General features: G+C 62.5%; 51 protein-coding genes and 1 pseudogene (2 of these 52 cut by a window edge). 23 read left to right on the top strand and 29 right to left on the bottom strand.

All coding sequences use genetic code 11. The annotated features are described in order from the left end of the window. The 3 genes from PspCFBP13509_RS18795 to PspCFBP13509_RS18785 all read right to left on the bottom strand — a co-directional run. Positions 1-1,114, bottom strand: the 5' portion of a protein-coding gene (locus PspCFBP13509_RS18795) for an HlyD family secretion protein (protein ID WP_065948404.1). The gene continues 32 nt to the left of window position 1, outside the view; only the first 1,114 of its 1,146 coding nucleotides appear in the window; it begins with the start codon at positions 1,112-1,114; the stop codon falls past the left edge of the window. Further along, positions 1,111-2,754 carry an MFS transporter gene (locus tag PspCFBP13509_RS18790; RefSeq protein ID WP_065927000.1) on the bottom strand — a complete coding sequence of 548 codons (1,644 nt, stop codon included), beginning with the start codon at positions 2,752-2,754 and terminating at the stop codon, positions 1,111-1,113. Before PspCFBP13509_RS18790 ends, PspCFBP13509_RS18795 begins: the two co-directional genes overlap by 4 nt. A 116-nt stretch (positions 2,755-2,870) precedes the next feature. Continuing rightward, entirely contained in the window at positions 2,871-3,458 is a 588-nt protein-coding gene (locus tag PspCFBP13509_RS18785) for a TetR/AcrR family transcriptional regulator (protein WP_065926999.1), read from the bottom strand. 177 nt (positions 3,459-3,635) lie between these two features. Here PspCFBP13509_RS18785 and PspCFBP13509_RS18780 point away from each other — a divergent pair, with 177 nt between their 5' ends. Further along, entirely contained in the window at positions 3,636-4,424 is a 789-nt protein-coding gene (locus PspCFBP13509_RS18780) for an SDR family NAD(P)-dependent oxidoreductase (RefSeq protein ID WP_065926998.1), read from the top strand. Positions 4,425-4,453: 29 nt separating this feature from the next. Then, entirely contained in the window at positions 4,454-5,452 is a 999-nt protein-coding gene (locus tag PspCFBP13509_RS18775; protein ID WP_074847226.1) for an NADP-dependent oxidoreductase, read from the top strand. A 146-nt stretch (positions 5,453-5,598) separates the two neighbouring features. Here the strand turns inward: PspCFBP13509_RS18775 and PspCFBP13509_RS18770 are convergent, their stop codons facing one another. The 14 genes from PspCFBP13509_RS18770 to pedF form a co-directional block, all read right to left on the bottom strand. Beyond that, positions 5,599-7,077, bottom strand: a complete 1,479-nt coding sequence (locus tag PspCFBP13509_RS18770) for a DASS family sodium-coupled anion symporter (protein ID WP_027606213.1) — start codon at positions 7,075-7,077, stop codon at positions 5,599-5,601. 79 nt (positions 7,078-7,156) lie between these two features. Continuing rightward, on the bottom strand, positions 7,157-8,527 hold the full coding sequence (locus PspCFBP13509_RS18765; RefSeq protein ID WP_065926996.1) for an ATP-binding response regulator: 1,371 nt from the start codon (positions 8,525-8,527) through the stop codon (positions 7,157-7,159). Further along, positions 8,511-9,674 carry an alcohol dehydrogenase-like regulatory protein ErcA gene (gene ercA, locus PspCFBP13509_RS18760; protein ID WP_065926995.1) on the bottom strand — a complete coding sequence of 388 codons (1,164 nt, stop codon included), beginning with the start codon at positions 9,672-9,674 and terminating at the stop codon, positions 8,511-8,513. The genes PspCFBP13509_RS18765 and ercA overlap by 17 nt, the downstream gene beginning before the upstream one ends. A 249-nt stretch (positions 9,675-9,923) precedes the next feature. Continuing rightward, positions 9,924-10,286, bottom strand: a complete 363-nt coding sequence (locus tag PspCFBP13509_RS18755) for a hypothetical protein (RefSeq protein ID WP_178084553.1) — start codon at positions 10,284-10,286, stop codon at positions 9,924-9,926. Between the two features lie 61 nt (positions 10,287-10,347). Next, complete coding sequence (locus PspCFBP13509_RS32200; protein WP_137212485.1) at positions 10,348-10,596, bottom strand: hypothetical protein; 249 nt, start codon at positions 10,594-10,596, stop codon at positions 10,348-10,350. Between the two features lie 104 nt (positions 10,597-10,700). Beyond that, entirely contained in the window at positions 10,701-11,141 is a 441-nt protein-coding gene (locus PspCFBP13509_RS18745) for a hypothetical protein (RefSeq protein ID WP_137212484.1), read from the bottom strand. An 11-nt stretch (positions 11,142-11,152) separates the two neighbouring features. Next, positions 11,153-15,493 (bottom strand): RHS repeat-associated core domain-containing protein, encoded by a 4,341-nt coding sequence (locus PspCFBP13509_RS18740; RefSeq protein ID WP_137212483.1) that lies wholly within the window; start codon positions 15,491-15,493, stop codon positions 11,153-11,155. 141 nt (positions 15,494-15,634) lie between these two features. Beyond that, positions 15,635-15,706, bottom strand: coding sequence for a pyrroloquinoline quinone precursor peptide PqqA (gene pqqA / locus PspCFBP13509_RS18735; protein ID WP_010209364.1), 72 nt, complete (start codon positions 15,704-15,706; stop codon positions 15,635-15,637). A 256-nt stretch (positions 15,707-15,962) separates the two neighbouring features. Next, positions 15,963-17,483: an acetaldehyde dehydrogenase ExaC gene (gene exaC, locus PspCFBP13509_RS18730; protein WP_010209363.1), complete on the bottom strand. Its 1,521-nt coding sequence runs from the start codon at positions 17,481-17,483 to the stop codon at positions 15,963-15,965. 121 nt (positions 17,484-17,604) lie between these two features. Further along, positions 17,605-19,380, bottom strand: a complete 1,776-nt coding sequence (locus PspCFBP13509_RS18725) for a PQQ-dependent methanol/ethanol family dehydrogenase (protein WP_137212482.1) — start codon at positions 19,378-19,380, stop codon at positions 17,605-17,607. Positions 19,381-19,506: 126 nt separating this feature from the next. Then, positions 19,507-20,439, bottom strand: coding sequence for a quinoprotein relay system zinc metallohydrolase 1 (locus tag PspCFBP13509_RS18720; RefSeq protein ID WP_065948411.1), 933 nt, complete (start codon positions 20,437-20,439; stop codon positions 19,507-19,509). A 16-nt stretch (positions 20,440-20,455) separates the two neighbouring features. Then, on the bottom strand, positions 20,456-21,205 hold the full coding sequence (locus PspCFBP13509_RS18715) for a quinoprotein dehydrogenase-associated SoxYZ-like carrier (protein ID WP_065926991.1): 750 nt from the start codon (positions 21,203-21,205) through the stop codon (positions 20,456-20,458). Between the two features lie 9 nt (positions 21,206-21,214). Then, positions 21,215-22,090, bottom strand: a complete 876-nt coding sequence (locus PspCFBP13509_RS18710) for a substrate-binding periplasmic protein (protein ID WP_065926990.1) — start codon at positions 22,088-22,090, stop codon at positions 21,215-21,217. 3 nt (positions 22,091-22,093) lie between these two features. Next, the gene (pedF, locus tag PspCFBP13509_RS18705) at positions 22,094-22,555 is read right to left on the bottom strand and encodes a cytochrome c-550 PedF (RefSeq protein ID WP_027606205.1); all 462 of its coding nucleotides are present in this window, start codon (positions 22,553-22,555) and stop codon (positions 22,094-22,096) included. A gap of 255 nt (positions 22,556-22,810) precedes the next feature. Here pedF and exaA point away from each other — a divergent pair, with 255 nt between their 5' ends. Beyond that, on the top strand, positions 22,811-24,703 hold the full coding sequence (gene exaA, locus PspCFBP13509_RS18700; RefSeq protein WP_137212481.1) for a quinoprotein ethanol dehydrogenase: 1,893 nt from the start codon (positions 22,811-22,813) through the stop codon (positions 24,701-24,703). A gap of 245 nt (positions 24,704-24,948) precedes the next feature. Then, positions 24,949-25,596: a pentapeptide repeat-containing protein gene (locus PspCFBP13509_RS18695; RefSeq protein ID WP_092490235.1), complete on the top strand. Its 648-nt coding sequence runs from the start codon at positions 24,949-24,951 to the stop codon at positions 25,594-25,596. A 19-nt stretch (positions 25,597-25,615) separates the two neighbouring features. Here the strand turns inward: PspCFBP13509_RS18695 and PspCFBP13509_RS18690 are convergent, their stop codons facing one another. Together PspCFBP13509_RS18690 and PspCFBP13509_RS18685 are read right to left on the bottom strand one after the other, a co-directional pair. After that, the gene (locus tag PspCFBP13509_RS18690; protein WP_065948415.1) at positions 25,616-26,242 is read right to left on the bottom strand and encodes a response regulator transcription factor; all 627 of its coding nucleotides are present in this window, start codon (positions 26,240-26,242) and stop codon (positions 25,616-25,618) included. After that, entirely contained in the window at positions 26,239-27,501 is a 1,263-nt protein-coding gene (locus PspCFBP13509_RS18685; protein WP_137212497.1) for a HAMP domain-containing sensor histidine kinase, read from the bottom strand. The genes PspCFBP13509_RS18690 and PspCFBP13509_RS18685 overlap by 4 nt, the downstream gene beginning before the upstream one ends. 168 nt (positions 27,502-27,669) lie before the next feature. On the opposite strand from PspCFBP13509_RS18685, the gene PspCFBP13509_RS18680 reads away from it, so the two are divergent. The 6 genes from PspCFBP13509_RS18680 to PspCFBP13509_RS18655 all read left to right on the top strand — a co-directional run bounded on the left by PspCFBP13509_RS18680 (position 27,670) and on the right by PspCFBP13509_RS18655 (position 32,694). Further along, the gene (locus PspCFBP13509_RS18680; protein WP_137212480.1) at positions 27,670-28,842 is read left to right on the top strand and encodes an ABC transporter substrate-binding protein; all 1,173 of its coding nucleotides are present in this window, start codon (positions 27,670-27,672) and stop codon (positions 28,840-28,842) included. A gap of 30 nt (positions 28,843-28,872) precedes the next feature. Further along, complete coding sequence (locus PspCFBP13509_RS18675) at positions 28,873-29,832, top strand: YVTN family beta-propeller repeat protein (RefSeq protein WP_137212479.1); 960 nt, start codon at positions 28,873-28,875, stop codon at positions 29,830-29,832. After that, a complete protein-coding gene (locus tag PspCFBP13509_RS18670) occupies positions 29,829-30,569 on the top strand; it encodes an ABC transporter ATP-binding protein (protein WP_065948417.1) in 741 nt (246 codons plus the stop codon). Before PspCFBP13509_RS18675 ends, PspCFBP13509_RS18670 begins: the two co-directional genes overlap by 4 nt. After that, the gene (locus tag PspCFBP13509_RS18665; RefSeq protein WP_065926984.1) at positions 30,566-31,357 is read left to right on the top strand and encodes an ABC transporter permease; all 792 of its coding nucleotides are present in this window, start codon (positions 30,566-30,568) and stop codon (positions 31,355-31,357) included. The genes PspCFBP13509_RS18670 and PspCFBP13509_RS18665 overlap by 4 nt, the downstream gene beginning before the upstream one ends. A gap of 107 nt (positions 31,358-31,464) precedes the next feature. Beyond that, the gene (locus PspCFBP13509_RS18660) at positions 31,465-32,013 is read left to right on the top strand and encodes a PQQ-dependent catabolism-associated CXXCW motif protein (protein WP_065948418.1); all 549 of its coding nucleotides are present in this window, start codon (positions 31,465-31,467) and stop codon (positions 32,011-32,013) included. A gap of 15 nt (positions 32,014-32,028) precedes the next feature. After that, positions 32,029-32,694: a response regulator transcription factor gene (locus tag PspCFBP13509_RS18655; RefSeq protein WP_137212478.1), complete on the top strand. Its 666-nt coding sequence runs from the start codon at positions 32,029-32,031 to the stop codon at positions 32,692-32,694. A gap of 279 nt (positions 32,695-32,973) precedes the next feature. On the opposite strand, the gene PspCFBP13509_RS18650 is transcribed toward PspCFBP13509_RS18655, so the two are convergent. The 5 genes from PspCFBP13509_RS18650 to PspCFBP13509_RS18630 form a co-directional block, all read right to left on the bottom strand. Then, positions 32,974-34,914 carry a PAS domain-containing hybrid sensor histidine kinase/response regulator gene (locus PspCFBP13509_RS18650; RefSeq protein ID WP_242001081.1) on the bottom strand — a complete coding sequence of 647 codons (1,941 nt, stop codon included), beginning with the start codon at positions 34,912-34,914 and terminating at the stop codon, positions 32,974-32,976. Continuing rightward, the gene (nosP, locus tag PspCFBP13509_RS18645) at positions 34,856-36,001 is read right to left on the bottom strand and encodes a nitric oxide-sensing protein NosP (RefSeq protein ID WP_065948420.1); all 1,146 of its coding nucleotides are present in this window, start codon (positions 35,999-36,001) and stop codon (positions 34,856-34,858) included. Before nosP ends, PspCFBP13509_RS18650 begins: the two co-directional genes overlap by 59 nt. 139 nt (positions 36,002-36,140) lie before the next feature. Continuing rightward, positions 36,141-36,947, bottom strand: coding sequence for a sulfite exporter TauE/SafE family protein (locus PspCFBP13509_RS18640; RefSeq protein WP_065948421.1), 807 nt, complete (start codon positions 36,945-36,947; stop codon positions 36,141-36,143). Next, positions 36,948-38,192: an NAD(P)/FAD-dependent oxidoreductase gene (locus tag PspCFBP13509_RS18635; RefSeq protein WP_137212477.1), complete on the bottom strand. Its 1,245-nt coding sequence runs from the start codon at positions 38,190-38,192 to the stop codon at positions 36,948-36,950. 51 nt (positions 38,193-38,243) lie between these two features. Continuing rightward, complete coding sequence (locus PspCFBP13509_RS18630; RefSeq protein ID WP_017527038.1) at positions 38,244-38,579, bottom strand: ArsR/SmtB family transcription factor; 336 nt, start codon at positions 38,577-38,579, stop codon at positions 38,244-38,246. Positions 38,580-38,673: 94 nt separating this feature from the next. Here PspCFBP13509_RS18630 and PspCFBP13509_RS18625 point away from each other — a divergent pair, with 94 nt between their 5' ends. After that, entirely contained in the window at positions 38,674-39,537 is an 864-nt protein-coding gene (locus PspCFBP13509_RS18625) for an MBL fold metallo-hydrolase (protein WP_137212476.1), read from the top strand. 58 nt (positions 39,538-39,595) lie between these two features. Here PspCFBP13509_RS18625 and PspCFBP13509_RS18620 read toward each other — a convergent pair whose 3' ends face one another. Then, the gene (locus PspCFBP13509_RS18620; protein ID WP_074847237.1) at positions 39,596-41,215 is read right to left on the bottom strand and encodes a methyl-accepting chemotaxis protein; all 1,620 of its coding nucleotides are present in this window, start codon (positions 41,213-41,215) and stop codon (positions 39,596-39,598) included. Positions 41,216-41,399: 184 nt separating this feature from the next. After that, positions 41,400-41,882 carry an Lrp/AsnC family transcriptional regulator gene (locus PspCFBP13509_RS18615; RefSeq protein ID WP_027606189.1) on the bottom strand — a complete coding sequence of 161 codons (483 nt, stop codon included), beginning with the start codon at positions 41,880-41,882 and terminating at the stop codon, positions 41,400-41,402. 195 nt (positions 41,883-42,077) lie between these two features. On the opposite strand from PspCFBP13509_RS18615, the gene PspCFBP13509_RS18610 reads away from it, so the two are divergent. From PspCFBP13509_RS18610 to lpdA, 4 genes are read left to right on the top strand one after another with little or no spacing between them, the layout of a single operon-like run. Next, a complete protein-coding gene (locus tag PspCFBP13509_RS18610) occupies positions 42,078-43,313 on the top strand; it encodes a 3-methyl-2-oxobutanoate dehydrogenase (2-methylpropanoyl-transferring) subunit alpha (RefSeq protein ID WP_137212474.1) in 1,236 nt (411 codons plus the stop codon). A gap of 1 nt (position 43,314) precedes the next feature. Beyond that, the gene (locus PspCFBP13509_RS18605) at positions 43,315-44,373 is read left to right on the top strand and encodes an alpha-ketoacid dehydrogenase subunit beta (RefSeq protein ID WP_065884833.1); all 1,059 of its coding nucleotides are present in this window, start codon (positions 43,315-43,317) and stop codon (positions 44,371-44,373) included. Beyond that, a complete protein-coding gene (locus PspCFBP13509_RS18600) occupies positions 44,374-45,630 on the top strand; it encodes a dihydrolipoamide acetyltransferase family protein (RefSeq protein ID WP_137212473.1) in 1,257 nt (418 codons plus the stop codon). Positions 45,631-45,634: 4 nt separating this feature from the next. Continuing rightward, positions 45,635-47,014 carry a dihydrolipoyl dehydrogenase gene (gene lpdA, locus PspCFBP13509_RS18595; protein ID WP_137212472.1) on the top strand — a complete coding sequence of 460 codons (1,380 nt, stop codon included), beginning with the start codon at positions 45,635-45,637 and terminating at the stop codon, positions 47,012-47,014. A gap of 12 nt (positions 47,015-47,026) precedes the next feature. Here the strand turns inward: lpdA and PspCFBP13509_RS31765 are convergent. Beyond that, positions 47,027-47,113, bottom strand: a pseudogene (locus tag PspCFBP13509_RS31765) (outer membrane lipoprotein carrier protein LolA); the annotation flags it as partial. 103 nt (positions 47,114-47,216) lie between these two features. On the opposite strand from PspCFBP13509_RS31765, the gene PspCFBP13509_RS18585 reads away from it, so the two are divergent. Beyond that, on the top strand, positions 47,217-48,236 hold the full coding sequence (locus tag PspCFBP13509_RS18585) for a branched-chain amino acid aminotransferase (RefSeq protein WP_065940198.1): 1,020 nt from the start codon (positions 47,217-47,219) through the stop codon (positions 48,234-48,236). Positions 48,237-48,468: 232 nt separating this feature from the next. Here the strand turns inward: PspCFBP13509_RS18585 and PspCFBP13509_RS18580 are convergent, their stop codons facing one another. Then, positions 48,469-49,362 (bottom strand): GNAT family acetyltransferase, encoded by an 894-nt coding sequence (locus PspCFBP13509_RS18580; protein ID WP_137212471.1) that lies wholly within the window; start codon positions 49,360-49,362, stop codon positions 48,469-48,471. A gap of 288 nt (positions 49,363-49,650) precedes the next feature. On the opposite strand from PspCFBP13509_RS18580, the gene ctlX reads away from it, so the two are divergent. The 7 genes from ctlX (at position 49,651) to PspCFBP13509_RS18545 (ending at position 55,558) form a co-directional block, all read left to right on the top strand. Further along, positions 49,651-50,577, top strand: a complete 927-nt coding sequence (gene ctlX / locus PspCFBP13509_RS18575) for a citrulline utilization hydrolase CtlX (protein WP_065948429.1) — start codon at positions 49,651-49,653, stop codon at positions 50,575-50,577. Positions 50,578-50,588: 11 nt separating this feature from the next. Beyond that, positions 50,589-51,635 (top strand): ornithine cyclodeaminase, encoded by a 1,047-nt coding sequence (locus tag PspCFBP13509_RS18570; RefSeq protein ID WP_065948430.1) that lies wholly within the window; start codon positions 50,589-50,591, stop codon positions 51,633-51,635. Positions 51,636-51,892: 257 nt separating this feature from the next. Next, positions 51,893-52,672: an ABC transporter substrate-binding protein gene (locus PspCFBP13509_RS18565; protein ID WP_065923794.1), complete on the top strand. Its 780-nt coding sequence runs from the start codon at positions 51,893-51,895 to the stop codon at positions 52,670-52,672. Positions 52,673-52,809: 137 nt separating this feature from the next. Beyond that, on the top strand, positions 52,810-53,511 hold the full coding sequence (locus PspCFBP13509_RS18560; RefSeq protein WP_027606180.1) for an ABC transporter permease: 702 nt from the start codon (positions 52,810-52,812) through the stop codon (positions 53,509-53,511). Beyond that, positions 53,508-54,221, top strand: coding sequence for an ABC transporter permease (locus PspCFBP13509_RS18555; protein ID WP_065923793.1), 714 nt, complete (start codon positions 53,508-53,510; stop codon positions 54,219-54,221). Before PspCFBP13509_RS18560 ends, PspCFBP13509_RS18555 begins: the two co-directional genes overlap by 4 nt. A gap of 3 nt (positions 54,222-54,224) precedes the next feature. Further along, entirely contained in the window at positions 54,225-55,055 is an 831-nt protein-coding gene (locus tag PspCFBP13509_RS18550) for an ABC transporter ATP-binding protein (RefSeq protein WP_242001080.1), read from the top strand. Between the two features lie 5 nt (positions 55,056-55,060). After that, complete coding sequence (locus PspCFBP13509_RS18545) at positions 55,061-55,558, top strand: Lrp/AsnC family transcriptional regulator (RefSeq protein ID WP_053138651.1); 498 nt, start codon at positions 55,061-55,063, stop codon at positions 55,556-55,558. 52 nt (positions 55,559-55,610) lie between these two features. Here PspCFBP13509_RS18545 and PspCFBP13509_RS18540 read toward each other — a convergent pair whose 3' ends face one another. After that, positions 55,611-56,288: the 3' portion of a TIGR03915 family putative DNA repair protein gene (locus PspCFBP13509_RS18540; protein ID WP_065923791.1), read on the bottom strand. 156 nt of this gene lie beyond the right edge of the window; the window shows 678 of its 834 coding nt (coding positions 157-834); the start codon falls outside the window, past its right edge; the stop codon is at positions 55,611-55,613.

The following is a 56,288-nucleotide window of genomic DNA, read 5'->3' as shown; positions in this document are numbered from 1 at the left end:
TGTCGATACTCACGACAACCGACAACCCCGGCCGCAACCGTTCGCTCTCGGCCTGATCCGGGTCCACGGTGATCCGCACCGGCACGCGTTGGGCAATCTTCACAAAGTTGCCCGTCGCGTTGTCCGCCTGCAACAGGCTGAACTCCGAGCCCGTGGCTGGGGAGATATGCTGCACCGTGCCGTGAAACCTGCGGTGGTTGAGCGCATCCACGGTGAAAGTCACCGGCTGGCCGACCTGCACATTGTCCATCTGGGTTTCCTTCATGTTGGCGATCACCCACAGCTGCTTCGGCACCAGCGCCATCAACTGCGCGCCGGAGTTGACGTAGGCCCCCAGGCGCACGCCAATCTGCCCCAACTGCCCGTCACGGGGCGCCGTAATGCGGGTGTTGGACAGGTCGATCCGCGCCAGCTCCACCGCCGCCTCTGCACTGGCCACCGCCGCTTCCAGGGAGCCGCGATTGACGATCACCGTCTGCAAATCCTGCCGCGCGATTTCCAGGCTGGCCTGGGCCTGGGCCACGGCGGCGATGGTCTGGGCATTGGCGGCGCGGGTCACGTCCAGCTCGCGCCGGGACACCGAACCGTCGCTGATCAGCTCTTCGTTGCGGCGCAGGTCGGCGGTGCTTTTGCGCGCCTGGGCCTGGCTGTCCACCAGTGCGGCCTGGCGCAGCTTGATGGTGGCTTCGGCACTGTTGCGTTGCTGCACCACATTGGCCAGCGCGGCCTTCTGCACCGCCAGTTGCGCCAGGGCCTGGTCGAGGCGCTGCTTGTAGATACGGTCATCCAGGCGCACCAGCAGGTCGCCGGCCTTGACGTACTGGAAGTCCTGCACCGGCACCTCGAACACATAGCCGCTGAGCTGCGGGCCGATAATGGTCACCTGGCCGCGCACCAGAGCGTTCTCGGTGGTTTCCACCGCGCTGCTGAACGGCGGCAATTGCCAGGCATACAGCACGATCAGCACGCCGACGATGGCAATCGCGGCAAAGCCCAGGGACGAGAAGATGCGCACGCGCAATGAGCGCGGCTCGGTAACCGTGGCGCCGGGCGGCGTGGTGCCTTCCGGGGTGGCGGCGATGGCGTTGGTGGTCGTGGTGGTGGGTTCGGTCATGAAGTAGCGCCGCTGGGTTGAACGGGAGTGGCTGCCTTGGTGGTACTCATCAGCCACAGACTGCGGATAAAGATCCAGATCATGGTCAGGATCGCGATAATCGCGATCAGCATGAACACATCGTTGTAGGCCATGACATTGGCCTCGCGGGTCGCCGCCGTGGCCAGGCTGCGGATGCCCATGAGGTTACGCAGTTCCGGGTCGGCGACGATACCGCCATAGGCCGACCCGCCGCTCTGCACCCGTGCGGCCACACGCGGGTCGAGCAGCGTCAGGTGCTCGACGATCATGCTGGAATGATACTTCTCGCGCACGATCTGGAAGGTCCCGAGCAAAGCCGCGCCGATCAGGCCGCCGAGGTTCTGGCAAATCCCGAACATCACCGAAAAGCTCACCAGGTTACGCGGGTTGGCCAGCACGTTTTTGGTCCCCAGCACCATGGTCGGCCCCAGGAAGAAGGTGCCACCGAAGCCTAGCAGGAACTGACTGATGTACAGGTTCTGCGGACGCGTGAGGTTGCTGGAGAAACTGTCCATCACCGAGCCGGTGGCCATCAGCGCCAGGGAAATCACCAGCGGCATCAGCAGGTGCGCCGGGTTGATCGTCAGCGCACTGACCACCAGCCCGCTGATCGCGCCGGCCAGCATCACCACGTACAGCGTATGCATCTGCTGGTAGCTCATGTTCAGCATCTGCATGAACCCCACCGCACCGGTGGACTGCTCCGACAGCACCATGCGAATCAGGATCACCGCCAACGCCAGGCGGATCATGGTGCCGCTGCCCAGCCAGCGGGTCATCAGCATCGGGTTGGCGCGGTTATGCTCGATGGCCAGGCCGGCCATGATCAGCACCAGGGAACAGGCCGAGGCCACGCCGATCCACGGCGCTTCCAGCCACCAGTCGATACGCCCCAGGGACAACACCGCACACAGCAGCGCGACACCGCTGGCGAGAATGGCGAAGGTGACGAAGTCGAGTTTTTCAAAGGTCTTGAAGCGGTCGCCGGGAGGCAGTTTGAGCAGGAATACACAACCCAGGCAGATCAGCGCCAGGCCCAGTTCGAACAGGTAAAGCCCGCGCCATTCGGCGATCTGCAACAAGTCCTCGGAGAACAGCCGCGCCAGGGGCAACGCCAACTGCGCCGTGCCCAGCCCCAGCACCAGGGATTTCAACCGCCACTTGGCCGGGAACGCCTGGATCATGTAATACAAGCCCAACGAACTCAGCGCCGCGCCGACCATGCCGTGGGCGGCCCGTACGGCGATGGCCGAGTTGAGGTCGTTGACGAACAAGTGGCCGAAGGTCACCAGCGCATACAGCACCAGGAACACCTCGGTAAACGCGCGCAGGCCGAATTGCTGGCGGAACTTCACCAGCAGCAGGTTCATGCATACGTTGGTCATCACATAGGCGGCGGGCAGCCAGGCCATTTCCGCGGTGGTCGCACCGAGGGCGCCTTGCAGGTATTGCAGGTTGGCGATCACCAGCGCGTTGCCAAGGCCACCGGTGATTGCCACCAGCACGCCGACCATCGCAAACAGCCAGCGCTTGTGCGTCGGATGCAGCGGCGTCGACGGCGAGCCCGGCAGGCTCGGGCGCTCGTGGGGTTCCCAAGGGCGGGGGGTGTATTTGTCCATTCGATGACCTAGATGAGCCGACGGGTGACGTCGGTAAAACCACTACTCAGAGTAGTAAACCTGAGCGGGGTTCATCTTGCCATCTTGGGCGCGTCGGTCAGCGCCCATCTTGCCACTCATGCGCTGCTTTCTTTACTCGATGGCAGGGATGCCATTATCTCAGCGCGGCACGTTTCCAATATTTCATCCGCCAGGGCCGAGTCATCCGGACACGCCCGCGACAGCATGACCGCACCGATTGCATGGGCCAGCAGGTCGATCATTTTCGCGCGGACCTCTTGCCTGGGCACATCCACACCCGCCGTGTACTTGTCCTCGAGTGCTGCAAGCGTGTTTTCAACGCCACTGGCAAAGGTTGCCTTCAGATCATCTGACTGACGGGCCGCGTCACCACACAGGGCTGCCATGGTGCACCCCTCTCCCCTGCCGTCTCTGTGATCCCTGGACACGTACAGGTTCACAAAGCCCGGAATGTCCAGATCGGAGCTATTCGACAGGGACTTTGCCAGGCTATTTTCCGCTGCTTCGGCCATCAAGTCGGCCTTGGAGCCGAAGTGTTTGTAGAAGCCTCCCTGGGTAAAACCCGCAGTAGCCATGAGTTCTGCCACACCCACACCGTCATAGCCACGCTCACGAAACAGCTCTGACGCCGTCTCCACAATATGAGCTCGGTTGGCGAGTGATTGTGTCTTGGTGATCTTCATTTCGCGCCCCTGGGACTCCTGAACAATGGCCTGACTATACTCTGATGTCGATCACAATCAAAACTGTTGACAGTTTTGATTGTGATCGACATCATAAAACCACCAGCGCATGTCTCTGCGGCTGTACGGCGCGGATCGCCGTCTCTGATCATCCTGAACAATCAAGAGCATCTACTTATGAGCACCCCAGAAACCGTACTGATTACCGGCGCCTCAACAGGCATTGGCGCGACCTACGCCGAGCGTTTTGCCCAACGTGGGCACAATCTCGTGCTGGTAGCCCGCGATAAAGGCCGGCTGGACGCACTGGCCTCGCAGCTGCGTGAGAAACACGCGGTGTCCATTGACGTGATCCAGGCCGACCTGACTCAAACCGGTGACCTGGCCCGCGTCGAAGCACGCCTGCGTGACGACGCCAGTATCGGCATCCTGGTGAACAATGCGGGCGCCGCCCTCTCCGGCAGCTTCATCGAGCAATCCATCGACAGCGTTACCAACCTGGTCGCGCTCAACACCACCGCCCTGGTGCGACTCGCCAGCGCCATCGCTCCACGCCTGGTACACGCCGGTAACGGCGCGATTATCAACATTGGCTCGGTGGTGGGGCTGGCACCGGAATTCGGCATGAGCGTCTACGGTGCAACCAAGGCGTTCGTGCTGTTTCTATCCCAGGGGCTGAGCCTCGAACTCTCGCCCAAGGGCGTCTACGTGCAAGCCGTTCTTCCAGCCGCCACTCGCACGGAAATCTGGGATCGCGCGGGCATCGACATCAATACCCTGAGCGAAATCATGAGCGTGGACGAGTTGGTCGATGCTGCGCTGGTCGGTTTTGATCGTCGCGAGCCGGTGACCATTCCGCCATTGCAAGACGCCGCCCGCTGGGATGCCCTGCAAGCCGCCCGCCAGGGTTTGCTGTCAGAGATTCGCCAATCGGTCGTCGCCGAGCGCTATCAAGCCAAGGCGTGATTGTCACGTATAGCCATGGGAACTGAACGATGAAAGCCTTCCTGATCGACCGTTACGGCAAGCATCAAGGACGCCTTGCCGAGGTACCGGACCCGGAACCGGGCATCCACGACGTACTGGTCAAGGTACATGCCAGCAGCGTCAACCAGCTGGACTCGAAGATCAGCAAGGGTGAATTCAAACTGATCCTGCCGTACACATTCCCGCTGATCATGGGCAACGACCTGGCCGGCGTCGTCGTTCGCGTAGGGTCAGGCGTGCGCACCTTCAAGCCCGGTGACGAGGTCTACGCGCGCCCGCCCGACGCGCGCATCGGTGGCTTTGCCGAGCTGATCGCGATTAAGGAAAGTGCCCTCGCACTGAAACCCAAAAACACCAGCATGGAACAAGCCGCCGCCCTGCCCCTGGTGGCACTGACCGCCTGGCAGGTGCTGGTTGAAACAGCCCGCGTGAAGAAGGGGCAAAAAGTCTTTATCCAGGCGGGCTCCGGTGGTGTCGGCAGCATTGCCATCCAGCTTGCAAAACACCTGGGGGCTTTCGTTGCCACCACGACCAGCACCGCCAACGTGGATTGGGTCAAGGCGTTGGGAGCAGACGTCGTCATCGACTATACGCAGCAGAATTTCGAAAACGTCTTGCGTGACTACGACGTCGTCTTGAACAGCCTCGGCCCCGCCGAACTGGAAAAATCCCTGCGCATTCTCAAACCGGGTGGGCAGCTCATCTCCATCTCGGGGCCACCGACCGCCGAGTTCGCACGCGAGCAAAAGCTGTCCTGGGGACTCGGTTGGATCATGCGCCTGTTAAGCAGCGGCATACGCAGAAAAGCCCGCAGGCAGGGCGTCGACTATGGGTTCGTGTTCATGCGTGCGAGCGGTGCGCAATTGCAGAAAATCACCGCGCTCGTCGAGTCCGGCGCTATCACACCGGTGATCGACCGAACCTTCCCTCTCGAGGCAACGGCTGAGGCCTTGAGCTACGTCGAACGGGGCAGAGCCAAGGGCAAGGTGGTGATCAAGGTCCTATGACTAAGCCCACCCAACGCTCAAGCTGATGGCGATGCAGACTTGTCCCCCGTGAGGGTGCGAAGCGCCCCCAGCGCGGGACAAGCCCGCTCACCACATCAGCGGCCTGCCACAGTGGATCTCATGGGCATCCACAAGCGCATTTCAAATCAGATCCAACCGAGCCAGCTCCAGTAAGTCGCCGCAAACACCAACATCAACCCATACCCGATCAACGTCACCAGGATCCCCACCTTGGCAAACTGCCGCGCCGTAAACGTCCCCGTCCCCAGGCACACCATGTTCTGCGGCGCATTGATCGGCAGGATAAACCCGTAGCTCATCACAAACCCCAACAGCATGGTCATGCCCAAGCGGTTGAACTCCCCCGGCAAGGTCTGCAGCACCGCAATCAATATCGGCAACAACGCCGAAGTCAGCGCCGTGGCGCTGGCAAAGCCCAGGTGGATCACAATCAGAAACGCCCCCAGGATCGCAAACACCCCCAGCGGCCCGACCTGATCCAGGCCGGTGTGTGCCACCACCTGAGACCCCAGCCATTGCCCGGCCTGGGTGGTCAGCAATGCGGTACCGAGGCTGATGCCCACGCCAAACACGATCACCGTGCCCCACGGAATGCGCGATTGCACATCTTTCCAGGTCATCACCCCGATGCCCGGCAGCAGCAGGAACACCAACCCGGCGTAGGTGGTCGAGGTGGTGTCGAACGGGTGCAGGCGCCCTTCCGTGGCCCATGCCAACAGCAGCAGCACCGACACCGTCAGCAAACGTTTCTGCGGGCCGGTCATCGGGCCAATGTCCACCAGGGACTGGGCCACGGCCTCCTTGCCACCGGGGATGCTGTCGGTTTCCGGCGGCAGCAGCTTGATCACCAGGAACAGCAACACCGCCGACATGATCACCGCCCACGGCGCGCCGGCGATCAGCCAGTCGATCCACGACACGCGCTGGCCGAGCATCTTGTCCATAAAGCCCACGGTCAGCAGGTTTTGCGCGGCGGCGGTCTGGATGCCGACGTTCCAGATGCTGGTGCCCTGGGCCACCACGATCATCAGGCCGGCGGCGATGTTGGAGCGCTTGTCCACGCCAAACGCGGCGACCACGCCCATCATGATCGGCACCACACAGGCGCTGCGCGCAGTGGCGCTTGGCACCACGAGGCTGAGCAGGATCGTCACCGCAATCGCCCCGAGCAGAATGCCCCGCGTGCTGGTGCCGACGCGGGTCAGGGTCACCAGGGCGATGCGCCGGTCCAGGCCGGTGTGGGTCATGGCCGCCGCAATGAACAACGCGCCCGCCACCAGGGCCAATGCCGGGTTGGAAAAGCCGGTAAGCGCCATGCTGATGGCCGGGCTGGAGCCGATCAGGTGCGTGGGGTCTTGCAGCGACGGCGCGGTGCCGAGCAAAAACGCCATGAGCGAGGTGATCATGATCGCGCTGGCTTCATAGGACACCGCCTCGGTGATCCACACCACCACCGCAAACGCGAGGATCGCCAGCATGCGCTGCCCGGCCACCGGCAGGTCGGCGGGCAGCGGCAACAGCAGCACGCCGACCATCACCAGTACGCCGATCACCAGGCCCAGGGGCAACTTGAAAGAGGCTGCGGTTGTTGCGGGGGCGTTCATGGCGGGCTCCGTCGGGCTCTGAATCAGGGAGGCAGCATGGGGCAAAGCGCCGCAACAGGTGTTGACGGGTATCAACACCCTAGGTCAATAACTGGCTCAATACCGCCCGCAACTTGCCGGGCTTGAGCGGTTTGTTCAGCAACGGCGCGTCCAGGCGGCGCAGCGCGCGGCGGCACTGGTCAGTGCGGTCGGCGGTGATGATCACGGCGGGGATGTTCTGCGCGAAATGCTCGCGCAGGTGCTTGACCACCGCACAACCCACCACCCCATGGTCAAGGTGGTAGTCGGCGAGGATCAGCTCCGGCGCCCTGCCCTGCAAAGCCAGCAACGCCCCGGCCTGGTCGGTGGCGGTAATTACCTCGCAGCCCCACTGCCCCAGCAGCGCGCGCATGCTGTCGAGGATGCTCACCTCGTTGTCGATTACCAGCAAACGCCGCCCCGGCAGCGGGTTACCCGTGGTCGGCAGCACCGGCAGTTGGCTGATCGCCAGGGGCATCTCTTCGCTGATGGGCACCTCGATGCTGAACATCGAGCCGCGCCCCGGCCACGAACGGACCGCCACCGGGTAGCCGAGGATCTCGGCGATGCGCTCGACAATCGCCAGGCCCAGCCCTACGCCTTTGCGGTCCGAGGCACGGCCGACGTCGAGCTGGTTGAACTCGAGGAAGATCGCGTCGAGGCGGTCGGCCGCGATGCCGCGCCCGGTGTCCCACACTTCCAGGCGCAGGCGATCGCCACGGCGGCGCGCGCCGAGCAGGATGCAGCCCTCGTCGGTGTAGCGACAGGCGTTGCTGAGGAAGTTACGCAGGATCCGCGTCACCAGGCGCAGGTCGGTGCGAATCGCATAATGGCCGGTACGCGCGCGCAGGTTCAGCCCGGCCGCCAGCGCCACCGACTGGAACTCCGAGACCAGAGGCGCAAACAGCTCATCCAGGCGATACAGCGCCACATCGGGCTTGACCGCCGCCTGGTCGAGCCGCGAAATATCCAGCAGGTCGGTGAGCAAATCCTCGGCGCCTTCCAGGGCCTGGTGCGTACGTTCCACCAGCACTTGTTCGACGCTGGGCAGCTTGCGCTCGCGCAGGGTGGAGATCAGCAGTCGCGCGGCGTTGAGTGGCTGCAACAGGTCATGGCTGGCGGCGGCGAGGTATTTGTCCTTGCTGCGGTTGGCGGCCTCGGCGGCATCGCGGGCGTCACGCAGCTCCTGCTCGACCTGCTCGCGCTGGGCGATCTGCTGTTGCAGGTTGCGGTTGGCTTCCAGCAGTTCATCGGTGCGCGCCGCCACGCGCTGCTCCAGCTCATCGTTGAGACGGATATAGCGGTTGCGCTCGGCCTCCAACTCGTCGAGACGCGCGGTGAGTTCCGGGTAGTGGCTCTTGCGCGCCGAGTGATTACCCAGGCCCAACAGACCGGCGAGGGCCTGTTGCTGGTCGTCAGAGCGCTTCGCCATACACCACCTCGACATCACGCTGGCTGGACTCGCGCGGGTTGGTGAGGATGCACGGGTCGTGCATCGCATGCTGGGACAGGAACGGAATGTCCGCCACGCGCACGCCATGCAGGCCGAGGGTTTCATGGAAGCCGATGGCGTGTTTCAGGGCAATCAGGTGTTCCACCAGGCGCCCACAGATCTGTCGGTGGTTGAGGCCACGGCAATCGATGCCGAAGGTCTCGGCAATCACCTTGAAGCGCTCCGGCGCCGAGTTGTAGTTGAACGCCACCACGTGTTCCACCAGCACCGCGTTGCACAAGCCATGGGGCAGGTCGAGAAACCCGCCGAGGCTGTGGGACATGGCATGCACCGCGCCGAGGATCGCATTGGAGAACGCCAACCCCGCCTGCATGCTGCCGAGCATGATCTTCTCGCGCAGGGCAATGTCACCGGGGTTGGCGATCATCTGCACCAGGTTGCCGTTGATCAGGCGCATGGCTTCCAGCGCATGGGGGTCGGTCAGCGGGCCATGGCCGGTGGACACGAACGCCTCGATGGCATGCACCAGCGCATCGATGCCGGTACAGGCGGACAGGAACGGGTCCATGCTCGCCGTGGTTTCCGGGTCGATCAGCGACACATCCGGCACCACCGCCTTGCTGACGATGGAGAACTTCATGCGTTCCTGCTGGTTGGAAATGATCACGAACTGCGAGACATCCGCCGAGGTGCCGGCGGTGGTGGGGATCAGGATCAGTGGCGGGCTCGGCACGCGGATGGTGTCCACGCCTTCGAACTCGAGGATGCAGCGCCCATGGGCGACCACAATGCCGATGGCCTTGCCGCAGTCCATGGGGCTGCCGCCGCCGATGGCCACGATCACGTCGCAATGGTTTTCCCGGTACACCTCGGCACCGAGCATCACTTCCTCGACGCGCGGGTTGGGCGACACGGCGCTGTACAGGCAGTAGTCGATGCCGATGGCCTGCAGGCTGGCTTCCACATCGGCGACCCATCCGGCGGCGATCACACCGGGGTCGCTGACCACCAGGACCTTGCGCGCACCAAAGGTCTTGGCGTAGTTACCGACGTTGTGCCGACAGCCGGCACCGAAGATGATTTCAGGCGAGACGAATTTACGCAGGAGGCTCAGATTGGGGCTCATTGGAAAGCCTGTTGTTATTATTTTTGGGAGATGCGCTTCACACTAACCCATTCCGGGGCGAATGCAATCAGACCAAAGGGTCATTCCCAATATGGCCCCGGGGCCGGTTGGTCGCATCTAGGGATGCCGTACTGTAAAGCGCCAGCACGGCGCGAACCGCTGTGTTGTTTTCTGCAGAGGCGTGCAGACTTAGTTGGGGGGCCACTTTTTGGGAGCGGGTGCTGGGGTGATTCTGCTCAATCGTTGAATTTAGGCGGTCCATTCCTTTTCGGTACACCATTGCTGCACATCTGCAATCAGTTGTGCTGAAAACGGTTGAAGATTGGGAAGTTTTTTCTCGTATTTTCTAATGCTCTCTAAAAAGAAAGCGATGAAGGCGGCACCAATCAATCTGCGTTGAGCAGCCTTGTCTTTTTTCAGTGGGACGAAATCTTCCTCGTCCATGGCAATATCCAGACCGAGCATTTTATCTTTGGCGTAATAGCGACAACGTGTTTTTCGCTCCAGCTTCTTGGGCACGCATCGCATGCAGACCGCAAGATCCCAGTCAAGGGAGGGATACTTCTTTTCAAGAATCTCACTCAGACTATTCAGTCTCGTCAGTGATTTCAAAGACTTTCGTCCAGCTCGGGGAATCCGATGTTGAATCGACTCGCATAAAGGAATCCTCATATCAGTGTCTGCATTTATTGCCTGGTGGCAACTTTCCTCGGCGCTTGAAATATTTTCCGATTTTTAACCTTTCCCATATCTGCATGTTGCCCTTCGTTGGGGCTGCCATAATGCGTTGGTAGGCTAGATTGTTAACTTTAAGCCACCGTTGTGTGTATCGTCGGTTGGGATTGACTGTTTCGACGACTTTCCACACTTCGCCTTTTTTCAAATAGACTTGGCCTATTGGCTGTTTATGGCCCCATGCCATTCATTATAAAAGCCATTCGCGCTCCAAATGACGCACGTTAGCTGTAATAAACCCGCTGTTTTTTTGAAAAGCAGTCGCGTCAGAGTTGAAACCATTTGAATCGTCTATTCATTTCTTCTTTTTCTCAAATAATAATCCAGGTATTTTTTTGGTCTTTCTTTGAAAGCTCTTTCTTTTCCGATGGAATAAGCCTCATCAAAATATCGAAAAGCCTCGTCCTCCTCATAAAGCTCGAGACAAACCATACCCAAATCCATCAATGGCCCGGTATTCCGTTGGGAGCTTCTGCCAGCGAGTGCAGCTTGAGCCCAACACTTAGATTTTTTGAAATCACCGTTGTCAAAGTAGAAATTGTAAAGCGAGCCTGCAATCCATCCGGTCAATAGCTTCCAGCCCAATTTTGGCTCTGGGAGTAGCTCCCACGCTTGAATATAAGCAGCAAGCGCCTGAGTTTTTTTACCCTCTTCGTCCAGCTTATTTCCATCTTCTACAATGGAAGAAATTTTCGCATCCAGATCTGGACTTTCTTCAGATAGGTCTTTCATAGGTAACGTCCTCAGTATCTATATTCAGGCTTTTCGGCAGGCCCTATGAATACATCTGGGTCCTTGTATCGGTCTTTCAAGCGTGCACCTCGAGATCGGTTGTAGCTGTAATGCTCCAACTCATAGTTGTTAGGATCGCGCATCCAACCTCGTACCTCTTTGGCCTTGGCACCGTGATAGCCGCCTCTCTGATTCCAGTATCTGACAGCATCCGTTCGGTGCGCCATATCGGCATCCTTTATCGGGTACCACTCATTATCTAGCCTATTCTTGAACTGCATATTCTTGCCTTCACCCTTAATACGATCCTCAGTACGCATTCGTGCAATGACCGCTTTCCCCGTTTTACTATTTTTTCCTGGCGTTCTACCGACAGAGTTTAGACGGCATGAAAGTCCCAGAGGGTCAATCCAGCCGTATGGATTAGTTGCGTACAGGTATAGATTAATTCCACCCGCCAACCCAACCGGATCCGGCGTCGTAAACCGCCCCACATCCGGGTCATAAAACCTGAACGTATTGAAGTGCAGCCCCGTCTCCCGATCCAGATACTGCCCCTGAAACCGCAGGTTCTGTTCTGCAGTGCAGTAAGGCTCGCACACCTCCTCCAGCGTGTTGCCCCACACCCGATAAGTCGTGCGCCAGACGTTGTGCCCGTCGGCTTCCGTCAGCTGTTCCGGCAGCCCGTTCAGATCGTTGTGGTAGTAGCGCACGCGCTGGTATTCGCCCGTCCCATCGACTCGGGCCAACGGCGCATAGCCGTCGTCTTCATAGAGGTAAAGGCTCGTCTGACCATGCCGATGCTCCTGCAACAGGCGCAGGCCATCCCAGTCGAAGCGGGTTTCGCTCAGCGGGTAACCGTGGTTGTCGTGTTCGGTTTTACCGATGCGTCGGCCGAGCGGGTCGTAGGTCATTTTCACGAGCGTTTCTCGCCCGTTTTTCTGGCTGCGCACTTCGATCAGGCGGTGTTCGGCGTCGTAGGCAAAATGTTGCACGCCACGCACGGCGCTACGTTTTTCGATCATTCGACCGAAGCCGTCATAGCGGTAACGTTTGTCCTGGTAGGTCAGCAGTTTGTTGTGCCTGACCAGACCGCCCGGCCCTTGCGGACCCTCCAGCAAGTTGGCGGCGGCATCGTAGGCGAAGGTTTCTCGCTGACCTTGAGTGGTGTCCTGGGTTGCCATAATCCGACCGGTTGCGTCGTAGTGCAGCAGTTCGCGTTGTTCGTCTTCGTGGCGGCCGATCAGGTTGTCGGCCGGGTCGTATTCGAAGGTTTTTTGTTGGGTGGGCGGCAGTTGCCAGGGCTGGCCTGTTGGGCTGCGTTTACGCGAGCGCAATCGGCCGCAACGGTCGTATTCGCTGCGGGTGGTGATCAGCCCTTGGGTGCGCAGCACTTCGCGGTGCAGGCGGTCGCGTTCGAAGTCGCTGATGACCTGGCCGTCAAGGTTGATCTGATGCAGGTGGCCGCTGCCGTAGTACAGGCGATTGAGCCAGCGGCCGTCGGGGAGTTGCGTCTGGGTCAGGTTGCCGAGTTCGTCGTAATGGTGGCTCAGGTTGCCGGCTGAACTCTGTTCGCTAAGCAGTTGACCCAAGGCGTCATAGGCAACCCCCAACGTTTGCGTGTTGCCTTGCAGATCGGTGAACGTGACGCCGGTGAGTCGGTCCAGCGGGTCGTAGGCGTATTCGGTGCGACCATCGTCAGTCTCTTTCGCCAGCAGACGGCCGACGGCGTCGCGCTCCAGGCGATGGACGATAGAAGGCGCATCATTCGACGGCACATATTCGACGGCAGCCAGGTTATCCAGCGCATCGTAGGCATAACGTCGGCCACTACCATCGAGGTCTTGCTGCTGCGCAAGGCGGTCACCCTGGTCCCAGGCGAAGCGGTAGCGCTCGCCGTTTTCATTGGTCAGGGTTTGCAGGCGGCCGTAGGCGTCGTGGCGGAATTCGATCTGTCGGCCGTGGGCATCGACGCGCTGGCGAACCTGCCCGCGGCGGTCGTATTGGTAGCGGGTGATATGGCCGGCAGCATCGGTGTAGGCGATTAACTGGCCGCTGGTGTCGCGCAGATAACGTTCGATATGCCCGTAGGGTCTTTCGGTTTGCAGCAATCGTCCTCGGTTGTCGTGTTGATAGCGCAGCCGTTCGCCCGCCGCGTCGATCACGACGTACAAGTGGCCCCGACGGTCGTACTCGAAGCGTGTGGGATACCCCGAACAATCCACATGCTCGGTCAGCTGCCCGACCTCATTCCAACGCAGGCGGTTGTGTTTTCCGGTGGCGTCGGTGATTTCGACTACCTGGCCAAACGCATCATGGCGGTAGCGCGTGACCTGCCCCAGTGGATCGGTTTGGCTGATGCAGTTGCCACGCGGGTCGTATTGATACTGCCAGGCTTGGCCGGCGGCATCGGTCTCCACCAATGGCAGCGACCAATGCTCCAGCCACACTGTGGATTCGGCGCGCCCCAACGGATCTTGCGTCTCGCACAGGTTGCCGGAGGCGTCGTAACCGAACCTCCACTGACCGCCCTGGGGATCGGTGGCACCAAGCAACTGACGCTCGTCATTCCATTCAAATTGCCATGTTTGGTCGAGGCTGTCGGTATACGCGGTGATCTGGTACTGCGGATTCCAATGGCGGGTGCTGACCCGGTGCAAGCCATCGGTAATCCGCGTGGTTCCGGCTTGCAGGTCATAGTCGAATTGGTAGTCGTCGCCCTCGTCGGTCCAGTGTCGGACCACGCGCCATTCCGCGCCCTCCACACACGCCCATTGGTAAAAACAACGTAGCCCGGTGGGCCGTTGGTGCTCGACCATGCGCTGGCCGTTGTCGTAGGCGAAACGGCGCTGTACATGCCCGGCAGCGTCGCGAACTTCAGCCAGGTTGCCATCAGCGTCATAGCCATAGCTGGCAAGGATTTCGCGGCTGTGATCAGGGAACAGGCGTTCAATCTGCTCGACCCGACCGGACCATTGCTGGCTGTAACCCAGTTCGATTCGCACATCGTTGAAGGGATCGCGTAACTGGCTCAGGCGGTCTTGGGCGTCATAGTCGAGGAGGATACGGTTGTCATTGCGATCCCCCAACTGGCTCAGACGCAGGTGCGAGGGGTTACCCGGTGCGGGTTCAAACAGCCGATAGCGCCCATCGACGCTTTCAATCAGCAGTTGCCCGTCGGTATGGCGCCGTACGCTCAAACCTTCGCCCACGCTGAACACCGCGCCGCCCAGTGGAATCATGCCCATGTCGATCTGGCGAGCCTGCTCATCGGTGTAGATCAGTCGTTCACCACCTTCGGGATGCACGCCAATGTCGACGCGGGCTTCATAAACCACGCTCCAACTGGCGCCGAACAGACCGTCACGACGTTCATTTCGACTGCAGTAATAGCGCTGCCACTCGATCGGCAGCAGTCCTGGCAAAGCAAAGTCCAGGTCGTCTTCACCGTCGAGGATCTTCGCGCCCGTGGCGCTGTGCACCGGGTTGGGCGAACCCGCGACCGCAGCGGTCACCGCATGACTTACCTGGCTGCTGCCCCACGACACCAGCCCGCCCACCGCCATGCACGGCAACTTGCTGAAGAACTTCGCACCCCCGCCGCGCAACGTCAGCAACGTCGTCACCGCCAGCCCCACACCCGGCGTCTTGCCGCTGCGGATCTCACGCACCACCACCGGCGCACCACCGATGATCACATTCGGCGAAATCAGCCCCTCGACCGCCCCGACCTTGGCCTCGCAGGTGCTCCGATCCCCACTGCGCACCGCTGGCTGACCATTTATAAAGACCCGGCTGGAGCCTTCCGCCAGGTATTGCTCCGGCATCGGCGGATGTTTATTGCAGTCGACTTTATCGGCAGGACAAGGCACAGCGCCTGCCACCGGGGCGGCCACCGTAGGGCGCCATAGTTGAGAGAAAAAGCCTTCAGCGATATCCAGATAAGACGGCTCACCCCCTGGCGCCGCAATGCCCCCCGAGAGTTTGCCGGCCGCCCGCGCAGCAGGTTTTCCATTGATAAAAACGTTGGGCGAACCGCTGCTGATGAAGGCGTCGATGATGGGTGGGAACAGCGCATTGGCAAAGTACTCACATAATCGTGAGAGGCCTTTATCCGCGCCGGTCTGGCTCATGCCGACGCCGACCACCACACCGACGACGGCGCCCAGTACCACGCAGCCGAGGCCGCCCGTTGCCACGGTGAAGCCCGCTGCGGCAACAACAGCGGCTGTCGCCAAGGCCGTCACGGCCACGTTGGCGGCAATCTCCAGGACGCCGCCCAGCACATCCGCGAGCATTGAACTGTGCAAAAGCGCATCGCCCTCGCGGGCGGCCCACAGCGTGTCGGTCATGCGTAACGATCCGTGTCTGAAAAGATCAGGATCAAATCACGCGATTGTGTCCTTGCTCAGGTGAAACTTTCCGAGTGAATTGTAGGACGGATCCCAAAGACCAGTTAAGCGCCGGCCAGCGCGAGGCTGGCCGGAGATGGATCAGCGGCTGGCGAAGTACATGGTCACTTCGAAGCCGATACGCAGGTCGGTGAAGGCGGGTTTGGTCCACATGGGCAGAGTCCTCTTGTTGTGCCGGAAGATTCCGGTAAAGGCATTAATGCATGGGGGGATTGGGGGTGCGAATGCTACTTTCGAAGTAAATGCCGCACTGCATTAGTCGCGAATGTACAGGGAGCAAAATGTGGGAGGGGCGGTGCGACGATTCGACTTGCTCCCGATAGCGGCATGTCAGTGCCATAAATGCTGGCTGACACACCGCCATCGGGAGCAAGCCCCCTCCCACACTTGATTGCATTTCAAGTTGGAATCAGAAGAAACCCAATGGATTGATGTCGTAGCTCACCAGCAAATTCTTGGTCTGCTGGTAGTGATCGAGCATCATCTTGTGGTTCTCACGCCCCACGCCCGACTTCTTGTAGCCGCCAAACGCCGCATGCGCCGGGTACAGGTGATAACAGTTGGTCCACACGCGGCCGGCCTTGATCGCCCGGCCCATGCGGTAGGCGCGGTTGATGTCGCGGGTCCACAGCCCGGCGCCGAGGCCGAATTCGCTGTCGTTGGCAATCGCCAGGGCTTCGGCTTCGTCCTTGAAGGTGGTGATACCCACCACCGGGCCGAAGATTTCTTCCTGGAACACACGCATCTTGTTGTGGCCCTTGAGCAGGGTCGGCTGGATGTAGTAACCGCTGGACAGGTCGCCCTCCAGGCGCTCGGCCGCGCCGCCGGTGAGCAGCTCGGCGCCCTCTTCCTGGGCGATCTTGAGGTAGGAGAGGATCTTGTCGTATTGCTGTTCGGACGCCTGGGCGCCGACCATGGTCTCGGTGTCCAGCGGGTTGCCGCGCTTGATCTTGACGATCTTCTTCATCACCACTTTCATGAAGTCGTCGTAGATCGACTCCTGCACCAGCGCCCGCGACGGGCAGGTGCACACTTCGCCCTGGTTGAAGAACGCCAGCACCAGGCCTTCGGCGGCTTTTTCGATGAACTGCGGCTCAGCCTGCATGATGTCTTCGAAGAAGATGTTCGGCGACTTGCCGCCCAGTTCCACGGTGGAGGGAATGAGGTTCTCGGCGGCCGCATGCATGATGTGCGCACCGATGGGGGTCGAGCCGGTGAACGCGATCTTGGCAATGCGCTTGCTGGTGGCCAGCGCCTCCCCGGCTTCGCGGCCAAAGCCCTGGACGATATTCAGCACGCCCGGTGGCAGCAGGTCATTGATCAACTCGGCAAACACCATGATCGACAGCGGCGTCTGCTCGGCCGGCTTGAGCACGATGCAGTTACCGGCGGCCAGGGCCGGGGCGAGTTTCCAGGCGGCCATCAGCAGCGGGAAGTTCCACGGAATGATCTGCCCGACCACGCCCAATGGCTCATGGAAGTGATAGGCCGCGGTGTGTTCGTTGATCTCGGCGGCGCCGCCTTCCTGGGCGCGGATGCAGCCGGCGAAGTAGCGGAAGTGGTCGGCGGCCAGGGGCACGTCGGCGTTGAGGGTTTCACGCACGGCCTTGCCGTTGTCCCAGCTTTCGGTCACGGCCAGCACTTCGAGGTGCTGCTCGATACGGTCGGCGATTTTCAGCAGCACCAGGGAGCGATCCTGGGGCGAAGTCTTGCCCCAGGCGTCGGCGGCGGCATGGGCAGCGTCAAGGGCCTTGTCGATATCGGCGGCGTTGGAGCGCGGGAATTCGGCGATCACTTCACCGGTCACCGGCGAGGTGTTGGTGAAGTACTCACCACTGAGCGGGGCGACGAACTCGCCGCCGATGTAATTGCCGTAGCGCTGCTTGAAGCTGACGATGGCGCCAGGGGTGCCAGGTTGTGCGTAGATCATGTTAAAGCCTCTGTCTGGGTCCGGGCCTGTCGGTCAACAGGCGATGACCCGATAGTAAAGAGCCCCCGCTGGCGGGCGAATGCGCCGTTGGCAGGGGGGCACTTGTCATTTGGTCGTAGATTCAGTGCTTGGCGACCAGGTCTTTGGGCAGCTTGAAGGTCCAGAGCATGCCGCCCTGGTTGAAGTCCTTGATGCGCTTGGCCACTTCACCGCCCCACAACGGCACGGCGCCGCCCCAGCCGGAGAGCACCGAGACGTACTGTTCGCCGTCCATTTCCCAGGTCACAGGCGAGCCGAGCACGCCGGAGCCGGTCTGGAATTCCCAGACCTTCTCGCCGGTCTTGGCGTTGAACGCCTGCAGGAAGCCTTCCGGCGTGCCGGTGAACACCAGGTTGCCCTTGGTGGTCAGCACCCCGCCCCACAGCGGCGCGAAGTTCTTGTGGCGCCAGACTTCCTTGCCGGTCTTCGGGTCGATGGCGCGCAGTACGCCGATGTAGTCTTCGTTCAGCGGCTTGATGGTGAAGCCGGCGCCAAGGAACGCCGCGCCCTTCTTGTAGGCGATGCCTTCGTTCCAGATGTCCATGCCCCACTCGTTGGACGGCACATAGAACAGCCCGGTGTCGCGGTTATAGGCCATCGGCATCCAGTTCTTCGCACCGAGGAACGCCGGCGCGACAAACACCGAGGTGCCCTTGGTTTCGCTGCCCGGCGCGCCTGGGCGGCTGGCTTCGTTGTAGATCGGTCGACCGTCCTTATCCAGGCCGCTGGCCCAGGTGATCTTGTCGACAAACGGGAAGCCACGGATGAACTTGCCGTTGGTGCGGTCGAGTACATAGAAGAAGCCGTTGCGGTCAGCGGTGGCTGCCGCTTTGATTTCCTTGCCGCCTTCGGTGTAGTTGAAGGAGATCAGCTCGTTGACGCCGTCATAGTCCCAGCCGTCGTGGGGCGTGCTCTGGAAGTGCCACTTGATGGTGCCGTCGTCCGGGTTCAGCGCCAGGCGCGAGGACGAGTAGAGGTTGTCGCCGGGGCGCAGGTGCGAGTTCCACGGCGCCGGGTTGCCGGTGCCGAACAGCAGCAGGTTGGTTTCCGGGTCGTAGTAGCCGCCCAGCCACGGTGCGGCGCCGCCGGTTTTCCACAGGTCGCCCGGCCAGGTCTTGCCCGCCTCGCCACCGGAGATGCCGTTTTCCACGGCTTTGCCGTCCTTGTAGACATAACCCATATGACCTTCGACCGTCGGGCGGCTCCACAGCAGCTCGCCGTTTTTCGGGTCATAGGCCTGGATCTTGCCGACCACGCCGAATTCGCCACCGGCCACGCCGGTGATCAGCTTGCCGTTGACCACCAGGGGCGCGGCGCTGATCGAGTAGCCTTCCTTGTGGTCGGCGACCTGCTTGCTCCACACCACTTTGCCGGTGTCTTTGTTCAGCGCCACCAGCTTGGCGTCGAGGGTGCCGAAGAACACCAGGTCGCCGTACAACGCCACGCCACGGTTGATCACATCACAGCACGGGCGGATGTCATCGGGCAGACGCGCATCGTACTGCCAGAGCTTCTTGCCGGTACGCGCATCCACCGCGAACACCCGCGAGTAGGAACCGGTGAGGTACATCACCCCATCCTTGATCATCGGCTGCGCCTGTTGCCCACGCTGCTTCTCGCCGCCAAAGGAAAACGCCCAGACCGGGCGCAGGTCCTTGACGTTGTCGACGTTCAGGGTATCGAGGGGGCTGTAGCGCTGGCCCTGCACGCCGAGGCCGTTGGTGACGATCTGCCCGGGGTTTTTAGGGTCCTGGAGGATGTCCTCATCGGTGACCGAGGCCATGGCCTGGCCAGACAACAGGATGGCACCGAGCAACACACTCAAGGCGAAGGGTTGGCGACGTGCGGGTTGGGTCATGACGGCTACCTCTGCGGTTTTTTGTTATACCCGGGAAATTTTCCCGGTCTGGTGCAGATTCTTGGGCGCAGGGGCCGTTGTCACAATTGACCGCAGTATCGAGTTTGCTAGTTCCTTAGTAGCGGGTCAGCGCGCCGAATCCACGCGTTGCATCTGTTCGCGCTCGTAACGCGGGTACAGGTGGCTGACGCTGCGGATCAGTTCATAGCGGCTCAGGCTGATCGCCGCGAAGCGTGCGGGGATGGGGCTGCGGATCATCTCGGCCATGTCGCTGCCCTGGGCCGCGCCGTCACGCAGCAGTTGGTCAAGCCAGGTCAGGTAGTCGCGCATCTGCGTAAAGGGTTGCGCGTCGCTGGCCACCGGGCCATGGCCGGGCACGATCAGGGTCCAGGGCAAGGCTTGCAGGGTGCCGAGGTCAGCCAGCCACACCGCCAGCCCCGGGCTGTTGGGGGTGGTGAGGGCGCGCTGGTAAAACACCAGGTCGCCGGCAAACAGCACGCCGGTGCTCTGGTCGAAGATCGCCAGGTCGGCGCCGGTGTGACCGCTGAGCGCAAGCAGGCGCAAGTCGTGGCGGCCGACGCTCAGCACACCGGGTTCCAGCACCTGGGTGGGCAACACCACCTCGGTGCCGCGCATCCAGTCGCCAACCATGCGATAGAGGTTTTCCGCCATGCCGTCGCCCTGCTCGTGCAGCAGCCGCGTGGTCTCGGCCAGGGCGCCGATGGGCATGTCCTTGAAGGCCTGGTTGCCGAGCGCATGGTCGGGGTGATGATGGGTAATCAGCACCTGGATCACCGGTTTGGGGGTGACACGGGCGATGGCCTCGCGCATGGCTTCGCCGTAGCGCCGCGACGGTCCGGTGTCGATCACCACCACACCGGCCTCGGTGACGATGAAGGCGGTGTTGACGATATTGCCGCCATTGGCCTTGGCAAAATTGTCGGTGCTGCCTTCGAGCAGCCAGGTGTCGTCGGCGATCAGCCGGGGCTTGAGGGCGTAGTCGAGGTCCGCCAGGGCGGGCAGGCTCAGGCCCAGGCATAACAATAGAATCCAGCGCATGCCGCGCTCCTTCTGGTCAGGGGATGGCCGCGTCGAACTCATTGCCGCTGTTGTCGCGCAACACCAGGCGGGTGGGCCCCGGCGCGTCGATGTCGAAGGCCAGGTTGGGGTTTTCGCTGACCGCCGGGAACAACTCAAGGTCAGCCAGCACCTGGCCGTCCTGGCCGCGCAGTTGTGCATGGTTGATAAAAAACTCGGGGATGCCGCTGACCATGCCGTTGTCCATCGGGTGCGCCACCTGTACACGCACCCGGCTGAACTCGCCACGCGGGTACCGGCCGCCGAGCACTTCGCCGATGTGCTCTTCCCAGCCCGGCTGGGTGCGTACCACGCTGGGCGCAGTGCAGCCGCCACCGGCCGCGTCGATCAGGGTCGAGCCCACGTGCCACAGGCCGTCATCGGTGAGCACCGCCGCCCGCAACGGCGTGGCCTGCTCGATACGAATCCGCAGCGACAGCCACGGCAGCACCCCGGCCTTGGGCTGGAAGTCGACGATTTTCGGCAACGGGTTGAGCTCAGCCCAGGCGAGGATCTTCACCACATGGCCACTGAAGGCCCGTGCATCGATTTCCAGGGGCACCTGACGCGCATCTTCGGCAAACGGCGGCGCAAGCAGCTTGACTCGGTCGTCGAACACGAACGGCGCCAGCGCCAGGAACTGCTTGTGATAGAAGTCCCACATCACCGACGGCACCGGATCGACCTCCACGGCGTGCGCCGCCAGCGGCAGCCAGCAGGCCAGGATGCAGCTCAATCGCCAGTTCATCGCCTGCTCCTATTGATACATCTCGGGCACTTCGTACTGCAGGCCGTAACGGGCATAGATGGCTTGCACCGCGCCGTCGCGGATCAGGCCTTCCAGCGCCTCTTCCACCGCGTAGGCCAACTGGCGATTGCTCTCGTGCACCGCCATGCCGATCTCCCAGCGTTGCTTGCCCATGTTCGGGTAGGCGTTTTCGGCCAGGGCCAGTTGCGGGTCATGGGCCTCGTGCACCTGCCAATCGACTTCGCCGCGCATCGCCATCACCGCATCGACCTCACCGGCTTTCATCGCCGCAAAGGCCTGGGGTACGTCGGGGTAGTGATGGGTCTTGGCGGCGAGCATGCCGTTGAACACCGAGGTGAGGTAGAACGACGGCACGCTGTCGACTTCGACGCCAATCGGGTGCTGCTCGAACACCGCCACGCTGGCAACCGTGTCCAGGCGCCGACGGTCATAAGCCACCTGCCATTGTTCGTTCTGGTACGGCCCGAACATCACCACATGGCCGTTTTCCAGTTCGCCCTGGTCGTTGCGCTTTTGTGCGTAATCGCGGTCGTAGGGCGCGCGCATCATCAGGTCGGCCAGTTGCTGGTTGTGCAACGGGCTGCCGCGCCAGATGTAGTCGCGCAGGTCGTCGTCGAGCTTCTCGCCGGCCGGCGCCCAGATCAACGTGAGCCGTACCCCCAGCGCCGTGGCCAGGGCCTGGGCCAGTTCCACGTCGACCCCGCGCGCGGTGGCGCCGTCTTCGAAACTGTAGGGGGCAAAGTCCTTGTACACCGCCACGTTGATTTCGCCGGCGGCGATCATCTGGTCATAGCTGCGCACCTGCGCCTGTGCCGGCTGGCAACACAGCAGGGCCAGGCCAAGCACATAAGCGAACAGGCGCATGGCTTACTCCTCGACGTGCACGCTGTCCAGGTAGGTGCGCACGGCCCACAAGGCTTCCTGGCTCAGATAGTCGGCCATTTTCGGCATGTACACGCGACCGTCACGCACCGCGCCATGGCGCACGCGCTCGACGAACCACTCATCACCGGCTTCGCCCACATCGAGCATGCGCAGGTCGGGGGCGATGCCGCCGGACTTGGCTTCCAGGCCGTGGCAGGCGGCGCAGTTCTGGTTATAGGCGGACGAGCCGATTTCCACGGCGCGGTCGTGTTCAGGCGAGGTGCGGTACGGGTTGACCGCCGCCCAGCCGTCTTCGTTGACCGGTACGCCGGCGTCCTTGATCGAGGTCAGGCCCTTGGTTTCCACCGCTTGCGGGACCACGTTGCCATGGGCCCAGGCGGAGCCCCCGGCGATCACACCGACCAACAGCCCGGCGACGAGCAAGGCATTGTGTTTTGTTGTCATTATTTTTGCCCTCAGGATTGCACGCAAAACCTCATTGCAGAGGCTATGGCAACCATCTTAGAAACCCCGGGGCATAGGCCGTATGCTGCTTTGGTGGCCGCCCTCTCCTCCCTTGGTAGTAGGGCTTGTGGGGCACGCCTAAAACAGCGGCGCCTCGGGAAGTCTTCCCGGCCACGGCGGGAGTTTTTCCGTATCCGCCCGGCGCCCCGGCGTTCCACCCTGTGCAGGCCAAAACCTCCACTGGGAACTGCAACCATGACAATAAGATCGCTACCCGCCCGCTCACCTTTAAGTCTTGCCGTGCAAGCCTTCGTGCTGGTGGGCAGCCTGTCCCTCAGTGCCGTAACGTTCGCGGCCGCCGAACCCGCCAAGCCGACGCACAACGTCACCTGGGAAGACATCGCCAACGACCACCTGACCACCCAGGACGTGCTGCAATACGGCATGGGCACCAACGCCCAGCGCTGGAGCCCGCTGGCCCAGGTCAACGACAAGAACGTGTTCAAGCTCACCCCGGCCTGGTCCTATTCCTTTGGCGATGAGAAGCAACGCGGCCAGGAATCCCAGGCCATCGTCAGCGACGGCGTGGTCTACGTCACCGGCTCCTATTCCCGCGTGTTCGCCCTCGACGCCAAGACCGGCAAGCGCCTGTGGACCTACAACCACCGCCTGCCCGACAACATTCGCCCATGCTGCGACGTGGTCAACCGTGGTGCGGCGATCTTCGGCGACAAGATCTACTTCGGCACCCTCGACGCGCGCCTGATCGCCCTCGACAAGCACACCGGCAAAGTGGTGTGGAACAAGAAGTTCGGCGACCACGCCGCCGGCTACACCATGACCGGCGCCCCGGTGCTGATCAAAGACAAGGTCAGCGGCAAGGTGCTGCTGATCCACGGCAGCTCCGGCGATGAGTTCGGCGTGGTCGGCCAGCTGTTTGCCCGCGACCCGGACACCGGTGAAGAAGTGTGGATGCGCCCGTTCGTGGAAGGCCATATGGGCCGCCTCAACGGCAAGGACAGCACCACCACCGGCGACGTCAAGGCGCCTTCGTGGCCGGATGACCCGACCACCGCAACCGGCAAGGTCGAGGCCTGGAGCCACGGCGGCGGCGCCCCTTGGCAGAGCGCAAGCTTCGATGCCGAGACCAACACGATCATCGTCGGCGCCGGCAACCCCGGCCCGTGGAACACCTGGGCGCGCACCGCCAAGGACGGCAACCCCCACGACTTCGACAGCCTCTACACCTCGGGTCAGGTCGGCGTCGACCCGAGCACCGGCGAAGTGAAGTGGTTCTACCAGCACACCCCGAACGACGCCTGGGACTTCTCCGGCAACAACGAGCTGGTGCTGTTCGACTACAAGGACAAGGACGGCAAAGTGGTCAAGGCCACCGGTCACGCCGACCGCAACGGCTTTTTCTATGTGGTAGACCGCAACAAAGGCAAGCTGCAGAACGCCTTCCCGTTTGTCGACAACATCACCTGGGCCAGCCATATCGACCTGAAGACCGGACGTCCGGTGGAGAACGAAGGCCAGCGCCCGGCCAAGCCATTGCCGGGTGAAACCAAAGGCAAACCGGTGGAAGTCTCGCCGCCGTTCCTGGGTGGCAAGAACTGGAACCCCATGGCCTACAGCCAGGACACCGGCCTGTTCTACATTCCGGGCAACCAGTGGAAAGAGGAATACTGGACCGAAGAGGTCAACTACAAGAAGGGCTCGGCGTACCTGGGCATGGGTTTTCGCATCAAGCGCATGTATGACGACCACGTCGGCACCCTGCGGGCAATGAACCCGACCACCGGCAAGGTGGTGTGGGAGCACAAGGAAGCCTTGCCGCTGTGGGCCGGCGTGTTGGCGACCAAGGGCAACCTGGTGTTTACCGGTACAGGCGACGGTTTCTTCAAGGCCTTCGACGCGAAAACCGGCAAGGAGCTGTGGAAGTTCCAGACCGGCAGCGGCATCGTCTCGCCGCCGATCACCTGGGAGCAGGATGGCGAGCAGTATGTCGGCGTCACCGTCGGCTACGGCGGCGCGGTGCCATTGTGGGGCGGCGACATGGCGGAGCTGACCAAGCCAGTGGCACAAGGCGGGTCGTTCTGGGTGTTCAAGATCCCGAGCTGGGATCAAAAGACCGCGCAAAAATAACCCCCGCGAGAATGCCGGGCCGCCTTTTGTAGCAGGCGGCTTCTTCCCTTGTGGTGAGCGGGCTTGCCCCGCGCTCGGCTGCGCAGCAGTCGTAGAACCTGAGCGCACGGTGGTGCTGGAGGAATGCCGGGGCCGCTTCGCAGCCCAGCGCGGGGCAAGCCCGCTCACCACAGCAAGCCCACTCACCACAGCAAGCCCCTCACCACAACAAGCCCGCTTACCACAGGATCCCCAGAGGTCGCACGATGAACTACCTGCCCTTGTTACTCCTGCTCTGCCTGCCCGTGGCCCACGCCGAGGATGGCGACGATGCGCCGCTGATCATCAACGGCTGCACCATCGCCGAACACAGCCAATGCCCTGGCGCCAACCTCAAGGGCGCCAACCTGCGCAACCAGGACTTGAGCAAGATGAACCTGGCCGGCGCCGACCTGCGCGAGGCGGATCTGCGCCATGCCAACCTCGACCTGGCCAACCTGGAAAAAGCCCGACTGCAAGGCGCCAACCTGACCCGCGCCAGCCTGCAACAGGCCAACCTGCGCCTGGCCGACTTCAGCGGCGCCACGTTGATGGCGATCCAGGGTTGGGGCCTGTTCGCCCAGGGTGCGCAGTTCGAAAACGCCAACCTCAGCGCGGCCTACCTGCAATTTGCGCGGCTGTCGGGGGCGAAAATGCACAAGGCCAACCTGCGTGCGGCCGACCTGGAAATGACCTGGCTGAGCAAGGCCGACCTGCAAGGTGCCGACCTCAGCGATGCCAATCTGCAGGAAGCCAAGTTCGGCGAGAGCAACCTGGAACAGGCCACCCTCACCGGCAGCCGCCAGCACTATGCGAACTTCCAGGATGCCAATATGGAAGGCTGCATCGACTGCCCCACCACCTGGGATCGCTAGCCCCCCCGCGCATACGCTGTTATCCAACCACCCGCACCACCCCCATGTCGATCCCCAGGTGCACCAGCTCGGCATGGGAACTCACCTGCAATTTGCTCTTGAGCAAGGTCAGGTGATTGGACACGGTCTTGCTGCTGATATTCAACTGGTCGGCAATCGCTCGGGTCGGCGTGCCCCTGGCCAGCATCAGGAAGATTTCCAGCTCGCGCGGGGTCATGCCCTGCAAACGTTGATCACCGGGCGTATAGGCCAGTTCGGTGGCCAGGGCCTGTTCGATATAGGCGTGGCCGTCGAGGATGCGCCGCACCGCTTCGATCAACACCTCGGGTGCCGAGGTTTTGGTCAGGTAGCCCGAGGCGCCCGCCTCCAGGGCCTGGCGCACCAGGGGCAACTCGTCGTGCATGCTGAAAAACAGCACGCGCAGGTGCGGCAGGCGCTGGCGCAGGCGCCGGGTGGTTTCCAGGCCGCTGATGCCCGGCAGGCCGAAGTCCATGATCACCAGGTGCGGCAGCGCTTCCTGGACCCGGCTCAACGCCTCTTCGCCACTGGCCGCCTCGCGCACTTCAACAGCCGGCAGCAGCGCACGCAACAGGCTGGCATAGCCCTGGCGTACCACGGCGTGGTCATCCACCAACAGAATATTCATGAGGCCTCCAACGGCATGTTCAACGCCAACGCCCAGCCGGCGCCGGGGTGGCTGATGATCTTCAATTCGCCGCCCAGGCAGCGGGCGCGTTCGGCCATCGAATACAGGCCCACGCCGGGCCGCTGGGGCGTGTCTGCACCGCGACCGTTATCGCGCACCCACAGGCGCAGGCGCGAACCGCGATGTTGCAGGCGCACGTGCACCTGGCTGGCGTCGGCATGCCGCAGGATGTTGGTCAGGGCTTCCTGGAGCAGGCGGTACAGATGGGTCTTGCTGGCGCCGGGCAACAGCGGCAGGTCGGTGCTGACCTGCAGGTGGCAGGGAATGCCGTGGCTGGCCTGCCACTGGGTGACCAGCAGCGCAAACGCCTCGGCCATCGGCAGGTGTTGCAGGGCCACCGGATAAAGGTCGTGGACCAGTGCCCGGAAGCCTTGCTGCAAGTGCTCGCAGTGATCCTCAAGTTGCGCCACCGTGGGCGCCAGCAGGTGTGGCTGGTCGGTGGCCAGGCGCAACAGGCAGGCCTGGGCGCGAATGCCGGCCAGGTATTGGCCGAGGTCATCGTGCAGGGTCTGGGCCAGGTGGGTGCGTTCCTGCTCCTGCACCGCCAGCAGGGTTTGGGTAAGCCGGGTGTTATCGGTGCGCGCCTGCTCCAGGGCGTCGGTCATGCGGTTGAAGTGCAGCGCCAGTTGGCGTGCTTCCGGCGCGCCTTGGCTGCGCAGGCGCACATTGAGCTGGCCGGCGCACACCTGTTGCAGCGCGCGCAGCAATTCATCCAGCACGCCCATGCCCCGGCGCACCGCCCAGCGGATGGTCAACAGGCTCAGGGCCAGGGCCAGGGCGCACAGGCCCAGCAGTTGTTGCAGGGAGTCCCAGACCTCGTCGATTTCATCCCGCGGGTCGACAGCGATGGACACGCGCCGGCCGTCCGGCAAGTCCAACACCTGGGCACTGCGCCGCGCCTCGGCAAACAATAGCTGCCCGAGCCAGGCGTCCAGCCCGTCCGCGTCCGGCGCTTGCACGGTGTCGCCGCTCGCCAGCCAGTGCACGCGGACATGGCGCAAACTCGCGGTGAGGTGGGGTTGCAGGCTGGCCGGGTCGCGCGCGGCGGTTTCGCTCAGGTAGTGCACCACCGCTTCGGCCGATTGCAGCTCGCGCTCCACGTCGGCCAGGGCCTGGTGCAGCAACAGCGCGGTGCAGGCGCAGGTCACCAGGATGAAGAAGCCGCACACCCATAGGTTGATGCGCCACAAGGCCGACAAGACGCGCATGCTGGTGTCACTCCTGTGGATAGAGCCCGTGGTGCTCCATGCTAAAACCCCACGGCGCGCCCGGGGCTACTACCTTGGTACTGCCCCAGCGCTACTTTCTGCATATTTGCAGCGACGTTCAGGGTTCCTATGCTGGCGCTACCTGTCATGGAGTGCCTTATGCGCCAGCTCGCCCCCTACGCCGTGATCTGCCTGCTGGCGATCGCCTGGGCCGCCACCGGCCAGACCGCTGAAGCGCCCTTGCAGGTGCAGATCGGCTACCTGGGTTATCGGCCCGATCCGGGCCCGCTGCTGTCGAATGTGATTCCCGAGCCCGCCGATGCCGGGCAGCGCGGCGCTGAACTGGCGATCATCGACAGCAACAGCACTGGCGCCTTTCTCAACCAGCGCTACAGCCTGACGACCGCCACGGTGGACACCCCGGACGCCCTGCTCGCCGCCGCCCAGGCCCAGCATGCCCAGGGCCTGCGCCTGTTCGTGATAAACGCACCCGCCGCCAGCCTGCGCCAACTCAGCGCAGCCCTGCCCGACAGCCTGCTGTTCAATGCCGGCAGCCCGGATGACCGACTGCGCAGCAGCGACTGCCTGGGCAACGTGCTGCATACCCTGCCCAGCCGCGCGATGCTCGCCGATGCCCTGGCGCAGTTCCTGGTAGTGCGCAAATGGCAGAAAGCGCTGCTGATCGTCGGCCCCACCGAGGATGACCAGGCCTACGCCGCCGCCCTGCGTCGCGCCGCCAAACGCTTCGGCGTGCAGCTGGTGGCGGAAAAGGCCTGGCGCTTCGATAACGACCAACGCCGCAGCGCCCAGGCGGATATGCCGCTGTTCACCCAGACCGCCGAATACGACGTGGTGCTGGTGGCCGACGAGCGCGGCGACTTCGGCGAGTACGTGCCCTACCAGACCTGGTACCCGCGCCCCGTCGCCGGCACCCAGGGCCTGACGCCCACCGGCTGGCACAAAACCGTCGAGACCTACGGCGCCGCCCAATTGCAGAAACGCTTCGAGGCCCTGGCGGGGCGCTGGATGAACGACCGCGACTTCGCCGCCTGGATGGCCGTGCGCAGCGTCGCCAGTGCAGTGAGCAAGTTGCGCCAGGTCGAGCCCATGGCGATCCGCCAAGTGGAAATCAGCGAGCAACTGCCCCTGGACGGGTTCAAGGGCCGCAAGCTCAGTTACCGCCCCTGGAACGGCCAACTGCGCCAGCCGATTCCCATCGTGCAGCCCCGCGCGCTGGTCAGCACCTCGCCCCAGGACGGCTTCCTGCACCCCACCAACGAAATGGACAGCCTGGGCTATGACAAACCCGAGGTGACCTGCCGCTTCCCTTGATCGCCTACCCACAATAATAAGGAATCCGCCATGCGCCGCACCCTGCTCCCATGCGCCCTGCTGCTTGCCGCCGGGCACGCCGTGGCCAGTACCGCCTGGGTCTCCAACGAGAAAGACAACAGCCTGAGCCTGATCGACATGCAGACCCTGCAAGTCACCGACACCCTCAAGGTCGGCCAGCGCCCACGGGGCCTGCTGCTGTCCCATGACAACAAGCTGCTGTACATCTGCGCCAGCGACTCGGACCGCGTCCAGGTGATGGACGTGGCCACGCGCAGGATCATCAAGGAACTGCCCTCCGGCAAAGACCCCGAGCAGTTCGCCCTGCACCCCAATAACCGCTGGCTGTACGTGTCCAACGAAGACGATGCGCTGGTCACCGTGATCGACACCGAGACCGCCAAGGTGCTCGGCCAGATCAACGTCGGCGTCGAACCCGAAGGCATGGCCGTGAGCCCGGATGGCAAGTGGGCGGTGAACACCAGCGAAACCACCAACATGCTGCACTGGATCGACACCAGCACCCAGACCCTGGCCGACAGCACCCTGGTGGACCAGCGCCCGCGCTTCGTCGAGTTCAACCACGATGGCTCGCAACTGTGGGCCTCGGCGGAAATCGGCGGCACCGTGACCATCCTCGACGTGGCCAGCCGCGCGATCCTCAAGACCTTGACCTTCAAGATCAAGGGCGTGCACCCGGACAAAGTCCAGCCGGTCGGCATCAAGCTCAGCGCCGACGGCAAGTACGGCTTTGTCGCCCTCGGCCCGGCCAACCATGTGGCCGTGATCGACGCCAAGACCTTCGAGGTCATCGACTACCTGTTGGTGGGCCGCCGCGTGTGGCAGATGGCATTTACCCCGGACGAGAAACAGTTGCTGGCCACCAACGGCGTAAGCGGTGATGTGTCGGTGATCGATGTGGACAGTCTCAAGGTGATCAAGTCGGTGAAGGTCGGGCGTTATCCGTGGGGCGTGGTGGTCACGCCATGAACGCCCTGGAGGTGCGCGACCTGAGCTTCGCCTACGGCGCACGGCAGGCCTTGTGCGAGATGAGTTTCAGCCTGGCGCCAGGGCGTTTTGCGGCGCTGCTGGGGCCCAATGGCGCCGGCAAATCCACCTTGATCGCCCTGCTCACGCGGCTGTATGACCTGCAAAGCGGCGACATTCGCGTGGGCGGTCATTCCCTGCGTGAGGCGCCGCGTGCGGCCCTTACGCAACTGGGTGTGGTGTTCCAGCAAAGCACCCTGGACCTGGATTTAAGCGTGGAACAGAACCTGCGCTACCACGCCGCGCTGCATGGTTTATCGCGGCGCCAGACCGACCTGCGCGTCGCCGCCGAACTGGCCCGCCAGGCCCTCACCGAACGGCGCCGCGAAAAAGTCCGCGAACTGAACGGCGGGCATCGCCGCCGCGTGGAAATCGCCCGGGCGTTGCTGCATGAGCCGCGCCTGCTGCTGTTGGATGAGGCCAGCGTCGGCCTCGACCCGGCCAGCCGCCTGGCGCTGAACCAGCACGTGCGCAGCCTGTGCATCGAACAGGGCATCAGCGTGCTGTGGACCACCCACCTGCTCGACGAAGTACAGGCCGACGATGGGTTGATGATCCTGCATCAGGGCCGCCTGGTGGCCAGTGGGCAAGTCGCTGCCTTGATCGCGCAGCAAGGCGGCGATCTGGGCAGCGTGTTCGCGCACTTGACTCGCCCCACCACGACGGGAGCGGCGGCATGAACGCTTACTGGCAATGCCTGCGCGGCATCGTCCTGCGCGAGTGGCTGCGCTTTGTGTTGCAGCGCACGCGGTTTCTCAGTGCGCTGGTGCGCCCATTGCTGTGGCTGCTGGTGTTCGCCGCCGGGTTCCGCGCCGCGTTGGGCATCTCGGTAATCGAACCCTACGACACCTACATCCCCTACGAGGTGTACATCGTCCCGGGGCTGGCCTGCATGATCCTGCTGTTCAACGGCATGCAAGGCTCGCTGTCGATGGTCTACGACCGCGAGATGGGCAGCATGCGCGTGCTGCTGACCAGCCCGCTGCCGCGCACATTCTTGCTGTGCAGCAAGTTGTTGGCCACCGCGCTGATTTCGCTGTTGCAGGTGTATGGGTTCCTGGCGATCGCCTGGGTGTACGGCGTGCAACCGCCGGCCATGGGGCTGGTCGTCGCCCTGCCGGCGTTGCTGCTGGTGGCCTTGATGTTGAGTGCCCTGGGCCTGCTGCTGTCGAATGCGATTCGCCAGCTGGAGAACTTTGCCGGGGTGATGAACTTCGTGATCTTCCCGCTGTTTTTCCTGTCATCGGCGCTGTACCCGCTGTGGAAGATGCGCGACTCCAGTGAATGGCTGTACTGGCTGTGCGCGATCAACCCGTTTACCCACGCCGTGGAGCTGGTGCGCTTTGCCCTGTACGAACGCTTCGCCGGCCTGGCCCTGGCGGTGTGCCTGGGCTTGACCGTGCTGTTCGCGGTGTTGGCGGTGCTGACCTTCAATCCCCAGCATGCGGCGTTGCGCAAAAAGGGCTGAAGGCGGCAAAACTACTACTTTGGTACTGGTTTTCCTGTCTATCGTCGCATTCCCAAGGGCTCGGGACTCACGTGTAATGCGCGCATAACGATAAGGATTGCCCTGCCATGCTGTACGCTCGACTGCCTCTGTTGGCACTGCTGTGCCTGTTCGTCGCCCACGTCCAGGCCGACACCCCGCTGTTTTCCGCCGACGGCTACCGCATCAGCCTGTACCGCAGCCCCACGCCCGACCACCTGCCAGGCGCCACGATTGTCGACACCGCGGCCCTGCAAACCCTGCTCAATCAAAGCCCGGCGCCAGTGCTGATCGATGTGTACCGCCGCCAGTGGCTGCAAGGCCGCTTCATCGAAGACCAGCCCCACGCCAACCTGCCCGGCAGCCACTGGCTGGCCAATACCGGCGACGGCGACCTGACGCCGGAGTGGCAAAGCTATTTCGTGCGCCACTTGTATGCCTACAGCGGCGGCGACCTCAAGCGACCGTTGGTCTTCTATTGCCGCTCCGATTGCTGGCTGAGTTGGAACGCGGTAAAACGTGCCGCCAACCTCGGCTATACCTCTGTGTACTGGTATCGCGACGGCCTGGATGCCTGGGAAGCGGCGAAGCTGCCGGTGACGGTCGCCCAACCCGAGCCATTTCAAACCTCACAATAAGAAAGGTGAACGGCCATGTACAAAATCCTGATTGCCGACGATCACCCACTGTTTCGCGAAGCGATCCATAACGTCATCAGCGACGGCTTCCCCGGCAGCGAAGTGATGGAAACCGCCGACCTCGACAGCGCCCTGGCGTTGACCCAGGAACACGACGACCTCGACCTGATCCTGCTCGACCTGAACATGCCTGGCATGCACGGCCTCAATGGCCTGATCAACCTGCGCAACGAGGCGCCGACCATTCCGGTGGTGATCGTCTCGGCCGAGCAGGACAAGCAGGTCGTGCTGCAAGCCATCACTTACGGCGCCGTGGGCTTTATCACCAAGTCCTCGCCCCGCCTGCAAATGACCGAGGCGATCCAGCAGATTCTCAACGGCAACGTGTACCTGCCGCCGGACATCATCCGCACCCAGAAGCCCGGCACCCACCGGCGCCTCAACGAAACCCCCGGCTTCGCCCCCGAACTGCTGCAAGCCCTCACGCGCAAGCAGTTGCTGGTGCTGGAGCGCATGACCAAGGGCGAGTCGAACAAGCAGATCGCCTACACCCTGGAGATTGCCGAGACCACGGTGAAGGCCCATGTGTCGGCGATCCTGCGCAAATTGAATGTGCATAACCGGGTGCAGGCGATCCTCAGTGCCGGGGATATCGATTTCGGCTCGTACCTGCGCCGCTGACCCGTCTGACACAACACAAATCAAAGGTGGGAGGGGGCTTGCTCCCGATGGCGGTGCATCATTCAATTAGATGTCGACTGACACTCTGCTATCGAGGGCAAGCCCCCTCCCACATTGGTTCTCCGTTTGTCAGGGCCGGCCGAGCAGGTGGCTCATGGCAGTCTTGAGCTTCATCGGACGTACCTGCGCCGCCAATCTTCCAGGCAAAACACTGCTCAAATGTGGGAGGGGGCAAGCCCCCTCCCACATTTTGATCTCCACTTGTGGGTATTTCGCCGTTCATTTGCCGAGCAGGTGGCTCATGGCGGTCTTGAGTTTCATCGGGCGTACCGGCTTGTGCATCAGCGTGTGCCCCAACTCGCGAATTTGCAGCTTGAGTTCATTGCTGTAGTTGGCGGTGATCATCAGCGCCGGTATCGCGCGGCCGCGGCGCCCATTGATGCGGGCGACGGCGTCGACGCCGTTCTGGTCGTCGTCGAGGTGGTAGTCGGCGATCAGCAAATCGGCTTCGGCATGGTAGTTGTCCACCTGCCGCGCCAGGTCCTGCTCCGACAACGCGGTGATCACCTGGCAGCCCCAGCCTTCCAGTAAGGTGCGCATGCCCGCGCAGATCGCCGCGTCGTTATCCAGCACCCACACCCGCGCGCCTTGCAGGCGTTCGAGCATCGGCTCGCTCATGGCCAGCATTGGCAGCGACTTGGGCGCGGTGGCGCTCAACGGCACCTCCACCGAGAACATCGAGCCCTTGCCCGGCCAGGATCTGACGCTGACGCGATGCCCCAGGATCCCGGCGATCTTTTCCACGATCGCCAGCCCCAGGCCCAACCCCCGGTCCTGGTCGGGCCGCTGCACATCGCCGCGCTTGAATTCCTGGAAAATTTCCTCCAACCGCTCCTCGGCGATGCCCATGCCGCTGTCCCACACCTGGATCGACAAACGCTGATGCTGGCGGCGACAGCCCAGCACCACACGCCCCTTGTAGGTGTAGCGAATCGCATTGCTCAGCAGGTTGCGCAGAATCCGCGCCAGCAACTGAATATCGCTGCGCACCAGTGCCGAACAGCCGACAAAATGCAATTCCAGGCCCTCGCTGCGGGCCAATTCGGTGTACTCGGCGGCCAGGTTGTCGAGCAACTCACTCAGGGCAAACGGCGCGATGTCGGCCTTGATCACCCCGGCATCCAGCTTGGAGATATCCACCAGGGTACCCAGCAGGTTTTCCACGTCTTCCAGGGAGTTGCTCACGTTGCGCACCAACGTTTCGCTGGGCCGCTCCAGCAGTGCGCTGGTAAACAGGCGCGCCGCGTTCAGCGGCTGCAACAGGTCATGGCTGACGGCGGCGAGGAATTTGGTTTTCGACAGGTTGGCCTGTTCCGCCTCCAGTTTGGCTTCACGCAGGCGCGCCTCCATGCGCCGGCGCTCGTCGATCTCCTGCAATAACTGGTCGTTAAGCGCGGTGAGTTCCGAGGTGCGCTGGGCCACGCGCTGCTCCAGGTGCTGATAGGCCTGGTGCAGGGCTTCGGCGGTACGGCGGCGTTCGGTGATGTCGCGGATCAGCACGAAGATCCCCACCACTTCGCCGCTGGCCAGCATATTCGGCACATAGGAGCGCAGCATGTAGCGCTCCTGGTTATTGATGTTGGTCTCGGCGAACTCGAAGGTCACGCTCTCCCCGGCCAGGGCGCGGGCGACGTAGGCGTCCAGGCGCTGGCAATGCTGCTCGCTGTGAACCTCGCGCAGGCTCTGGCCGAGCATCATGCCGCGCGGCCAGCAATACCATTCTTCATAGACTTTGTTGGTGAACTCATAGACCAGGTCAGCATTCAGGTAGCCGATCAGGGCCGGGACGTTATCGGTGATCAGGCGAATCCAGCGTTCGCTTTCCTGGGCCTTTTGCGCCGCCGCCTGTTCGCCGCGCAGGGTTTCGGCGCGCAGCCGGGCGTTGATCAGCAAGTGGTTGCTGGCCTTGAGTTCGGCCATCGCCTGGTTCAGCGCGTCGGTGCGTTCGCGGACTTGCTCGGCCAGCACCACCGAATGCTGGAAGGTGGTGTAAGGGTTATTGCCCTGGGCCATGCCGGACTCGATGCGCTCGATCAGCGCCGCGTTGATCCGTGCCAGCTTGTGGTTGTCCTGTTGCAGCTGGGCAACCTGGGCGAGCAGTTCAGCGCCGGCCTCGGGCAATGGCGACCCCGGTGAAGGTCTGGTTGATATGCATGCCATTGAACTGTTCTCCGTAGGTGTTGAAACCCATCACCCGTTGGTCGCGCAGGAAACCGCCGATCTGTTCCAGATTGCCTGAGTCTTCCAACTCCAGGCGGCGCAGGAAGCAGTCGCAGCCGATGGTCAACAGCAGGTCGCCAAGGCGCGCTTGCAGGCCGTCGAACAGGGTTTGCAGGTTGGGCAGGATCGGTCCGGGCTTCATCACGGTGAGGACGATGCCGTTTTCCACCGCGCAGTAGAAACTCAGGCTGAGGTCGTCGTGCACTTGCTGGATCGCGCGCACGTAGTACTGGTCGTGGATGCGCACCGCCAACGGGTGCGCCGCGAAGACGCGGTGGTCGAGGTCGGCCACGGCCACGCCGATATGCCGCGCGTACTCTTCGGCGGCGGGTTCGGCGTTAAGCTCGAAGACCCGGCGTGACGGACTGTCGGCGCCGGTCACCACCAGCTTTTCACTGCGCGGCAGGATGTGGTGGGTGGTGAACACCTCGAAATCCAGCCAGGTATTGACCAGCACCACCACCGCCGCGCCGCTGTGGAAGGCGCCGTTGAAGTACACGTGGGTGTGGGTGAGGAAGTTGTCGTCGCCGGCCGAACCGCCGAAATGCGGAATGTCGCCGAGCGCCGCGCTGAGGGCGGCGAGCACCACTTCTTCGCGGCTGGACAGGCCATCGAGCAGGGTCAGGGCGAAGGTGTTGCCCTTGATCGGTGCCAGGGTATTGCTGCGGCAACCGCCGACCAGACGTTCGACCATCTGCTGGGCGTCGATCAGGCTGAAGTGTTCCACCTGGTCGATCAGCTCCGTGGCGATGGAAAAGTGCGCGTGGTTGAAGCCCATCGCCGTAATGCAATTGCGGCCATAGCCTTGGGGCGTGATCTCGCCGGCGCTGGTGCAGCCCACCACGCGCACATTGCCCAGGCACTCTTGCAACGCTTGGCCCAGGGCCTGCAAATCGTAGGACGCCGAGCAGAAAAACAGCACGAAGCCCAGGTATGGATGCAACAGTTGCTGCGCCAACTCCTCGGCGGCCTGCCCGGCATCGCTCGCCTGGGACATCGCGCTGACTACGCCTTCGCTGTTATGCATCGTTGCCTCCCCCTCTGAGGCATGAGTGTACGAAGGGCGGAGGGTGGGACCTATGCTACTTGGGTACTGGGTGGGGGGATGCGATGGGATGAATCGCTTAAAAACAAGGGAGACTCAAATGTTGGACTACATTTCAAATTCACAGCAAAGCGTTCACAAGCATTCCAGCTGCAACCACTACACACAGGCTGGCAAACCCCACCTGCAAGGTGCGTGCGGCAATCACCGAGCACAGGCGCCGGCCGATCAGCATGCCGACGATGCTCGCCACGATAAACACCCAGCCCACGGGTTCGATGCGCACACCGGCATGGAACGCGCCGGCCACGCCGATCAGCGAAATCAGGCTGATCACCATCAGCGACGTGGCGACGATGCCGCGCATCTGCACGTCGGTGAGTTGCTTGAACGCCGGTACGATCAGAAAGCCGCCGCCCACCCCGAGCAACCCCGAGACGGCCCCCGTCACGGCGCCCAGTGCGGCCAGGGTGGCACTGCATTTGGCGGTCCAGGCCAGACGCCCGGTCTGTTGATTGAGCATGCAGTTCTTCTGGCCCCAGGACGCCGCGCCATGGTCACTCGGCCCGGCCTCAAGCTTTTCGCGCTGCAACATGCGCCAGGCCACCAGCACCATCAGCGCACTGAACAGGCCCATCAGCACCGGCTCCGGCAACTGGTGGGCGAGAAACACCCCCAGCGGCGAAAACAGTGCGCCGAGCAACGCGATCAACAGCGCGGCGCGGTAACGCACCAGGCCGTGACGTAACCCGTCAATCGCCCCGACGGCCGCTGCCGCCCCCACCGCCAGCAACGACACCGGCGCGGCCTGGGTCATCGTCAAGCCCAGCCCCAGCACCAGCGCCGGCACCCCGAGGATGCCGCCGCCCGCGCCGGTCAGGCCCATGACCAGGCCCATCAACACGCCTAAAACGCTTGCCAGCAGCATTCAGTCCACCTTGCTCAGACGGGTCAGCCACTCGCGGCCCTTGAGCATGCCGTTCCAGTAGAACCACGGCAGCAATGTGGCTTTGAGGAACCACATAGAACGCCGTGCCCGGGTCGGGTCGAGGGGAAAGGTCGGCAGCAGCTTGCCGCCGTAACCGAACTCGGCCAGCACCACCTTGCCCTTCTCCACCGTCAGCGGGCACGAACCGTAGCCGTCGTACTTGAGCGGCAGCGGCGCCTGTTTGCGCAGGGCGAGCAGGTTTTCGGCGACCACCACGATTTGCTTGCGCACGGCGGCGGCGGTCTTGGCGTTGGGGGTGCCGCACACATCGCCCAGGCCGAAGATGTGCGGGTAGCGCAGGTGTTGCAGGCTGTGGGGGTTTACCTCGCACCAGCCGGCAGCGTCGGCCAACGGGCTGTGGCGGATGAAATCCGGCGCGACTTGCGGCGGCACCACGTGCAGCAGGTCAAAGGTTTTTTCCTCCAGCGTGACGTTGCCCTCGGCGTCCTTCACCTCGAACCAGGCCTTGCGCGCCGGGCCATCGACCTTGACCAGATTGGCGTTGAACGCCAGGCGCGCATGGTATTTCTCCACGTACTTCATCAACGGCGGCACAAAGGTCGCCACGCCGAACAGCGCCGCGCCGGCCAGGTTGAATTCGACGTCGATGTGCTTGAGGTCGCCCTGCCTGAGCCAGTGATCGCAGGACAGGTACATGGCCTTTTGCGGTGCACCCGCACATTTGATCGGCATGGCCGGCTGGGTAAAGATCGCCTTGCCGCCCTTGAGTTGCTGCACCCGTTGCCAGGTGTAGGCGGCGCTTTCGTAACTGTAATTGGAGGTGACGCCGTGCTGGCCCAGGGTCTCTTCCAGGCCTTCGACCTTCTCCCAGGCCAGGCGCAGGCCGGGGCAGACGATCAGGTGGTTCCAGGTCACCCGCTGGCCGCTGTCGAGCACCAGGGTGTGCTCATCCGGCAGCAACTCGGTAACGGCAGCCTGCACCCAGGTGACGCCATTGGGCAGCACGTCGGCCAGGGGACGCCGGGTCTTTTCCAGGTCGTAGGCGCCGCCGCCGACCAGGGTCCAGGCCGGCTGGTAGCAGTGATGATCGCTGGGTTCGATAAGGGTGATGTTGAGGTCGGGGTCGCGCTTGAGCAGGCTGGCCAGCAGGCCGATGCCTGCCGAACCGCCGCCGATGACGACGATATCGCCACTGATGGTTGGCCCCCAGTGTTGGTCGGTCATGGTCTATTGCCTTTTATCGTCAATGCACACAAGGGTCGCTGCCGTATGGCGTCACGCCCAGCTTTTTATCACCGCGCCGCAGTAAAGACCGGACAGTGTCTTCATCACTTGGATCACTTCATGGCTGGCCAGCCCGTAGAAGATGTACTTGCCTTCGCGACGGGTGGCGACCAGCCCTTCGTCACGCAGGATGCCCAACTGCTGTGACAGCGTTGGCTGGCGTACGCCGGTCATGGTTTCCAGCTCGCCGACGTTGCGCTCGCCCTGGGTCAACTGGCACAGGATCAACAAACGATCCTCATTGGCCAGGGCCTTGAGCAAGGCACAGGCCTTGGACGCCGACGCGCGCAATTGGGCGACTTCGCCTTCACTCAGAGTAGATTCCATTTGCCTCGGGTCCTTTGCGTCACTTAAGCTCAAAACATTATGTGTAAATGTAAAGTGATTGTAATCACTTTTTTCAACATCAGGGGCAGCCGTCATGTCAGCGTTGATTCATTCCTTTCTGGACGAGGCGTCGTCGACCTACACCTACGTCGTCTATGAAACGCACGGCGGCCCGTGTGCCATCGTCGATTCGGTGCTCAACTACGACCCGGCCTCCGGGCGCACCGACACCGTTCAGGCCGACAAGGTCATTGCCTTTGTGCGTGAGCACGGCTTGCAGGTGCAATGGCTGCTGGAAACCCACGCCCATGCCGACCACCTGTCGGCCGCGCCGTACCTGCGCCGCACCCTGGGCGGCAAGATCGCCATCGGCCAAAGCATCAGCAAGGTGCAGGACGTGTTCAAGCATCTTTTCCACCTGGAGCCGGAGTTTCGCGTCGATGGCTCGCAGTTCGACCACCTGTTCGCGCCGGATGAAATCTTCCACATCGGCACCATCAAGGCCCAGGCCCTGCACGTGCCCGGGCATACCCCGGCGGACATGGCCTACCTGATCGACGACCGCTTGATCCTGGTGGGCGACACCCTGTTCATGCCCGATGTCGGCACCGCCCGCTGCGACTTCCCCGGCGGCGATGCGCGCCAGCTGTATGCGTCGATGCGCAAGCTCTTGGCCTTTGCCCCCGATACCCAACTGTACGTGTGCCACGACTACCCGCCCGAAGGCCGCGAGGCCAAATGCCTGACCACTGTGGCGGAGCAGCGCGCGGGCAATATCCATGTGCATGACGGAGTGGATGAAGCGGCGTTCGTGGCGATGCGCACCCAGCGCGATGCCGGGCTGGGGATGCCCACGCTGTTGTTGCCGGCGATCCAGGTGAATGTGCGGGCCGGTCATATGCCGCCAGCGGAGGAGAACGGGGTGGTGTACTTGAAGATTCCGTTGAACCAGCTCTAAAGCCGTCCTGCCTGGCGTCCATGCCATTCCATGCTCCGGGGGTGCTGCGCAGGTGCGATCAGGCTACGGCAAATTTCGACACGATCTGCTTGAGGTCCACCGCCAGCCTCGACAGTTCCTGGCTGGCGATCGAGGTCTGGCCGGCCGCCGAAGAACTCTGGATGGAAAGATCACGGATGCTGATCAGGTTCTGGTCCACCGAACGGGCCACGTGGGCCTGTTCCTCGGAGGCCGTGGCGATCAACAGGTTGCGGTCATTGATATCGGTAATGGCTTCGGTGATCTGAGTAATCGCCAGGCCCGCTTCATGGGCAATCTTCAAGGAGTCCACCGCTTCGTTGCGGTTGAGGGCCATGGAAGACACCGCTTCGCTGGAGCACGTCTGGATTTTCGCGATCATCTGCTCGATTTCCTGGGTCGAGGTCTGCGTTCTGTGGGCCAGGGCCCGCACCTCGTCGGCCACCACCGCAAAGCCCCGGCCCTGCTCCCCTGCCCTGGCGGCTTCAATGGCGGCGTTCAAGGCCAGCAGGTTGGTTTGCTCGGCAATCGAGCGGATCACTTCAACCACCCGGGCAATATCCTGGGCCTGCCTGGCCAGCCCTTCGACTTCGACGCCGGTCTGCTGCACCGTGGCGCTGAGTTTCTCGATGGAGGCGATGGTTTGCGTCACACGCTCCTGGCCCACTTTGGCCGAGCGTTGGGAGTCCTGGGTGGACTGGGACGCTGACACCGCATTGCGCGCCACTTCTTCAACTGCTGCCGTCATTTGGTTAACCGCCGTGGCGGCCTGATCGGTTTCCATGCTTTGGCGTTCAATACCGGCACTGGACTCGCGGGTGATGGCGCTCATCTCCTCCGCCGCCGCCGCCAATTGCCCGGACGCCTCGGAGATGTGCTGCAAGGTACTTTTCAGGTTCATTTGCATGGACGCCGTGGACCGTTGCAACGCGGTCAACTCGTCATTGCCATTGATGGCAATCGCCACGCGCAGATCGCCGTCGGCGATCTTGCCGGTCGATACCAGCAATTCACGCACCGGAGTAATGATGCTGCGAGTAAACAGGCTTGCTACCACGACGGTGATCAGCAAGGAGGCGGCCATCAATATCCAGGTGAACAGACGCGCCGCGTCATATTCGCTGGAAGCCACCTGCACCGCCGCCTTGGAGCCCCGTTCATTCAACGCGATCAACTCGCTGATGGAACGCTGCACATCCAGGGCAATCGGCCCGTTGACTTCGCGCAGGTAGGTCGACATCTGTTCAGCGGACAGGGTGGAGGCTTGCGCAAGAAATTCGTCCATCTTCTGGCTGTAGTTCTTTATGCCGGTTAAGGCGTCGTTGTACTTGGCCTGTTCTTCGGGGCTCGAGACTAAAGGCCCATAACGCTCGGCAACATCGAGGGCTTCCGTACGGGTCGCCTTGAGTTTTTCCAGGGAGGCCGGATCCTGGCGGCTGATATCCATGACATAACGACGTAGATCGAGACGAAGTTTATAAAACGCCGAATCTATTTCACCCGCCAAACGAATACTGGGGAGCCAGTTAGTTTCGATTTCAACCGTCGACGAATAGACCTTATCGACTTTTATCAGGGTCATTGCGCCTTGTATCAGCAGCAAAAGGCACACCAGGCCAAAACACAGTGTGGTACGGAAGTTCAACTTCAAGGCTCTCATGGACATCGCGGCTTACCCCTTTCCTGGGCCGCGAACTTCACGGCCTGATGGAGGCCAATGTGTTGAAATGCTTGTGAAAAATACGTGACCGCTGATGCAATTTTTCATTAACCAAAAATAAAAAGCCCGCCCTGATTATTACTTGGCTAACTATCAGGATCAGCGGTGCAGCCCCCTATTGAGATCAAACCATTAATCCACCCGGCGGCAATGGCAGCGCCGTCTTGTAGCGCACTTGCTTGAGGGCAAAGCTCGAGCGGATGTTGGCGACACCCGGCACCTTGGTCAGAAAGTCCATCATGAAACGCTCCAGCGACTGGATCGTCGGCACCAATACCCGGATCAAATAGTCCGGGTCGCCGGCCATCAAGTAGCACTCCATCACCTCGGGCCGGTCGGAAATCGCGCCTTCGAACTGCTGCAACGCCAGCTCGTTCTGCTTTTCCAGGCTCACATGGATAAACACGTTGACGTGCAGCCCCAGCAAATCGGCGTCGAGCAGGGTGACTTGCTCGCGAATCAGGCCCAGTTCCTCCATCGCCTTGACCCGGTTGAAACAGGGTGTGGGCGACAGGTTGACCGAGCGGGCCAGGTCGGCGTTGGTAATCCGCGCATTCTCCTGCAGGGCGTTGAGAATGCCGATATCGGTACGGTCCAGTTTGCGCATGAGACAAAATCACCTGTTTATTATGTTTATGCAGGTTTTTTATCCGCAAATGATCGCGGGCGCAATAAAACACAGATAAATATTCTTCTACGCCACGCCTATGATTGTTGTAGGACAAGATTTCTCTTACCCGGAGACTGACTGTCAGCTAGCGCGCCCACTACAAGAAATTCACAAGATCGAGCGTAGAAAGCCATGAATCAGCCGTATGCCCCACTGCGCCTGCACGTTCCCGAACCCTCGGGCCGCCCAGGCTGCAAGACCGACTTTACCTACCTGCGCCTGACCGACGCAGGCACCGTGCGCAAACCCGCCATCGACGTAGAACCCGCCGACACCGCCGACCTGGCCAAGGGCCTGATCCGCGTGCTCGACGACCAGGGCCAGGCCTTGGGGCCATGGGCCGAAGGGGTTCCCGTTGAAGTCCTGCGCAAAGGCATGCGCGCCATGCTCAAGACGCGGATCTTCGACAACCGCATGGTGGTCGCCCAGCGTCAGAAAAAAATGTCGTTCTACATGCAAAGCCTTGGCGAAGAAGCCATCGGCAGCGCCCAGGCCCTGGCCTTGAACATCGACGACATGTGCTTCCCCACCTACCGCCAGCAAAGCATCCTGATGGCCCGCGACGTGCCGCTGGTGGACCTGATCTGCCAGCTGCTGTCCAACGAGCGCGACCCGCTCAAGGGCCGCCAGTTGCCGATCATGTACTCGGTCAAGGATGCAGGCTTCTTCACCATCTCCGGCAACCTCGCCACCCAATTCGTACAGGGTGTGGGCTGGGGCATGGCCTCGGCGATCAAGGGCGATACCAAGATCGCCTCGGCCTGGATCGGCGACGGCGCCACCGCCGAATCCGACTTCCACACCGCCCTCACCTTCGCCCACGTGTACCGCGCCCCGGTGATTCTCAACGTGGTCAACAACCAATGGGCCATCTCCACCTTCCAGGCCATCGCCGGTGGTGAAGCCACCACCTTCGCCGGACGCGGCGTCGGCTGCGGCATCGCCTCCCTGCGCGTGGACGGCAACGACTTTATCGCGGTGTACGCCGCCTCCGCCTGGGCCGCCGAGCGTGCGCGCCGCAACCTCGGCCCAACCCTGATCGAATGGGTCACCTACCGTGCCGGTCCGCACTCCACTTCGGATGATCCGTCCAAATACCGCCCCGCCGACGACTGGAGCCACTTCCCGCTGGGCGACCCGATTGCCCGCCTCAAGCAGCACCTGATCAGGATTGGCGAGTGGTCCGAAGAGGAACACGCGGCAGTCAGTGCCGAACTGGAAGCCGAGGTGATCGCCGCGCAGAAACAGGCCGAACAGTACGGCACCCTGGCCGGTGGCCAGATCCCAAGCGCCGCGACCATGTTCGAAGACGTCTATAAAGAGATGCCGGAGCACTTGAAGCGCCAGCGTCAGGAGTTGGGGATCTGACATGAACGATCACAACAACAGCATCGAATTGGAAACCGCCATGACCACCACCACCATGACCATGATCCAGGCCCTGCGCTCGGCCATGGATGTGATGCTTGAACGTGATGACAACGTGGTGGTGTTCGGCCAGGACGTCGGTTACTTCGGCGGTGTATTCCGCTGCACCGAAGGCTTGCAGACCAAATACGGCAGCTCGCGGGTGTTCGACGCACCGATCTCCGAAAGCGGCATCATCGGCGTGGCCGTGGGCATGGGTGCCTATGGCCTGCGCCCGGTGGCCGAAATCCAGTTCGCCGACTACGTCTACCCCGCCACTGACCAGATCATCTCCGAAGCGGCGCGCCTGCGTTATCGCTCGGCCGGCCAGTTCACCGCGCCCTTGACCATGCGCATGCCCTGCGGCGGCGGCATCTACGGCGGCCAGACCCACAGCCAGAGCATCGAAGCGGTGTTCACCCAGGTCTGCGGCCTGCGCACGGTGATGCCGTCCAATCCCTATGACGCCAAGGGCCTGCTGATCGCCTCCATCGAAAACGATGACCCGGTGATCTTCCTTGAACCTAAACGCCTGTACAACGGCCCGTTCGACGGCCACCACGACCGCCCGGTAACACCGTGGTCGAAACACCCGCAAGCCCAGGTGCCGGACGGTTACTACACGGTGCCGCTGGACGTGGCCGCCATCGTGCGCCCTGGCTCGGCTGTCACTGTGCTGACCTACGGCACCACTGTGTATGTGTCGCAGGTCGCCGCCGAAGAAACCGGCATCGACGCCGAAGTCATCGACCTGCGCAGCCTGTGGCCGCTGGACCTGGACACCATCGTCAAGTCCGTGAAGAAGACCGGCCGTTGCGTGGTGGTGCACGAAGCCACCCGTACCTGCGGCTTTGGTGCCGAGTTGGTGGCACTGGTGCAGGAGCATTGCTTCCACCACCTGGAAGCGCCGATCGAACGCGTCACCGGTTGGGACACCCCCTACCCGCACGCGCAGGAGTGGGCGTATTTCCCAGGCCCGTCCCGAGTGGGCGCGGCGTTGAAACGGGTCATGGAGGTCTGAATGGGCACGCACGTTATCAAGATGCCGGACATTGGCGAAGGCATCGCGGAAGTTGAATTGTCGCAGTGGCATGTGAAGGTCGGCGACATGGTCGTCGAAGACCAGGTGCTGGCGGATGTGATGACCGACAAGGCGATGGTGGATATTCCCTCGCCGGTCCATGGCAAGGTGATTGCCCTCGGCGGCGAGCCGGGTGAAGTCATGGCGGTGGGCAGTATCCTGATCAGCATTGAAGTAGAAGGTGCGGGCAATGCCAAGGACGTGCCCGTGGTGGCGGAGCCGGTGAAAGCGGCTGCCGTTGTCGAGGCCAAGCCGGCACCGGTGGTCGAAAACAAGCCCGCACCGGTGGCAGCCGCACAGGCCCCCGTGGCCCGCGATGCCGACGAACGCCCCCTGGCTTCCCCCGCCGTGCGCAAGCATGCGCTGGATGCCGGGATTCAACTGCGTCTGGTACAGGGCTCCGGCCCCGCCGGGCGGATCCTGCACGAAGACCTCGAGGCCTATCTGCAACAAGGGGCTTCAAAGCCTTCGACGGCCGCCAATCCTTACGCCGAACGCAACGACGAAGAACAGATCCCGGTGATCGGCATGCGCCGCAAGATCGCCCAGCGCATGCAGGACGCCACCCGGCGCGCCGCGCATTTCAGCTATGTGGAAGAGATCGACGTCACCGCCCTCGACGAGCTGCGCGTGCACCTCAACGAGAAGCACGGCGCCACGCGCGGCAAGCTGACGTTGCTGCCGTTTATCGTGCGCGCCATGGTCGTGGCGCTGCGGGAGTTCCCGCAGATCAACGCGCGCTACGACGACGAAGCCCAGGTCATCACCCGCCTCGGCGCGGTGCATGTGGGCGTCGCCACCCAAAGCGACGTCGGCCTGATGGTGCCGGTGGTGCGTCACGCCGAAGCCCGCAGCCTGTGGGGCAACGCCGAGGAAATCGCGCGCTTGGCCAGCGCCGCACGCAATGGCAAGGCCAGTCGCGATGAACTGTCCGGTTCGAGCATTACCCTGACCAGCCTTGGCGCCCTGGGCGGCATCGTCAGCACCCCGGTGCTGAACCTGCCGGAGGTGGCCATCGTCGGCGTCAACCGCATCGTCGAGCGGCCGATGGTGATCAAGGGCCAGATCGTGATCCGCAAGATGATGAACCTCTCCAGCTCCTTCGATCACCGCGTGGTCGATGGCATGGACGCGGCGCAATTCATCCAGGCCATTCGCGGCCTGCTCGAACAACCCGCCAGCCTGTTCCTGGAGTAAGGGCATGACCCAGACATTGCATACCACGCTGCTGATTATCGGCGGCGGCCCTGGCGGTTATGTGGCCGCCATTCGTGCCGGCCAGCTGGGCATCCCGACCATCCTGGTGGAAGGCCAGGCGTTGGGCGGCACCTGCCTGAACATCGGCTGCATTCCGTCCAAGGCCTTGATTCACGTGGCCGAGCAGTTCCAGCAAACCGTGCACCACAGCCAGGGTTCCCGGCTGGGAATCGAGGTGGATGTGCCGACCCTGGACATCCGCAAAAGCGTGGAATGGAAAGACAGCATCGTCGACCGCCTGACCACCGGTGTCGCTGCGCTGCTTAAAAAGCACAAAGTGCAGGTGATCCATGGCTGGGCCAAGGTGGTAGACGGCAAGACCGTCGACGTCGGCGACCAGCGCATCCAGTGCGAACACCTGTTGCTGGCCACCGGATCGAAAAGCGTCAACCTGCCGATGCTGCCGATCGGCGGGCCGATCATCTCCTCCACCGAAGCCCTGGCGCCAACCCGCCTGCCCAAGCGCCTGATTGTGGTGGGCGGAGGCTACATAGGCCTGGAGCTGGGGATTGCGTATCGCAAGCTCGGCGCCGACGTGAGTGTGGTCGAAGCTCAGGATCGTATCCTGCCGGCCTACGACGCCGAGCTGACGCAACCGGTGCACGAATCGCTCAAGCAGTTGGGCGTGAAGCTGTACCTCAAGCACAGCGTGATGGGTTTCGAGCACAACAGCCTGCAAGTGCGCGATCCGAATGGCGACACGTTGTCGCTGGCGACGGACCAGGTGTTGGTGGCCGTTGGTCGCAAACCCAACACCCAGGGTTGGAACCTTGAGGCGCTGAACCTGGAGATGAACGGCGCGGCGATCAGGATCGACAGCCGCTGCCAGACCAGCATGCGCAATGTGTATGCCATCGGCGACCTGAGCGGCGAGCCGATGCTCGCCCACCGAGCGATGGCCCAGGGTGAAATGGTTGCCGAACTGATCAGCGGTCAACACCGCGAATTCAACCCGGCGGCGATCCCGGCGGTGTGCTTCACCGACCCGGAACTGGTGGTGGTCGGCAAGACGCCCGATGAAGCCAAGGCCGCCGGCCTGGACTGCATCGTGTCGAGCTTCCCGTTTGCCGCCAACGGCCGCGCGATGACCCTGGAGTCGAAAACCGGCTTCGTGCGGGTGGTGGCGCGACGGGACAATCACCTGATTGTTGGCTGGCAAGCAGTCGGCGCCGGCGTGTCCGAGCTGTCCACCGCCTTCGGCCTGAGCCTGGAAATGGGCGCGCGCCTGGAAGACGTGGCCGGCACCATCCACGCCCATCCGACGCTCGGCGAGGCGGTGCAGGAAGCTGCGCTGCGGGCCCTGGGCCACGCGTTGCACCTGTAAATAAACACCCCCTGTAGGAGCGAGCTTGCTCGCGAAGAACCTGAGGGCGCCGCGTTCATTCTGGTTTGACGCGTTATCGTTGACGATTTTCGCGAGCAAGCTCGCTCCTACAAGGGACGCGGGGGATGCGAACGGGCCCGGGAATGAAGTATTGTTGCGCCCATTCAGAAAAAAACCGACTTGACCAAAGATAGAGGGTGTCATGGGTAACGAAAGCATCAATTGGGACAAGCTGGGTTTTGACTACATCAAGACCGACAAGCGGTTTCTCCAGGTCTGGAAAAACGGCGAATGGCAAACCGGCACCCTGACCGACGACAACGTGCTGCACATCAGCGAGGGCTCTACCGCCCTGCACTACGGCCAACAGTGCTTCGAAGGCCTCAAGGCCTACCGCTGCAAGGACGGCTCGATCAACCTGTTCCGCCCGGACCAGAACGCCGCGCGCATGCAGCGCAGCTGCGCCCGCCTGCTGATGCCGCACGTCCCGACCGACGCGTTCATCGACGCGTGCAAGCAAGTGGTCAAGGCCAACGAGCGATTCATCCCGCCGTACGGCAGCGGCGGCGCGCTGTACCTGCGCCCGTTCGTGATCGGCACCGGTGACAACATCGGCGTGCGCACCGCGCCGGAGTTCATCTTCTCGGTGTTCTGCATTCCGGTCGGCGCCTACTTCAAGGGCGGCCTGGTGCCCCACAACTTCCAGATCTCCACCTTTGACCGCGCCGCGCCACAGGGCACCGGTGCCGCCAAGGTCGGTGGCAACTACGCCGCCAGCCTGATGCCGGGCTCGGAAGCGAAGAAATCCGGTTTCGCCGATGCGATCTACCTGGACCCGATGACCCACTCGAAAATCGAAGAAGTCGGCTCGGCCAACTTCTTCGGGATCACCCACGACAACCAGTTCATCACACCGAAGTCACCTTCGGTGCTGCCAGGCATCACCCGCCTGTCGCTGATCGAACTGGCCCAGACCCGCCTGGGCCTGGAAGTGGTCGAAGGCGAGGTATTTATCGACAAGCTGGATCAGTTCAAGGAAGCCGGTGCCTGCGGGACTGCGGCAGTGATCTCGCCGATCGGCGGTATCCAGTACAACGGCCAGTTGCATGTGTTCCACAGCGAGACCGAAGTCGGCCCGATCACCCAGAAGCTCTACAAAGAGCTGACCGGCGTGCAGACCGGCGACGTCGAAGCGCCAGCGGGTTGGATCGTAAAAGTCTAAGCCAGTAGCACCGCAAAACCCTGTGGGAGGGGGCAAGCCCTAATGCCAGTCAGTTAAGCGTACATCGCCTCCTGTAGGAGCGAGCTTGCTCGCGAAAAACGTCAACGATAACGCGTGCTTCCTGAATGAACGCGGCGCCTGTGAGTTTTTCGCGAGCAAGCTCGCTCCTACAAAAAGCCTTAACTGACTGGCATTAGGGCAAGCCCCCTCCCACATTTGCTCTCCGGTGTATTCAAGATTCTTTCGGGATATTCTCGTCAATCTTCTTGCCCATGCTGATCCTCGGCTCCACCCCATACCCCAGCGCCTCATAGAACCCCACCACCGCCTCATTGCCACCGGTGATCTGCAGGTTGATCTTCATGCAGCCCAGGGCCGTCAGTACCTGTTCCGCATGCCGCACCAGCGAGGAACCGAGGCCATGACGCCGATAGCCCGGGTGCACGGCCACCGAGTACAACCAGCCGCGATGACCGTCGTAGCCGGCAAGCACCGTCCCGATAACAGTCTTTTTGTCCGTCGCCACAAAAAACAGCCCGTCATTGACCGCCAGTTTCTTATCGATCGTCAGGGTCGGCAGGTTATGCGCCGTGTCATACCCAAACGCCTCCTGCCATAACGCCACCACTTGCCCACGGTGCTGGCGGTCGCGATACGGACCGATGGGATGGCGCGACAACAGCGCTTTCTCCATCACCAACGTGCGCTCATTGCCGTGGTAGACGTCACGTACCGTGTGAAAACCCAGCTTGGTGTAGAACGGCTCGGCGGTCAGCGAGGACGGCACACTCAGCGTCGTCACCCCCGCTTCCCGCGCCCGCAGTTCGATTTCAATCATCAGCAACCGGCCAATGCCCTGCCCTTGCAGCGTCGGGTTGACGAACACCGAACGCACCACATTGGCATCCAGGGCCGCCGTGGCGACGATCACCCGGTCCTGGACCGCCACCAGCACCACACGGCGCTTGAGCAGGTCGAGCACCGCGTCCGGGGTGAAGTTGCTGGCCACCCGGGCAATCACATCCGCCGGATAGTCCCGCGCATTGCTGCTGTGCAAGGCCGCCAGGATGACCTGGCTGATCCCTTCGGCATCGTCGGATTGGGCAAGACGTACGACGGTAGACATGATTCCTCCTGGCTGACGGCGTTATTACAGTGGCCACTGTACCAATGTGGGAGGGGGCTTGCTCCCGATGGCGGTGCGCCAGTTGATGGATTGAGTGACTGATATACCGCAATCGGGGGCAAGCCACCCTCCCACATTTTGACCGCGCTCCAGCTCCCACCGCCGATTCGGCTGCCTCACCCCCCTTTTCAGCTTTCCCGGCTGAGCCGCCCCTTGGTTTCAGCCGGGATTCCCCTGCCACAGCGAACAAAATAGCCCCACTGCTCAACCCCATGGATTCGTGCACCCATGCAAACCACCAACACCGTCCTGATGATTCGCCCGGCGCGCTTTGCCTTCAACCCGGATACCGCGATCAACAACCGTTTCCAACGCCCACCCCTCGACCCGCTCAGTGCACAGCAGAAAGCGCTGGAAGAGTTCGACGGCTATGTCGACACCCTGCGCCGGCACGGCGTGGAAGTGCTGGTGGTGCAAGACACTCCGGCGCCCCACACACCCGACTCGATCTTCCCCAACAACTGGTGGAGCAGCCACGCCGACGGCAGCCTGGTGCTGTACCCGATGGAAGGCCAGAACCGCCGACTGGAACGTAACAAAGGCGTGCTGCAAGTGCTGGAGCAGCGCTTTGCGATCAAGGACACCATCGACCTCAGCCACCTCGAACAACAGAACATCTTCCTCGAAGGCACCGGCAGCATGGTGCTCGACCGCCAGCACCGCATCAGCTACGCCTGTCACTCCGGGCGCACCCACCACGACGCGCTGCGCCAGTTTGCCGAACGCCTCGACTACCGGCTCTGCGTCTTCCACGCCGTCGACCGCCACCACGCACCGATCTACCACAGCAACGTGATGATGAGCGTCGGCCGCGACCTCTCGGTGGTGTGCCTGCAAGCGCTGCCCGACGCCGACGAACGCCAGGCCCTGGAACGCTCGCTGCGCGACACCGGCAAAGACATCCTCGGCCTCGACTTCGACCAGCTCGAAGCCTTCGCCGGCAACATGCTCGAAGTCCACGACCGCGACGGCCAGCCGCTGCTGGTGATGTCTGCCAGTGCCTGGGGCGCGCTGCAACCGGCCCAGCGCCGGCATGTGGAGCGCCACACCCGGCCGGTGGTGGTGAACATCGACAACATCGAACGCATCGGCGGCGGCAGTGCCCGCTGCATGCTGGCAGAAGTGCATCTGCCCGCCCGTCCCTCATTTCAATAAGGAGTCTTGCCATGACCCGCTATATCGACGTCAACGACCTCAGCTATCTGGTTTCGCAAAAAGGCCTGCACACCTGCATCACCGAGATGGCCGAGTACATCCGCGCCGACTACCTGCGCTGGCAGGACTTTGAGAAATGCGCACGCCTGGCCAACCACTCGCCGGATGGCGTGATCGAGTTGATGCCGGTGTCCGACGCCTCGCTGTACGCCTTCAAGTACGTCAACGGCCACCCGAAGAACACCTTGGCCGGCATGCTCACCGTAATGGCCTTTGGTGCCCTCGGTGACGTCGACACCGGCAAACCGGTGCTGCTGGCGGAAATGACCCTGACCACTGCCATTCGTACCGCCGCCACGTCGGCCCTGGTGGCCCGCTACCTGGCCCGCGCCAACAGCCGCAGCATGGCGTTGATCGGCAACGGCTCCCAGAGCGAATTCCAGGCCCTGGCCTTCCACGCCATGCTCGGCATCAACGAGATCCGCCTGTTCGACATCGACGCCAAGGCCACCGCCAAGCTGGCAGCCAATCTCAAGGCGTTCCCGGCAATCAAGGTGATCCTGGCCGGCAGCGTGGCCGAAGCGGTCAAAGGCGCGGACATCGTCACCACTGTCACCGCCGACAAGGCCTACGCGACCATCCTCACCGACGACATGATCGAGCCCGGCATGCACCTCAACGCCGTGGGCGGCGACTGCCCGGGCAAGACCGAACTGGACCGCCGCATCGTCGAGCGCGCCCGTGTGATCGTCGAGTACGAACCGCAAAGCCGCATCGAAGGTGAAATCCAGCACATGCCGGAAGACTCGCCGGTGATCGAGTTGTGGCAGGTCATCAACGGCCAGGTCGCCGGCCGCGAGCATGAGCGCCAGGTCACCCTGTTCGACTCGGTGGGCTTTGCCATCGAAGACTACTCGGCCCTGCGCTATGTGCTGGACGTGGCCAAGGCCCTGGATGTCGGCAGCGAGCTGGAACTGGTGCCGGACCTGGCCGACCCCAAGGACTTGTTCGCACGCCTGGCCCAACAGCCTCGTGCACAGCACAAAAAGCGCGCCTGAGACCGCTCTGGCCTGCCCCTTTGCGCCAAGGGCAGGCCGGATTTCCAGGACTGAAAAGCCGATTCATAGGGTGCTACAGCCGATTCCGCTGCATTGCGTGTTTTAACAGCGCAATTTGCGCTTTGAGCACCGGGTAAACGACACAAAAAACGCACCATCATGAAGCATTCTGAGCCCGACCAAAGCGTCACAGAATGAATGCCCGCTGCACCCTTTTTACTGCCCTGACATCAATTACAAAATATAGGGACCGACACATGACTCCACTGCGATCACTCTTCGCTGCGTTGCTGTTGCCACTGTGCGCCAGCGCCGCCCACGCCCAGGATTGGAAAGAAATCCGCTTCGGCGTATTCCCCGAGTACCCCCCGTTTGAATCCGTGGCCGCCGACGGCAGCCTGCAAGGCTTCGATATCGAGTTGGGCAACGCGATCTGCGCCAAGCTCGAGGTCAAATGCACCTGGGTGCACAACGAATTCGACGGCATGATCCCGGCCCTGCGCGCGCGCAAGTTCGACGCGATCATGTCGTCCATGGCTGTAACCCCGGCGCGCGAGAAAGTCATCGACTTCACCGACCGCCTGTTCCTCAGCCCCACGTCGGTGATCACGCGCAAAAACGCCGACTTCGGCGGCACCCCGGAATCGTTGAAAGGCAAACAGGTCGGCGTGCTGCAAGGTTCGTTGCAGGAAGCTTATGCCCGTGCACACCTGGCCAGGCTGGGCGCGCAGATCAAGGCGTACCAGTCCCAGGAACAGAACTACGCCGACCTGCAGAACGGCCGTCTCGACGCTACCCTGACCGACAAGCTCGAAGCCCAGCTCAACTTCCTGTCCAAGCCTGAAGGCGCCGACTTCAAGACCGGCCCGGCCTTCAAGGACCCGACCCTGCCCCTGGACATCGCCATGGGCCTGCGCAAGAACGACCAGGACTTGCGTGCGCTGATCAACAAGGGCATCGCCGCCGTCCAGGCCGATGGCACCTACGCACAGATCCAGAAGAAATACTTCGGCGATCAAGACATCTACAACGAATAAGCCAACACAATCCCTTGTGGGAAGGGGCTTGCTCCCGATAGCGGTGGGTCAGTCAATACAGGTGTCGACTGGCACGCCCTCATCGGGAGCAAGCCCCCTCCCACAGGGGTATGTCTGCGCCCTTTAGAGATCTCCCCATGAACGAACTCCTCAACCTGCAAGGCTACGGCCCGATGCTCGCCCAGGGTGCCTGGATGACGGTCAAGCTGGCGCTCCTGGCGCTGGCCCTGAGCCTCGCCCTGGGCCTGATCGCCGCCGGCGCCAAACTTTCCAGCGCCCAATGGCTGCGGGTGCCGGCCACGCTGTACACCACGCTGATCCGCAGCGTGCCGGACCTGGTGCTGATCCTGCTGATTTTCTACAGCCTGCAACTGTGGCTCAACGACCTGAGCGAAGTGTTCGGCTGGGACTACTTTGAAATCGACCCGTTTACCGCTGGGGTCATCACCCTGGGGTTTATCTACGGCGCGTATTTCACCGAGAACTTCCGTGGCGCGATCCTCAGTGTGCCGGTCGGCCAACTCGAAGCCGCCACCGCCTACGGCCTGAGCCGCTGGCAGCGTTTTCACCTGGTGCTGTTCCCGCAGCTGATGCGCTTTGCCCTGCCGGGCCTGGGCAATAACTGGCTGGTGCTGCTCAAGTCCACGGCGCTGGTGTCGATCATCGGCCTGTCGGACCTGGTCAAGGCCGCGCAGAACGCCGGCAAGACCACCAACGAGCCGTTGTACTTCCTGATCCTCGCGGGCCTGGTGTACCTGGTGATCACCACCCTCTCCAACCGCATCTTCAAGCGCCTCGAACGGCGCTACAACCTCGGCATCAAGGGGATGGCGCGATGATCGAACTGTTCCAGCAATACGGCCTGGCCTACCTGTTCAGCGATGGCACCGGGTTGTCCGGCGTTGCCATGACCTTGTGGCTGTTCATTATCTCGGTGGTGCTGGGGTTTTTCCTCTCGATCCCCCTGGCGCTGGCCCGCGTGTCGGAACACTTCTGGCTGCGCTGGCCGGTGGAGGTCTACACCTACCTGTTCCGCGGCACGCCGTTGTATATCCAACTGTTGATCTGCTACACCGGGCTGTACAGCCTGGAGGTGGTGCAAGACAACGCCCTGCTCAACCAGTTTTTCCGCAATGCCCTCAACTGCACCTTGCTGGCCTTTGTGCTCAACACCTGCGCCTACACCGTGGAAATCTTCGCCGGGGCGATCCGCAACATTCCCCACGGCGAACTCGAAGCGGCCCGCGCCTATGGCCTGCACGGCTGGCGCCTCAACCTGTTTGTGGTGGTGCCTGCCGCACTGCGCCGCGCGCTGCCGGCCTACAGCAATGAAATGATCCTGATGCTGCACGCCACGTCGCTGGCGTTTACCGCCACCGTCGCCGACATCCTCAAGGTGGCGCGCGATGCCAATGCCGAGACGTTCCTGACGTTCCAGGCCTTCGGCATCGCCGCCCTGCTCTACATGCTGCTGTCCTTTGCACTGGTGGGCCTGTTCCGACTGGCCGAACGTCGCTGGATGCGTTTTCTTGTTCCTACCCGAGGCTAACCCATGAATCAGTCCGCGCAGGCCCTGGCCACTTATCCTGTCGATGTACCCGTTACCCAGGCGACAACTGCTGCCGTCAAGCTGCAGGTCGAAGGCATCCATAAACGCTACGGCGAACACGAAGTGCTCAAGGGCGTGTCCCTCAACGCCCGCAATGGCGACGTGATCAGCCTGATCGGCGCCAGCGGCTCGGGCAAAAGCACGATGCTGCGCTGCATCAACTTTCTCGAACAGCCGGACGCCGGCGTCATCACCCTGGACGGCATCAGCATCGAAATGCGCCAGGGCCGCGCCGGCGCCCGTGCGCCGCACCAGGAACAATTGCAGAACCTGCGTACGCGCCTGGCCATGGTGTTCCAGCACTTCAACCTGTGGAGCCACATGACCGTGCTGGAAAACATCACCATAGCCCCGCGCCGGGTGCTGGGGGTAAGTGCCGCCGAAGCGGAAAAACGCGCGCGCATGTACCTCGACAAGGTCGGCCTGCCGGGCCGCGTGGCCGATCAGTACCCGGCGTTCCTGTCCGGCGGCCAGCAACAGCGCGTGGCCATCGCGCGGGCCCTGGCGATGGAGCCGGAAATCATTCTGTTCGATGAACCCACCTCCGCCCTCGACCCCGAACTTGTAGGAGAAGTCCTCAAAGTCATACAGACGTTGGCTGAGGAAGGTCGTACCATGCTGATGGTCACCCACGAAATGGGCTTTGCCCGCCAGGTGTCCAGCCAAGTGCTGTTCCTGCATCAGGGCCGAGTCGAGGAACAAGGCGGCGCCGAGATCCTCGACCACCCCAACAGCGAGCGCTTGCAGCAATTTCTTTCCAACCGTTTGAAGTGAAACCCATGGATACCAAGGCCAACGGACCCCATACCTCCCCTGCGCTGGATCGCATCGATGAGGCGATCATCGAAGTGCTGCGCCACCAGGGGCGTATCACCTATGAAAAGCTCTCGTCACTGGTGCACCTCACCCCCAGGCCCTGCCTGGAGCGGGTGCGCAAGCTGGAGCGACGCGGGGTGATTCGCGGGTACGGCGCGATCATCGATGTACAGATGGTCTCGCCCGGACTGTCGCTGCTGGTGCTGGTGGCCTTGTCCAACCAGAGCGGGCGCTCGGCGCAAAAGGCCTTCGAAGCCTGTATGAAGGCGTGCCCCCAGGTGTTCGAATGCCAGCTGATCAGCGGGCCGTTCGACTACAGCCTGCGCATGCGCTGCCGGGACATGGAGCACTACCGGGTGGTATCGGAGATCTGGCTGAACAATGATGAGTTGCACATCGATAAGTTGGTGGCACATCCGGAGTTGGCGGTGGTGAAAAATACCGCCATCGAACTGGCCTAGATCCTCAAACACTGGAAATCCAATGTGGGAGGGGTTTGCCCCTCCCAGATTTTTAACCGCGCCCGCTTGAGATACGCTTGCCGAGCTTGGTGCCAATCATCTTCGCCTGCCCATCCTTCTGTTTCCCCGTACGTGCCTCGCTGATCAACCCCGGGATCAACTTGCCCTCCGGCAGATTCTTCCAGAACCGGCTCGGCAAGTGCCCTTCCATCACCTTGGGGTTCAACCGCGCCGGGTTGAAGATATGGCTGTAGTACGTCAGCCACATCGCACTGTGGGGATCTTCGACATTCTGCGCCAGCTGCTGCCAGGCCTCAGGGCATTGGCGTTGATGAATCAACTGTTCGCCATCGTAATAAACCCCATCCAACGGCGTGGCGATCATCCAGCGATGGCGCCCCATGCGCCCGACAAAATGCTGGCTGGCGCTCTTGAGAATGTCATGGGCCGGCTCATGCCAGGCCACGTACTCCGGCAACTCGGGCCCTGCCCCTGCCGGCAAGGCGATAAAGCGCACAAACGCATGCAGATGATGGGCCTCGCGGCTGACCTGCTTGATGCGCCGCTGCAGCTCAGTGCCGAGTTTATCCCCCGCCAGCATCGCGGTGCGGTCGCCATGGCTGACGCGCCAGAGCACTTCGTACAACAGGCTCCAACGCTGGTCGCCGTGGTAGCAGGCGGCCGACTCCAGCAACTCCAGCAGCGCCTTGGGAATGCGCGCCTGGAACGG

Source organism: Pseudomonas sp. CFBP13509, from assembly GCF_005233485.1.
GTDB classification, from domain to species: domain Bacteria; phylum Pseudomonadota; class Gammaproteobacteria; order Pseudomonadales; family Pseudomonadaceae; genus Aquipseudomonas; species Aquipseudomonas marginalis.
The sequence above is the reverse complement of the archived record's forward strand: the minus strand, read 5'-3'. Positions and strand labels throughout refer to the sequence as shown.

Coding starts and splice junctions, on each gene's coding strand:
- PspCFBP13509_RS18790 (WP_065927000.1), bottom strand. CDS start 2,754: ATGGACAAATACACCCCCCGCCCTTGGGAACCCCACGAGCGCCCGAGC.
- PspCFBP13509_RS18785 (WP_065926999.1), bottom strand. CDS start 3,458: ATGAAGATCACCAAGACACAATCACTCGCCAACCGAGCTCATATTGTG.
- PspCFBP13509_RS18780 (WP_065926998.1), top strand. CDS start 3,636: ATGAGCACCCCAGAAACCGTACTGATTACCGGCGCCTCAACAGGCATT.
- PspCFBP13509_RS18775 (WP_074847226.1), top strand. CDS start 4,454: ATGAAAGCCTTCCTGATCGACCGTTACGGCAAGCATCAAGGACGCCTT.
- PspCFBP13509_RS18770 (WP_027606213.1), bottom strand. CDS start 7,077: ATGAACGCCCCCGCAACAACCGCAGCCTCTTTCAAGTTGCCCCTGGGC.
- PspCFBP13509_RS18765 (WP_065926996.1), bottom strand. CDS start 8,527: ATGGCGAAGCGCTCTGACGACCAGCAACAGGCCCTCGCCGGTCTGTTG.
- ercA (WP_065926995.1), bottom strand. CDS start 9,674: ATGAGCCCCAATCTGAGCCTCCTGCGTAAATTCGTCTCGCCTGAAATC.
- PspCFBP13509_RS32200 (WP_137212485.1), bottom strand. CDS start 10,596: ATGGCATGGGGCCATAAACAGCCAATAGGCCAAGTCTATTTGAAAAAA.
- PspCFBP13509_RS18745 (WP_137212484.1), bottom strand. CDS start 11,141: ATGAAAGACCTATCTGAAGAAAGTCCAGATCTGGATGCGAAAATTTCT.
- PspCFBP13509_RS18740 (WP_137212483.1), bottom strand. CDS start 15,493: ATGACCGACACGCTGTGGGCCGCCCGCGAGGGCGATGCGCTTTTGCAC.
- exaC (WP_010209363.1), bottom strand. CDS start 17,483: ATGATCTACGCACAACCTGGCACCCCTGGCGCCATCGTCAGCTTCAAG.
- PspCFBP13509_RS18725 (WP_137212482.1), bottom strand. CDS start 19,380: ATGACCCAACCCGCACGTCGCCAACCCTTCGCCTTGAGTGTGTTGCTC.
- PspCFBP13509_RS18720 (WP_065948411.1), bottom strand. CDS start 20,439: ATGCGCTGGATTCTATTGTTATGCCTGGGCCTGAGCCTGCCCGCCCTG.
- PspCFBP13509_RS18715 (WP_065926991.1), bottom strand. CDS start 21,205: ATGAACTGGCGATTGAGCTGCATCCTGGCCTGCTGGCTGCCGCTGGCG.
- PspCFBP13509_RS18710 (WP_065926990.1), bottom strand. CDS start 22,090: ATGCGCCTGTTCGCTTATGTGCTTGGCCTGGCCCTGCTGTGTTGCCAG.
- pedF (WP_027606205.1), bottom strand. CDS start 22,555: ATGACAACAAAACACAATGCCTTGCTCGTCGCCGGGCTGTTGGTCGGT.
- exaA (WP_137212481.1), top strand. CDS start 22,811: ATGACAATAAGATCGCTACCCGCCCGCTCACCTTTAAGTCTTGCCGTG.
- PspCFBP13509_RS18695 (WP_092490235.1), top strand. CDS start 24,949: ATGAACTACCTGCCCTTGTTACTCCTGCTCTGCCTGCCCGTGGCCCAC.
- PspCFBP13509_RS18690 (WP_065948415.1), bottom strand. CDS start 26,242: ATGAATATTCTGTTGGTGGATGACCACGCCGTGGTACGCCAGGGCTAT.
- PspCFBP13509_RS18680 (WP_137212480.1), top strand. CDS start 27,670: ATGCGCCAGCTCGCCCCCTACGCCGTGATCTGCCTGCTGGCGATCGCC.
- PspCFBP13509_RS18675 (WP_137212479.1), top strand. CDS start 28,873: ATGCGCCGCACCCTGCTCCCATGCGCCCTGCTGCTTGCCGCCGGGCAC.
- PspCFBP13509_RS18670 (WP_065948417.1), top strand. CDS start 29,829: ATGAACGCCCTGGAGGTGCGCGACCTGAGCTTCGCCTACGGCGCACGG.
- PspCFBP13509_RS18665 (WP_065926984.1), top strand. CDS start 30,566: ATGAACGCTTACTGGCAATGCCTGCGCGGCATCGTCCTGCGCGAGTGG.
- PspCFBP13509_RS18660 (WP_065948418.1), top strand. CDS start 31,465: ATGCTGTACGCTCGACTGCCTCTGTTGGCACTGCTGTGCCTGTTCGTC.
- PspCFBP13509_RS18655 (WP_137212478.1), top strand. CDS start 32,029: ATGTACAAAATCCTGATTGCCGACGATCACCCACTGTTTCGCGAAGCG.
- PspCFBP13509_RS18650 (WP_242001081.1), bottom strand. CDS start 34,914: ATGGCATGCATATCAACCAGACCTTCACCGGGGTCGCCATTGCCCGAG.
- nosP (WP_065948420.1), bottom strand. CDS start 36,001: ATGCATAACAGCGAAGGCGTAGTCAGCGCGATGTCCCAGGCGAGCGAT.
- PspCFBP13509_RS18640 (WP_065948421.1), bottom strand. CDS start 36,947: ATGCTGCTGGCAAGCGTTTTAGGCGTGTTGATGGGCCTGGTCATGGGC.
- PspCFBP13509_RS18635 (WP_137212477.1), bottom strand. CDS start 38,192: ATGACCGACCAACACTGGGGGCCAACCATCAGTGGCGATATCGTCGTC.
- PspCFBP13509_RS18630 (WP_017527038.1), bottom strand. CDS start 38,579: ATGGAATCTACTCTGAGTGAAGGCGAAGTCGCCCAATTGCGCGCGTCG.
- PspCFBP13509_RS18625 (WP_137212476.1), top strand. CDS start 38,674: ATGTCAGCGTTGATTCATTCCTTTCTGGACGAGGCGTCGTCGACCTAC.
- PspCFBP13509_RS18620 (WP_074847237.1), bottom strand. CDS start 41,215: ATGAGAGCCTTGAAGTTGAACTTCCGTACCACACTGTGTTTTGGCCTG.
- PspCFBP13509_RS18615 (WP_027606189.1), bottom strand. CDS start 41,882: ATGCGCAAACTGGACCGTACCGATATCGGCATTCTCAACGCCCTGCAG.
- PspCFBP13509_RS18610 (WP_137212474.1), top strand. CDS start 42,078: ATGAATCAGCCGTATGCCCCACTGCGCCTGCACGTTCCCGAACCCTCG.
- PspCFBP13509_RS18605 (WP_065884833.1), top strand. CDS start 43,315: ATGAACGATCACAACAACAGCATCGAATTGGAAACCGCCATGACCACC.
- PspCFBP13509_RS18600 (WP_137212473.1), top strand. CDS start 44,374: ATGGGCACGCACGTTATCAAGATGCCGGACATTGGCGAAGGCATCGCG.
- lpdA (WP_137212472.1), top strand. CDS start 45,635: ATGACCCAGACATTGCATACCACGCTGCTGATTATCGGCGGCGGCCCT.
- PspCFBP13509_RS18585 (WP_065940198.1), top strand. CDS start 47,217: ATGGGTAACGAAAGCATCAATTGGGACAAGCTGGGTTTTGACTACATC.
- PspCFBP13509_RS18580 (WP_137212471.1), bottom strand. CDS start 49,362: ATGTCTACCGTCGTACGTCTTGCCCAATCCGACGATGCCGAAGGGATC.
- ctlX (WP_065948429.1), top strand. CDS start 49,651: ATGCAAACCACCAACACCGTCCTGATGATTCGCCCGGCGCGCTTTGCC.
- PspCFBP13509_RS18570 (WP_065948430.1), top strand. CDS start 50,589: ATGACCCGCTATATCGACGTCAACGACCTCAGCTATCTGGTTTCGCAA.
- PspCFBP13509_RS18565 (WP_065923794.1), top strand. CDS start 51,893: ATGACTCCACTGCGATCACTCTTCGCTGCGTTGCTGTTGCCACTGTGC.
- PspCFBP13509_RS18560 (WP_027606180.1), top strand. CDS start 52,810: ATGAACGAACTCCTCAACCTGCAAGGCTACGGCCCGATGCTCGCCCAG.
- PspCFBP13509_RS18555 (WP_065923793.1), top strand. CDS start 53,508: ATGATCGAACTGTTCCAGCAATACGGCCTGGCCTACCTGTTCAGCGAT.
- PspCFBP13509_RS18550 (WP_242001080.1), top strand. CDS start 54,225: ATGAATCAGTCCGCGCAGGCCCTGGCCACTTATCCTGTCGATGTACCC.
- PspCFBP13509_RS18545 (WP_053138651.1), top strand. CDS start 55,061: ATGGATACCAAGGCCAACGGACCCCATACCTCCCCTGCGCTGGATCGC.